Origin of the sequence: Patulibacter americanus DSM 16676 (genome assembly GCF_000420025.1) — a bacterium.
GTDB classification, from domain to species: Bacteria; Actinomycetota; Thermoleophilia; order Solirubrobacterales; family Solirubrobacteraceae; genus Patulibacter; species Patulibacter americanus.
Map to the genome: position 1 here is coordinate 845350 of NZ_ATUD01000001.1, position 43527 is coordinate 888876.

Here is a 43527-nt window from a genome sequence, read left to right on the forward strand (position 1 = left end):
CTTCCCGTCCCGCCTATCGGAGCTCTTCTTATTACGGAAGCTGCGGTGCACGATGGTTCGATCCTCTGGGTTGATGGCGAGTTCGAAGTATCCGTCTCGGGAGTTCACGCCCCCACGCTGTCGAAAGAAGATCGAGCCGTCCTCCTGCAGCCGTGACGGCTGGGCAAAGATTTCGCGATCAAACGAGAACGGGTACCCGTGTCCGACCGGGTCCTTTATCCCCTTGTGGATCGCCGCTGGGTGGTATCGGTACCCGCGGTCAAGAGGCGTATCCGCAATCTCGCGAAGGCCACGACCGATGCGGGTCCCCTTGGTTGCCGTCCGGACAACTGCACCCGCTCCTTTCGCTCCTGCGAGCCCGGTGAAGAGACGTCCGGCGCATCGCCCGACCGTAGTCCCGTCGCACTGGTCGTGCAGCATCGCCTCCCATGCATCGGCACCGTTCGGCCCGACGAGTTCAGCGAAGCCGGCGCCCGTGGCGCGAAGCGTCGCCCCGGGGTCCCTATAGAGCTGTTTCGCATAGTCCACCGTCTCTTTTGCAGCGTCCACGCCGCCCTTCGCCGCCTCGACCTCGAACTCTCCGAGCGCGCGCTGCGGGTTGTCCAGGAAGGAGGACCCGCCACCCCCTGCCGCGGCCTCGGCCACGCGCAGCGGTGGCAACGGCCCGATATGCGACCCCTCGCCCTCTAGCGGACGTCCCTTCGCAAGGAAGCTGTAGTGCTCGGCATTCGCTACGTGCTGCTTGTACTCCTGCCGCTCCGCCTGCCGTCCCGGCGAGTCGGCGCCGTTCGCCTGCGCATCCCGGTTGTGCTTGTCCTTCGGCTCCCGACCACTCACGTACGCCGGAACGTGCCCGTCGTACTCGCTGTACGTCCCCGGGTTCCCCGCCGTGAACGAGTAACGCGAGTTCGTCAACGGGTCGCTCGCCAACGTCAGATCCGCCTCCGGGTCCTCGAAGCGGTCCTGTTGCAGGAACCGGCCCGTGCTGGGCTGGTACGCCCGCGCCTGCATGTCGTAGGTGCCGGTCTCGGCGTCCTTGTAGAAGCCCTGGAAGCGGAACGGGTTCGCCGCCGCCTCGGCCGAGACGTCCTCGTCCTTGCCCACCGGGGCACCGAACGGGTCGGTGTCGTACGTATTGAGCTTCGTCTCGCCGGTCTTGGGGTCCACCTCCGGCGTCGTCTCGCCGGTATCCGGCTTCTCCAGACCGACGACGGAGCCCTGGGCGTCGGTGTCGTACGCGCGCCACTCCTTCGTCGCGCCCGAACCCTTCAGGCGGCCCAGCCGCTCGCCCGACGCGGCGTAGTCGTAGGTCTGCTCGCGGCCGTCGCGACTTTCGCGCGAGAGCTGTTCGGACAGCCCCACGTAGCTGTAGTCGAACGCCACCACGCCCGAGGTCGGGTCGTCCGCTGCCGTCGTGCACGCCGCCTGTGCGCGCGTGCGACCCTCGTTCTCGTCGCCCGCGCCCGCCGGGTCGGCCGCGCCCTCCAGGCCCGTCACGCGCCGGTCGCGGCGATCGAGCGGGTCGTAGCAGAACGCCTGGGTGCCGTTCATCGTGCCGGGGTCGGAGTTGTCGACCTCGCCGTGGGCGCGCTGCTGGCCGGCCGTCTGGCGCTCGAACGTGTCGTAGACGTTGCGATTCTCGACGACCCACGGCGAGTCGTCGCTGCCGGCGCAGCTCGAGGTCGGGGCGTCGGGCGTGATCTCGTCCTTCGGCGACCCACCCTTCTTGGTGGTCGTCTTCCGTGCGGTCTGCGTCTGCGACCCGAACGTGTTGTACGAGAAGCAGTCCGTCTGCGTCGACGCCGACTGCACCGCGTTGGCGTCCTTCGGCGGAACTGCCTTCGAGGTCCGCTCGGCCCGTTCGAGCTGGTCGCCGCGGTAGACGTTGTCGGTCGTGATCGTCGTCTCGACCTCGCCGATGTCGTCCTGCTCGGCCGTGATGACCTCCACCACCTCAGCCGGCCGCCCGGCGCCGTCGATCCCCTTGTAGCGCGTCGACTTCGCCGGGCTCGCGGCCGTCGGGGCGACGTAGTCATCGTCGTCCGGATCCACGTCCTCCGGGATCGCCTCGCCGCTCGCCGTGCGGCGGATGCGGTCCCACTCCGTCAGCTGGTCGCGGGCGTTGTACTTCGACGCCCCGCGCTCGTCCTTCGTGCGGTTGCCGTGCTCGTCGTAGGAGTAGTCGTAGGTCTTCGTGTCGCCCTCGGCCGGGGCGGCGCGGCGGCGGATGAGCTCGCCACGGCTGTTGTAGAAGCGGCTGTCGACGGTGCGCCTGCCGGGGCTGATCGCCGGCTTGGCGGTCGACCGGCGCTCACCCGACGGCCACCACGTCATGTCGGTGGTGCGGTCGGCCTCGCCGCCGAGCGACCCGCCGTCGCGGACGCGCACCTGGGTGTTGCGGTCCTGCTCGTCGTAGGAGTAGGTCGTCGCCTTGCCGCCCTGGTACTCGTCGTCCTCGGCGTCGTACTGTCCGTCGGCCTGAACGGACCGCACGAGGTTCGGGACGCGCCCGAAGTAGCGGAACACCGTGTCCTTGCCGCCGGTCCACGTCTCGTCGACGAGGGTCGGGCGCTCCGCCCGGTCGCGGCCGATGTTCGTCTTGCGGACCTCGAGATCCAGGTCCGACGGCTTGTCGTCCTGCTCCGCGGGCTGGCACTTCTCGGCCTCCTTCGGCGCCGTGTAGTGCATCCAGTCGACGATCTGCGTCAGCGATCCACCGGCGTTGTAGCGGTAGCTGTAGACCTGCTCCTCGCTGCCCCCCGACGTCCGCCGGCCGCACTTCACCCGCAGCTGGCCGGAACGGAAGAAGGAGCGCTGGATCGTGCGCCCGCCGCCGACGCTCGACCACAACGTCTGGTTGCCGAGCTGGTCGTAGTCGTACTTCAGGGGGTCGCCGACCGTCGACAGTGCGGCGCCGGTCCTCGCCCGCGCCTCCGGGCCGGAGGCCGCAAGAGGACACCCCCTCGCCGTGATCACCATCGTGCCGCGCCAGTCGGCGAACGCATGGTTCGGCGCGGGCGCGGCGGGCGGCACGCGCGAGAGCAGGACACCGACACCAACCGTGAGGCGAGAGAACGGACCGGGAGGCCCGCAAGCCGCGAGCGCCCCGCCTACCCCGTTCCGGTCAGTTCACCACTGGCGGTAGCCCGCGGCGATGTTTGCGTTTCGCGCGGTGCGCTGGGCGAGCCCGTTGGGAACCTCCAGCTCCCGGCGGCCGCCGGCCCGCACCGGCGCTGCGCCGCGTCGCACCACCGCCGCAGCGCCTCCCCCAAGCGCGCCGCTCCGGCGCCAGCTGCGGACGGCCCTCGTCTCTCTCGGACGTGGCCGCGGGCCGCACGGTCGGCGTTTGGCAGGCCGATCCACTGGCTGACGAGCGAGTGCCGGCACCGAGCTCGGCGGAGCGTCAGAGCGCCCCCGCCGCACAACATGACGATGGCGACGCGGCGGACGGTCTGGGTCTCGGGCATGCGGCAATGCTGGTAACCACCCCCTTCAGAGGGGATCAAGAACGTCGCGCGCCTCGTCGGACCAGATGGGGAGGTGCGCGAGCGGGCCGGACGCCACCATCTCCCTCAGTGCATCGACCGTCGAGGCGTCCGCGCAGAACGGCAGAACACGTTCGGAGATGAAGTGGCACAGCCCCTCGCGCCGTTCCTCTGGTGGCACGTCGGACTCCGCGTCCAGGAGCGCGGAGATGTGCTGCTCCTCCGCGGCGAACATCCCCTCGGCCCGGGCTCGGATGTGCGCGTCATTCGGTCTTGGATACCGCTCGTGGCCTCCATCCACGGTCGTCAGGCAGAAGCCGACGTTCCAATAGAACGAAGCGGCGTACTGCGACTTCTGCAGCGAGAAGACGACAATCACCTCGGAAGATCGGACGTACCACAACGCCCCCTTCCGCTCGACGCCGGCTCGCTTCATGCAGGCAGCGAAGGCGGCACGAACTTCTTTGCTGGTGGTCTCCGTCATCACGGGCGATCGTACGTATCGACCCGCGTAGTCCAGCCGTCTCACGCCTGATGCGTGAGGAGCCGCAGCCGCCGGGCGATCTCCTGCCGCGGCTCGAGCGGCAGCTCCCCGAGGCGCTTGATCAGCCGGTGGCGGGAGAGCGCGCGGGTCTGCTCGGGCATCGCGTAGGACACGCGGCGCGGGGTCTGGTTCGGAATCTCGACGCGCACGTGGAGCTTCGGCCCCGGGGTGGTGGTGAGCGGGACGGCGAGCACGATCTGCAGCGGCGTGTCGTTGAACTCGTTCCGGGTGAGGACGAGCACCGGCCGCGTCTTCTGCACCTCGCCGCCGACCACGGGATCGAGGTTGGCGAGCCAGACCTCACCCTGCTTCGGGGTGGTGGTCACGCGTTGGCGCTCAGGCCGTCGCCCGCGACGGCCTCCCAGTCGGCGAGCTCCTCTTCGTAGGCGCGACGCTGATCGGCGGGCAGGCTCCGCAGGTCCTCCGCCCACTCCCGAACCTCGTCCTGCTCCTCCGCCTGGGCGGCGAGCTCGTCGAGGATCGCCCCCGTCGAGACGCCTCGGCGCTCGGAGAGCCTGCGGAGGCGGTCGCGGGTGTCGACGCTGACCCGGACGGTGGTCGTCGGAGCGCCCATGGGGCGAGTGTAGACGGCCCGTCTACACGTGTCCACGGGCCCTCGTGACTTGCCGGCCGCCGCCGACCGCGCCCGCCCCGTGCCTCCCTCAGTGCCCGCTCAGCGCCGCCACCATCTGCGCGTGCGTCCCCCGCGCCTCGGCGAAGCGCAGCGGGTGCACGTTCTCCACGAGCACCTCGTCCGCGTCGGGGTGCGCCGCGAGCAGCTCCATGACCTCGTCGGCGAAGGCGTCCAGCGGCATGCCGCCGAAGTCGCCCGCCATCAGGTCGGTGTCGACCGCCGGCGGGACGAGCTCGATGACCTGGAGCGGCGTGTCGGACAGCTGGACGCGCAGGCTCTGGGTGAAGGAGTGGACCGCCGCCTTCGTGGCGTTGTAGGTGGGCGTCATCGCGAGCGGGACGAACGCCAGGCCGGACGACACCGTCATCAGCACGCCGTCGGGGCGGGCGGTCAGGTGGGGGACGAACGCCGCGATCGTTCGGATCGTGCCGAGCAGGTTCGTCGCGATCGTGGCCTCGCTCGTCTCGAGGAAGCCCGGGCCGTGGAGGTCCTCCGGGACCATGATGCCCGCCATCGCCACCACGACGTTGAGCTCGGGGTGCGTGCGCAGCAGCTCGTCGCGGGCGGCCTCGATCGACGCGGGATCGGCCACGTCGACCGCCACGGCGGCCATCCCGTCGTGCTCGGCGACGATGCGGTCCAGCAGCTCGCGGCGGCGTCCGCCGACGATCACGACGTTGCCGGCGGCGTGCAGCCGCTGGGCCAGCGCGAGCCCGATGCCCGACGTGGCGCCGGGGATGAAGATGGTGTTGCCGGTGGTCTGCATGGTGGTCCTCCGTGGACAGGGCTGGGGTGCCCGATGGACCCAGGATGCGCCCGCGCGCCGGCAGGCGAAAGAGGAGCGTGGATCCATGGATCGGCGATCCCTGGTTGCGGGGGCGCGCACCCGGCACGATGTCCCCATGGACCGGGACGGACTCGCGGACTTCCTCCGCCGACGGCGCGAGACGCTGCAGCCGGGCGACGTCGGCATGACGGTCGGCCCGCGCCGCCGCGCGACGGGCCTGCGCCGCGAGGAGGTCGCGAGCCTCTCCGGGATGTCCACGGACTACTACGCCCGGCTGGAGCAGCGCCGCGGCCCGCGGCCGTCCGAGCAGATGCTCCTGGCGATCGCCCGCGGCCTGCGGCTGTCGATCGACGAGCGCGACCACCTCTTCCGCCTGGCCGGCCACACCCCGCCGGTGCGCTCGCGGCGCTCGGACCACGTCAGCCCGCCGCTCATGCGGGTCTTGGACCGGCTGGAGGACACGCCCGCGCTGATCCTCTCCGACCTCGGCGAGACGCTGGTCCAGAACCGGCTCGCGGTGGCGCTGCTCGGCGACCACTCGCGGTTCACGGGTCCGGAGCGCTCGGGCTTCTACCGCTGGTTCACCGACCCGGACGAGCGGCGGCGCTACCCGGAGGACGCCCACGAGCACCAGACGCGGCAGCAGGCGGCGGGCCTGCGGGCCGCGGTGACCCTGCGCGGCGACGACCCGCGCGCCGGCGAGCTCGTCGCCGACCTGCTCGCCCGCAGCCCGGAGTTCGCGGCGGTCTGGGACCTCCACGAGGTGGGCCAGCGGTTCGACGAGCACAAGACCCTGATCCACCCCGAGCTCGGCCCGATCGAGGTCGACTGCCAGGTGCTCCTGACCCAGGACCAGGCGCAGGTGCTGCTCGTGCTGACGGCACCGCCGGGGACCGCGGGCTACGAGCAGCTGCAGCTCCTGTCGACGATCGGGACGGAGCGGTTCGGCACCGCCCCGTCCGGGGTGTAGCGGCGCGACGCCCCGTCAGGGCTGTCGCGGCGCGGCACGCACCCGAACCGCACCGCCGGGCGCAGGTCGCCCGAGCCTCAGCCGAACCGCACCGCCACCTTCGCGGCCTTCGCGCCCGTCCCGATCCGCAGGGTGTAGCGGCCCTGCGTGATCGTCCGCGTGCGCACGAGGCGGCGCAGCGGGCCCTTCGCGTAGACGCGGCCGCTGCGGGTCAGGCGGGCCGTGGTGCGCGACGAGGTCTTGGTCTTCGTGCAGGAGATGGTGCGCGTGGAGACGCTGCAGCGCAGGCCGCTGTTGCGCACGACGGTCACGCGGTCGCCCTTCGGACCCTTCGCGCCGGTCTTGCCCTTCGGGCCGGCCGGGCCGCGGGCGCCGGTGTTGCCCTTCGGGCCCTGGGCGCCGTCCTTGCCGTTCGTGCCCGGATCGCCCTTGTCCCCCTTGTCGCCCTTCTCCGGCGTGCTCGGCGCGGGGGTCTCGCCCTCGCCCGCGCCCTCCGCGACCTGCAGCGCGGCGGCGTCACCGTCGAGCAGCGCGAACACGTCGGCCGTCAGCGAGGCCTCGGCCTTGGTCAGGCGGGCGCGGAACGCGGCCCAGCGGCGCTCGACCGCCAGCGGCAGCAGCGCCGCGCGCAGGTCCGTCGGGATGCCGCGCAGGGTGGCGACGAGCGAGGCCACGCCGGTGCTCGTCGCGCGGACCGTGAACCGCGACTCGGCGGTCGCGGGCTGGCCGGCCGCGCCCGGGGCGCTCACGCGCAGGACGTGCTCGCCGAGGGCCAGCGCGTCCGGGTCAATCGTGTCTCCGGGGGCGATCGGCTTGCCGTCGAGGGTGGCCTCGATCGACGTGTCGCCCTCGGCGTCGAGCGCCAGGGAGACCTGCTCGCCGCGGGTCAGCTCGGCGCCGTCCTTCGGGGCGAGGATCGCGGCCGTCGCGGGCTTGGCCGGGGCGGCAGCGCCGCCCTGGGCGTAGCGCAGGTTCCAGCCGACGAGCTCGCCGGCGCGGTTGGTGATGATGCCGTCGACACCCAGATCGCGGAGCGTCAGCCAGTCCGCCGGGCTGTCGACGGTGTAGGGCATGACGGCGATGCCGGCGTCGTTCAGGGCCTGGACGACCTCGGGCTTGCCGCGCAGCGCCGCGGCGGACGGGTTGTACGAGACGACGCCGAGCTCCTTCGCCGTCGCAACGGGGTCGGCGTCGAGCCCGCCGCGCAGGATCATCGTCGGGATGTTCGGCTCGTAGGCCTTCGCCCAGCGGACGATGTTGTCGTCGAAGCTCTGGATGACGGTGCGGCGGACCATCCCCTTCGCGCGGACGTGGTCGATGATGTTCCGGACCTCGGCCTCCGTCTCGGGGGACTTGATCTCGAGCAGCAGCTTCGCCGTGCCGCCCTTGACCACGTCGAGCTGCGAGTCGAGGCTGGGCAGCGGCTCCTTCTCGAACGCCGAGCCGAACCAGGATCCGGCGTCGAGGCCCTGGAGGTAGCTCGACGTCAGTGTCGCCAGCGCGCCGGTGCCGTCCGTGGTCCGGTCGACGGTGTCGTCGTGGATGATCCACGGCTCGCCGTCGGCGTTCGTGGCGACGTCGTCCTCGACGAAGTCCGCGCCGGCACGCGAGCCGATCGCCATCGCGGCGTTCGTGTTCTCCGGCGAGACGGAGGAGTAGCCGCGGTGCGCGACGACCTTCGGCACGGCCGTCGCGTCGTTGGGCAGCACGAGGGAGGGCGCCGCCAGCGGCGTCACCGTGATGTCGTCGAACTGCACCTTCGCGCCGTTGGCCACGAGACCCAGGCCACCGTCCTCCGAGCGGAACAGCGTGTTGGTGGTCTGCACCTTCGCGCCGTTGAAGAACCACGTCGCGCTCGTGCCGTGCACCTCGATGGCGACCTTGACGTCGGTGCCGACGCCCGCCGCCGTCGGGGCCGCCGCGGTGTTCGTCACCGACCACTGGTTCGTGGGGGTGCGCTGGGCGAACTCCGTGCCGTTCGTGGCCGTGGTGTTCGACCGCATCGCCGCCTGCCCCCAGGGCGCGACGCCCGTCGCGGGCATGTCGAGCGCGAGCGCGAGCCAGCGGTTCCCGTCGACGACGGACTCGAAGCGGACCGTCGCCTCGAAGCGGTAGTCCTCGAGGTGCGGGCCGAACGCGATCGTCGAGACCTGGCCGCTGTTCGCGGAGCGGCCGATCAGGCGCCCGTTTTCGACGTCCCACGTGCCCGAGCCGGCGCCCGGCGTCCAGCCGTCGGGGACCTTGCCGTCGTCGAAGGTCTCGGAGACGACGGGGCTGCCCGCGGGGGTGTCGGCGCGGCGGGCGGCGGTGGGCGTGGCGGCGGACTGCGCGGTGGCGCCGGCCGGCACGGACGGGTCGACGTTCGACGGGTCCGCGGTGTGCGCGGCGGCGGTCGGTGCGGGGGTGGCGGCGTGGGCCGCGCCGGGGAGCGCGACGGGGACAGCGAGGAGGGCGGCGGCCGCGAGGGTGGTGCGGAGCGACGCTGGGGGAGCGATACGGGGGAAGGACATCCCCGCCGACGCTAGGTCCGGGGGGCGTCGGCCATGTGGCGCGGACGTGACGAACGGGTGACCGGGCGGTTACCGGCGCTACCCGCACGCCCCTCGCCCGCTCACCGACCGAGCGGCACCCGGATCCCCGCCCGCGGCGTCGCGGCCTCCGCCTCGTCGAGCATCGCGGCGGCGACCGTCGCGCGGCTCACCGGGCGGGGGAACAGACGCCGCGGCGCGTCCGCGAGGTCGACCGTCCGGCGGGCGCTCGACAGCGCGCCGTTCGTCAACGGTCCCGCGTGGAGGACGGTGCCGCCGGCCGCGACGACGAGGCGGTCGGCTGCCGCCTTGTCCTCGAGCTCGCCGCGGAGCGCCAGGCGCAGGAGGGCGCGGGTGGGCGCACCGGCGGGTCCGGCCGAGTCACCCGTCCCGAACGCGCCGAGCCAGACGACCCGCGGCACCCCCGCGGCGACGACGGCGCGGGCCCCCGCGGCAAGGATCTGCGGACCGCCGCCGGGTCGGTTCCCGAGCGCCGAGACGACGACGTCGCTGCCGTCCAGCGCCGCGGCGAGCCCGTCCGGATCGTGGACGTCACCCGCCGCGCGCAGCAGCAGGTCGTGGTCCGGCACGTCGATTCTCGTCGGGTCGCGGGCGACGGCCACGACGGAGTGGCCGCGCTCCAGCGCCTGCCCGACGAGCAGCACGCCCGTCGCGCCGGAGGCGCCGAGGACGGCGATGGTCACGGAGCGGCTCATGCGACGGCCGCGAGGACGTCGGCGGTCGCGGCGTGCACGCCCGGCGCGGCGGCCAGGACGTCGCGCACCCCCGGTCGCCACGGGGTCCCGTCGGGGCCCGTCACCCGGCCGCCGGCCTCCTGCACGACCAACGCGCCCGCGGCGATCCCGGGCAGGACCGCCTCGTACTGCCAGAACGCGTCGAGGTGCCCGCCCGCGACGAGGAGCAGCGGGAACGTCGACGGGACGGTCGCGCGGACGAGGACCGCGTGGCCGAGCATCGCGGTGATGGAGTCGCCGATCCGCCGGTAGCTCGCCGTCTGCCCGGCCTCGGCCTGGCCCGTCGCGACGAGGGCTGCGGCGAGGCCGTCCTTCGTCGACACGCGCAGCGGCCGGCCGTCGCGCTCGGCCCCGCCGCCGCGGAGCGCCGTCGTGGTGCGGTCGAGCACGGGCTCGCGGACGGCGGTCAGGACGGGCACGCCGTCGCGCAGGAGCGTCGCGGTCACCCCCCACTCCGGCATGCCGTGGACGTGGTTGACGTTGCCCTCGACCGCGTCGACCGCCCACCACTCGCCGGGCGGCAGCGCCGCCGTCTCGAGCTCGCCCTCGGCCCACCCGGCGTCGGGACGCAGCGCCGTGAGCGCCGGCCGGAGGATCGCCGCCGACGTGGCCTCGTTGGCCTCGAGCGCCGCGAAGAGCTCGTCGCGATCGCCGGCCCGGGCGGCCGGGTCGTAGCGCCGCAGGAGGGCGGCGCCGGCGGCGGTGACGGCCGCGACGACCTCGGCGAGCAGCCGCGCGTCGTCGGGGTCTGCGGACGGGTTGCCGAACGCGGCGGTGCGGTCGGTGGGCTGGTGCGTGGTGCTGATCATCGGGAGCTCCGGGAAGTCGGGCGTGCTGGTCCATTCATCGTGCTCCGGGGCAGGCATAACCACAAATGCATGTTCGGTAGGTTGAGATTTACCGTGGTGCACTTGGATCTGAACCTGCTCGTGGCCCTCGACGCCCTGCTCGAGGAGGGCAGCGTCGGCGGCGCCGCGGCGCGGCTGCACCTCTCGTCCCCGGCGATGAGCCGCACGCTCGGACGGATCCGCACCGTCACGGGCGACCAGATCCTCGTCCGCACGGGGCGCACGATGACCCCCACGCCCTTCGCCCTCGGGGTGCGCGAACGGGTCCACGCCCTGGTGGTCGAGGCGCAGACCGTCCTCGCCCCGGAACGCGACCTCGACCTGTCGACCCTCACGCGCACGTTCACCGTGCAGGCCCACGACGCGGTGACGACGGCGATCGGCCCACTCCTGCTCGAAGCCGTCCGCACCCAGGCCCCCGGCGTGGCGCTGCGGCTGCTGCCCGAGCGGGCCGTCGACACCCTCGAGCTCAAGCACGGTCACCTCGACCTCGAGATCGGCTCCGCGACGAACGTGCTGCCCGAGATCCGCACGCAGACGCTCCTGGAGGACCGCCTCGTCGTCGCCCTGCGCGCGGGCCACGACCTGGCCGCGCGGGAGCTGACCCCGGAGCGGTTCGCGGCGGCCGACCACGTGATCGTCTCCCGCCGGGGTCGCCTGACCGACCCCATCGACGACCTGCTCGAGGCGCAGGGCCTGCGGCGCCGCGTCCTGGCGACCGCCCCGACGAGCACCGCCGCCCTGCACTTCGCGGCCGCGGGCGACCCCGTCGTGGTCGTCTCGGAACGGCTGTGCCGCCCGACGATCGCGGCCCTGGGCCTGCGCACCGCGCCCGTCCCGCTGGACGTACCGCCCGTGCCGCTCGTCGTCGCGTGGCACGAGCGCTACGAGGGCGACCGGGCCCACGCGTGGCTGCGGTCGGTCGTCGCCGGAGCGGTCGAGCGGGTGGCCGGCGGTGACCCCGGCCCGGACGCGGCCTGAGTCGGGCCCGGCCCTTCGCCGCGCGGGGTCGTTCCCCCTCAGCCCGCGGGCGGCACCACCACGCGCTCCCCCGGGGCCGTCACCCGCCGGCGGATGGCCTCGGAGATCACGAGTGCCGCGAGCAGCTCGACGGCCAGGAGCGCGAGCAGGACGACGAGCTGGACCCGGGCCGCGGTCGCCGGGCTCGCGCCGCCGAGCACCAGGCCGACGAAGGTGCCCGGCAGCGTCACGAGCCCGACACTGCGCGTCTGGTCGATCGCGGGTACGAGCCCGGTGACCATCGCGGTGCGGATCGTCGGGCGCAGGGCCGTGCGCACGTCGTCGCCGAGGGCGAGGCGGGTCTCGATGACGTCCTGCTCGTCGCGCAGGCCCTCGAGCAGCCGGCGGCCCGTCAGCGTGGTGGCGGCCATCGCGCCGCCGATGAGGATGCCGGCCGTCGGCACGATCGCCCGCGGCGCGGCCTCGAACGCGCCGACGGCGAGCAGCAGGCCGGTGGCGGCCAGGGCGGGACCGGCGATGGCGGCGGCCGCAAGGCGGCGGGACCCGGCGATCGTCCGCAACCGTCCCCCGGCCGTGATCGCGGCGGCGAGCACCATCAGGGCGACGAACGCGACCGCGAGCTCGGGGACCCGGAAGACCGCCGCGATGAGTCCGCCGACGACCGCGAGCTGCGCCGTGGCGCGAGCCGCCGCGACGACGATCTCGCGCCCCAGACCGAGACCGAGGCGCGCGGCCAGCACGGCGGCGAGCCCCGCGAACGCGAGGGCGGCGACGACCTGGGCGACCGCCTGGCTCACGCGGCGCTCCCGTCCAGCGCCACGCAGCGGTCGGCCACCCGGCGCGCGAGCGGCAGGTCGTGGGTCGCCAGGCAGACGGCCAGCCCGCCGTCGGCAAGCGCCCGCAGGGCGTCGACGACCAGCAGCGCCACGTCGTGGTCCAGCGCGGCCGTCGGCTCGTCCAGGAGCAGCGCCTCGGGACGGCGCACCAGGGCGCGGGCGATCGCGACCCGGGCCCGCTCGCCGCCCGAGAGCGCGTGGGCGTCGCGGTCGTGGAACGTGGCGTCGAGGCCCGCGGCACGCAGCGCGTCGTGCGCCGCCGCGGACGACAGCGGCGCGTCGAGCCCGTAGGCGAGGTTGTTCCGCACCGTGCCGGGGAGCATCACCGGCGTCTGGGCGACGAGCCCGACCCGGCGGCGCAGCGCCCGCGGGTCGAGGTCCGCGACGGGCACCCCGTCGAGGCTGATCGCCCCGGCGTCAGGCGCGAGCAGGCGGACGACGCACCGCAACAGGCTGCTCTTCCCCGCACCCGAGGGGGCGATGAGTGCCGTGACCTCGCCCGGCGGCACGCGCAGCTGCGCGCCGTCGAGGACCGTGCGGCCGTCGCGGGCAAGCCGCACGCCGCGGGCGAGGAGGCCCCGGTCGGCGGCGCCGGTCTCACCCCACCTCGACAGCGACGACCTCGAGCCCCTCGATACCGTCGAAGTCCCGAGCGTTCGTCGTGTAGACGGGCAGCCCGTGGGCCAGAGCCGTCGCGGCGATCAACGCGTCGTAGGCGCGCGCGGCGGGCTTGCGCCCCGACGCGCGCAGTGAGGCCGCGACGCGCCCGAAGACCCGTGCGGCGCGATCATCGAACGGCAGCGGATCAAAATCCGCCTCCGCCTGCTGCAGATGGGCCTGGCGCACCAACCGCTCGTGCCGGTCGTCGGTCACGAGCGGCCCGACGGAGAGCTGCGCGAGCGTGATCGCGGTGATCAGCGGCTCCTGGGGCAGCGCCTCAGGAGCGCTCAGCCGCGGCAGTTGGATGACGGTGGACGTGTCGAGCACGCCCCGCTCGTGACGCGGACTCACAAGGACGGGTCCAGCACGGCATCGAGGTCACGACGCAGCGCATCCGGATCGCCGGTGGGCAGACCGCGCCACCGCGCGAGCAGCGCCTCGGCCGAGAGCGGCACGGGGGGAACCGGGCGGAGCGTTGCGACCGGGCGCCCGTCCCGCGTGACGGTCACACCTTCGCCGCGCGACACCCGGTCGACGACCTCGCCCCCCTGGTTGCGGAGGTCGCGGATCGAAACGCTGCTCTCCATGCGCCCACCGTATCACCGGTGAGACCCGAGGTCGAGGATGTCGTCGGCCTCGGTTCGTGCCCGGGCGACACACCCCTACGCCGGCAGCGTCTGCCCCTCGCGGTCGCGCTCCACGAGCGCCGCGTAGTGCCCGCTGAGCGCGAGCAGCTCGTCGTGGCTGCCCTGCTCCACGATCCGCCCCTTGTCCAGGACGACGATCCGGTCGGCATCGCGGACGGTCGAGAGGCGGTGGGCGATGGCGATCGTGGTGCGGTCCTCGGAGAGGCGCTCCAGGGCCTGCTGGACCGCGTGCTCCGTGCGGGTGTCGAGCGCGCTCGTGGCCTCGTCCAGGACGAGCACCGGCGGGTTGCGCAGCATCGCGCGGGCGATCGCCAGGCGCTGCTTCTCGCCGCCGGAGAACCGGTAGCCGCGCTCGCCGACCACGGTGTCGTAGCCGTCGGGGAGCGCCGCGATCAGCTCGTGGATCTGCGCGGCCTTCGCGGCCTCGACGAGCTCGTCGTCCGTAGCGTCGGGCTTGGCGAAGCGCAGGTTGTCGCCGACGGAGGAGTGCAGCAGGTAGGTCTCCTGCGCCACCACGCCGACCAGCCCCGAGCGGTCGTCCTGGGAGAGGTCGCGCACGTCGACCCCGTCGATCGTGACCCGGCCCTCGTCCACGTCGTACATGCGCCCGACGAGGTAGCCCAGCGTCGTCTTGCCCGAGCCCGTCTCGCCCACGATCGCGAGCGTGCCGCCGGCGGGCACCTCCAGGTCGATGTCGTCCAGCGTCTTCCCGCTGCGCTCGTCGTAGGCGAAGGAGACGTGCTCGAACCGCACGGCGCCGCGGGCGGTCGCGGGATCGAGGCGCACGGGGTGCTCCGGCTCGCGCACGTCGATCGGCGTGTCGAGGTACTCGAAGACGCGCGTGAACAGCGCGAGCGAGGACTGCACCTCGACGCCCAGGCGCAGCAGCGTGACCATCGGCATCAGCAGCCGGGTCTGCAGCGTCGTGAACGCGACGAGGGTGCCGATCGTGACGAAGGTGCCGCCGTTCGCGCTCGTGTAGCCGGCGATCCAGTAGACGAGCGCGGGCATCGCGGCGAACGCGACCTGCACCGAGGCCATGCGCCACCGGCCCGCCATGGCCGAGCGCACCTCGAGGTCGGCGACCGTCGAGGACGAGTCGGCGAAGCGCGAGACGAGGTCGGGCGCCCGGCCCATGGTGCGGGTGAGGACGATGCCCGAGACGGACAGCGACTCCTCGACGATCGCCGACATGTCGGCCAGGCGCTTCTGGCGCTGCGTGACGATCTTTCGCCGCATCCGGCCGACCGTGCGGGTGAGCCACACGAACAGCGGGACGACCGCGAGCGTGGCCAGCGCCAGGCGCCAGTCGAGGAACAGCATCGCCGTCAACGTGGCCGCCACCGTGGTGAAGGAGGACACGAGGCTGGTGACGGTCGAGGTGACGACGCCCTGCATGCCACCGATGTCGTTGGCGATCCGCGACTGCACCTCGCCGGAGCGCGTGCGCGTGAAGAACGCGAGCGACATCTTCTGCAGGTGGTCGTAGACCTTCGTGCGCAGGTCGTGCATGACCCGCTGGCCGACGGTGTTCGACAGCAGCGTCTGCCCGACGTCGAGCGCCGACCCGATGATCGCCGCGCCGACCATGCCCAGCACGAGCCACGTCAGCAGCGTCGTGTCGCGGTCGGGCAGGGCGACGTCGACGATCTCGCGGATCAGGAACGGCTGCGCCAGGCCGAGGATCGCCGACAGGAAGATGAGCCCCGCGACCATCGCCACGCGGCGGGAGTAGGGGCGGAAGAGCGCGACGATGCGGCGCAGGTCGAGCGACTCGTCGCTCTTGGTGATGGCGCGCACCGGGCGCGGGCCTGAGGGGGTGGGGTTCGTCTCGTCCATCGCGAACGGCTCCTTCGTCGCGACCGCCGCGTCCACGGCGATTCAGTGAGGGGTGCTCAGTACTCTAGCAAGTACTGAGTCAAACTCACAATGCGTGGGGTTCAGTATGCTCATGCCCATGTCCGACGCTCCCCACGCGCCGGCCGACGTGGACGCCGATGTCGCCACCCTGGGCGAGCAGCTCTCCCGGGCCGCCCGCGCCATCCACGTGCAGTCGCGTGAGCTGCTGGCCCCCCTCGGGATCACCCCCGCGGCCGCCCGCGCGCTGCGCACCCTGGCCCGCCACGGCGAGCCGCTGCGGATGGCCGACCTGGCCGAGCGCATGCACGTGGTGCCGCGCACCGTGACGACCCTCGTCGACGCGCTGGAAGAGGCCGGGCTCGTGGAGCGGCGGCCCGACCCGCACGACCGGCGCTCGACGCTGGCGTGCCTCACCCCGCGCGGCGAGGAGCGGCTGGAGCAGATGCGCCGTGCCCGCCACGAGGCGACCGGCGAGCTGCTCTCCGCCCTCTCCGACGAGGAGCGGGAGCAGCTCGGTGGGCTGCTGCGCAAGCTCGACCTGGAGCGGCGCGAGCGGCCCTGCTGAGGCGACCCCGCCCTTAGGCCAGGGCGCCGCCGAGGAACCCGATGGTCTGCGCGATCGCGCCCGCCGCGGCGTTCGTCTCGCGCAGCGCGTCGAGCATCATGAAGTCGTGCAGCGCGCCGTTGTAGCGGGTGGCGGTCACGTCGACCCCGGCGGCCCGCAAGCGCCGCGCGTAGGCCTCGCCCTCGTCACGCAGCACGTCGGCCTCGGCGTTGATGACGAGCGCCTTCGGCAGGCCGGCGAGCTCCTCGTCCGTCGCCCGCAGCGGGCTGGCGGTCGACTGCGCGCGCTCCTCGGGGTCCGTCGTGTACTGGTCCCAGAACCACTGCATCCCGTCGCGGCGCAGCCAGTAGTTCTCGGAGAACTGGTGGTAGCTCTCGGTGTCGAAGCTCGCGTCGGTGACGGGGTACAGCAGCGCCTGGGCGAGGAACGACACGTCGCCGCGCTGCTTGGCCATGATCGTCAGGGCCGCCGACATGTTGCCGCCGACGGAGTCGCCGCAGATCGCGATCCGCGTGCCGTCGAGACCCGCCTCCGCGCCGCTCGTTCCAATCCACTGCGCGACGGCGTAGGACTCCTCGATCGCGACGGGGTAGCGCACCTCGGGGGAGAGGCTGTACTCGGGGAACACGACCGCGGCCCCCGTCCCGACGGCGAGCTCCCGCACGAGCCGGTCGTGCGACGCGGCGTTGCCGAACACCCAGCCGGCGCCGTGGATGTAGAGGATCACGGGCAGCGTGCCGCCGGCGCCCTCGGGCTTGACGATGCGCACGCGCACCTCACCCGTGGGCCCGCCGGTCACGGTGCGCCACTCCTCCTGCACCGGCGCCTTGTAGACGCCCTCGCCTGACTGGGTCTGGTCGACGAGCTTGCGACCCTCGACGGGACCGAGGTCGGCGAGGTGGGGCGGGTCGGCGGTGGCGGCGGCGAACGCCTGGGCGGCGGGCTCGAGGACGACGGCCGGGACGGTGGTCTGATCGGACACGGGGGCTCTCTTCGGATCGGATGCTGGGCGAGCGGAACGCTCGGCGGCGAGTATCCGGCGGGACCGCCCGCGGACCTAGTCGTGTCGCCACCGCTGCCAGCAGCCGTCGTGATCGCTGCCGCCGCGGCGCGTCGCGGGGCCGTTCGGCGCCCCGTCCGTGACCGTCACCCGCCCGTGACGTCGGCCACCGCCCCGCGCCCGATGGCGACCGTCAGTCCCGGTCGAACGGGTGGTCGGCCAGGTGCGTGGCGAGGCCGCACCGCACGAGCCGGTGGGCCGCGGTGGTGGGTTTGCGCGCCGCCTGGTCCTCGACGCTCGCGGTGAACTCCTCCGCCAGACCCAGGCGCGGATAGGCCTCCAGGACCTCGCGGAGGAAGGGCCGGGGCAGGGCGTCGGGCCGGTCGCCCGAGATGTCCAGGCCGGTCGCGATCTCGAGGAGGTGGCCCTCCACGTCCACCTCGGGGTCGACGGACGGCCAGTTGTGGCGCACGATCACGTCGAGGACCCGCCGCCGCCGCTCGGGCGTCCACCCGGCGCCGGTGGTCAGCGCGACGGCGACGTGGCCGCCGGCCTCCTCGTAGGCGAGGACGGCGTTGTCGAAGGCCGTGGTGATCCCGATGTCGTGCAGCAACGCCGCCGTGTAGAGCAGCTCGTGGTCGACGTCCTCCCGCCCCTGGATCCGCGCGAAGGCCTCGGCCCACAGCCACGACCGGATCACGTGGTGGAGCAGCGCGGGCGAGTGGTAGGCGGTCGCGAGCTGCAGCGCCGCGCGCGCCGCCTGCGTGTCCGGCGGGGAGAAGTCGTTCAGGCGCACGGCGCGATGCTCCCAGGAGAGCGGGGGGTCGTCGGTCCGCGCCTCAGCCCGGCCCGCCGCCGTCCTGCGGGGGTGCGTCGAGGAACGTCCACAGACGGTCGATGCGGCCGTCGCGGAACGTCGCCACGTCCATCCCGTGCACGGCGGGGGGACCGTCCGGGGGCCCGAAACCCCAGCCGATGCGGCCGAGCCCGTCGACGACGGCGGGCTCGGCCTCGACGACGAACCGGAAGTTCGGCGGGACGTCGTCGAGGATGCGCCCGACCGCCGCGTCGACGGCGTCGCGGCCCTGGACCGTGCCGCCGGCCTCGGCGAAGCGGGTGTCCGCCACGTAGAGCTCGTCGATGACCGCCCGGCGCCGCGCGGGGTCGCGCTCACCGAAGACCTCGAGCAGGTTGCGCCGCAGGATCGCGGTCGGGTCGTCATGGGGGACGTCGGTCATGGGGACTCCTGCGGCTGGGTGACGGGTCGCGGGCCATCGTCGGTGGTCGCGGTTCCCGCAGCAAGTCGGATCGACGATGCCGCCAGCACCCGTCGCGATGGCGCGGCGGCGGCGGCCCCGGTCAGCCGCGGGACGCGTCGGCCACGGCGTCGCGCAGCGCCGCGGCGAGCTCGACGCGGCTGCGCACGCCGAGCTTGGAGTAGATCCGCGAGAGGTGCATCTTCACGGTGCTGCGCGACACGAACACGGCACGCGCGATCTCGGGGTTCGTCAGGCCCGTGGCCGCGTGCTCGGCCACCCGCCGCTCGACCGGCGAGAGGCTCTCCCAGCCCTCGGCGGCGGGGAGGCGTCGCCCCCGGCCCCGCAGCGCGGAGGCCAGGACGTCGTCGAGGGTGCTGCGGGCGCCGGCCTCCCAGGCCTCGCCGAACGCCGCGTCGCCGACCGCGCCCCGTGCCTGCTCCTCGACCGCGTCGCACACCGGCGCGGGCGGCGTCGTCCGCACGAGACCCCGCTCCCGGCGCGCCGCCACGACGGCACCGAGGTAGCGGGCGGCGCGCGCGCCGTCGGCCTGCGCCGCGGCGGTCGCCGCGAGCAGCTCGAGCCCGTCGATCGCCGCCAGGGTCCAACCCCCCTCGACCAGCGACGCGAGCGCGTCCTTCGCCAGCCGCTCGGCCTCCCGGGCGTCGCCGTCGAGGTGCGCCGCCCAGGCCGCGCCCTGGTGGGCGACCCCGAGGAACCGACCGTCGCCGACGGATCGCGCGAGCGCCTCGAGCTGGGCGGCGTGCTCGCGCGTGCGGCCCGCGTCCCCGTCCAGGACGGCGACCCGCATCCGGGCCTCGAGCGCGTAGGGCCGCAGGGCGAACGTGCCGTACCGGGGGGTGTCGAGGGCGTCGAGGTGACGGCGGGCGGCGTCGAGGTCGCCCGCGGCGAGCGTGCACGTGACCAGCCCGTTGAGCAGCGCCCCGGTGCCGGCGCCCACGTCGTGGCGTTCTGCGCGGGGCAGGAGCGACCCGAGGCGCTCCACGCCGGCCGCCGCCGTGCCCGTATGGGCGTCGACGATCGCCGCGCACGCCTCGAGCGCGCACACGGAGTTCAGGTCGTCGCCGAGCTCCGGCGCCTCGGCGCGGCGCAGCAGGGCACGCGCCTGCTCCGGCCGGCCGTGGTGCAGCTCCGTGAACACGGCCAGGTGCAGCACCCACCGCACGTTGACGCTCGGCCCGAGGCGGCCGTTCACCCGCATCGCCGCGGGCAGCGCCTCTTCGAACGCGACGCCGTCCGCCCGCCAGAAGGCACAGAAGCACAGCATGGTGCGCAGGTCGGACTCGCACGGCAGGTCGTCGATGCCGGCCAGGAGCTCCAGCCCGCGTTGCAGCGGGACGACGGCGCCCTGGGGGTCGAGGTGCCCGAGGACCGCGCCGAGCTGCGCCGACGCGTGCGCCAGGGCCCGCGGATCGCCGGCCTCCTCGGCGAGCGCGACCGCCTGCTCCGCGGCGGCGAGGGACCGCTCGCCCTCCGCGCGCCACAGCAGCAGGATCGCGAGGACCGACGTGGCGAGCGCCCGCTGCGGCGTCGCGTCCGGGGCCGTGGCCGCGAGCGCCTCCTCCGCGATGCGGACGCCCTCGCAGTGGCGGCCGGTCTCGCGCCAGAACCGGCCGAGCCACGCGACCATCCACAGCGCGTCGTCGCCACCGCCGGCCGTGGCGTCGCGCGCGGCGGCGCGCAGGTTCGGGGCGTCCGCGTCGAGGCGCCGCCGGCCCGCGGGCGAGCAGGCCCACGCCTCGCGGTCGGCGCGCTCGGCGAGCGCGAGGAAGTACGCCCGGTGGCGCGCCCGCAGCGCGTCCGCCTGGCCGGGGCGGAGCAGCTCCGCGGCGTACTGACGGACGAACTCCGGCAGCCGGAACCGCGTGCCGTCGCCCGCGTGCTCCACCATCAGCAGCGAGTGGTCGACGAGCGTGCCGAGCCCGTCGAGGGTCGCGCCGTCGCAGACCTCGGTCGCCGCCTCGACGGTGAACGGCGGCGCGAACACGGAGAGCTGGGCGAAGAGCCGCCGGTCGGCCGGGCTGAGCAGCTCGGCGCTCAGGTCAAGCGACGCGCGCATCGTCCGGTGGCGCGCCGCGGCGTGACGCGAGGGGCTGCCGAGGACGTTCAGGGCGTCGCGGAGGCCGTCGGCGATCTCGCGGAACGACAGGAGCCGCGCACGGGCCGCGGCGAGCTCGATCGCGAGCGGGATCCCCTCCACGCGGCGGACGATGCGCTCGACGTCGGTGGTCGCGCCCATCCCGTCGAGGTCGGGCCGGACCCGGGCAACGCGCTCGAGGAACAGCTCGACCGCGTCGGACCGGCCGCCGTCCTCCGCGGTCAGCCCGAGCGACGGCACCGTGAACACCGTCTCCTCCTCCAGGCCGAGCACCACGCGGCTCGTGGCGAGCACCCGCGTGTCCGGGGAGCTGCGCAGGACGGTCCGCGCCAGCTCGCGCGCGACGTCGGCGACGTGCTCGCAGTTGTCGAGCACCACCAGCGCACGGCTCCCGCGCAGGTACTCGCCGACCGCGCGGAGGGACGCCGGCGCGCCGTAGACCCCCAGCGTCGCCGCGAGCGCGGCCACGGGGTCGTCGTCGCCGCGCAGCCCCGCGAGCTCGACGACGTGCACCTCGCGCTCCGCCGCCACCCGTTCCGCGACGTGCAGGGCCAGCCGGGTCTTGCCGATCCCGCCGATCCCCGTGAGGGTGATCAGCCGCGTGCCGCCCCCTAGGCGCTCCAGCAGCCAGTCCGCCTCCCGGGCACGCCCGATGAACGGGGTCAGCGGCGCGAGTTCGCCCGCGATCACGCCGCGGCTCACGGGTGCTCCACGAGACCGTCGCGGACGACGGCGGCGAGCTCGACGCGACCGCGCACGCCGAGCTTGGGGTAGATCCGCGAGAGGTGCATCTTCACGGTGCTGCGCGACACGAACACCGCCCGCGCGATCTCGGGGTTCGTCAGGCCCGCGGCCGCGTGCTCGGCCACCCGCCGCTCGACCGGCGTCAGGCTCTCCCAGCCCTCGGCGCCGTCGCCGCGCCGACCCCGCCCCCGCAGCACGGAGGTCACCACGTCGTCGAGCGTGCCGTCCGCGCCGCCCGCCCAGGCCTCCTCGAACGCGGCGGTGCCGCTGGCCCGCGTGGCCCGGTCCATGACGTCCCGCCACACGGCGTCCATCGGCACGGCCCGCACCAGCCCGCGCTCCTCCCGTGCCGCGGCGGCGGCCCCGAGGTACCGGGCGGCACGTGCGCCCTCGCCCTGGGCGGCCACGGCGGCGGCGAGCAGCTCGAGTCCGTCGATCGCGGCGAGCATCCACCCGCCCGCCTGCAGCACCTCGAGGGCGTCCTTGGCGAGGCGCTCGGCGGCACGGGCATCGTCGTCCAGGAGCGCCGCCCACGCCGCCCCCTGGCGCGCGAGCCCCAGGAACCGCGAGTCGCCGGTGAACTGCGCCGACCGCTCGAGCGCCGCGGCGTGCTCGCGCGCACCGTCCGCGTCGCCGTCGAGGATCGCGAAGCGGATGCGGGCGTCGAGCACGTAGGTCCGCCACGCGAAGGTGCCGTAGTGCGGATCGTCGAGCGCATCGGTGTAGCGGCGCGCGGCGTCGAGCGCGCCCGCGGCGTACGTGCAGGCGACGAGGCCGTTCACGACGGCCGCCACCCCGGTCCCCGCCTCGGAGCGCTGGGCCCGGGGCAGCAGCCGCTCGAGACGGTCCGCGCCCTCTCGCGCCCGGCCGGTGTGCGCGTTCACGAACGCCGCGCTCGACTCGACGGTGCACACCGAGCCGAGGTCGTCGCCGTCGTCGGGGGCGACCGCATCCGCCAGCAGGGCCCGGGCGCGTCGCGGGTGCCCGCGGTGCAGCTCGGTGAACACGGCCAGGTGCAGGACCCAGCGCATGTTCGTGCTCGGACCGAGGCGGTCGTTGACGCGCATCGCCGGCCCCAGGACCTCGTCGAGCGCCGCACCGTCCGCACGCCAGAAGGCGCAGAAGCAGAGCATCGTGAGCAGGTCGGACTCGCACTGCGGATCGTCCGTGCCGTCGAGGAGCTCGAGCCCGCGGTCCAGCGGCGCGACGGCGCCCCGGGGATCGAGGTGGCCCTCGACGGCGCCGAGCCGGGCCAGCGCGTACGCGAGCGTGCGCGGGTCGCCCGTCTGCTCCGCGATCGCCACGGCCTCGTCCGCGGCCGCCTGGGCCCCGGCCATGTCGGCGACCAGCAGGCGCAGGATCGACAGCACGGAGAGCGCCATGGAACGCTCGGACGTGGGTTCCGGCGACGTGCGGGCGAGCGCCTCCTCCGCGGTGCGCGCCCCTTCGTCGAGCCGGCCGGTCTCGCGCCAGAACCGGCCGAGCGACGCCACCATCCGCAGGGCGTCGCCGCTGCCGGCGGCCGTGGCGTCCTGCGCGGCGAGGCGCAGGTTCGGGGCGACCTCCACGAGGCGCCGCCGCCCCGACTGCGTGAAGCCCCAGTGCTCCGCATCGGCGCGCTGCGCGAGCGCGAGGAAGTACGCGCGGTGGCGCGCACGCAACACGCCGCGCTGCTCCTCGTCGAGCAGCTCGGCCGCGTATTGGCGAACGAACTCGGGCAGGCGGAAGCAGACCCCGTGATCGCGGTGCTCGACCATCACCAGGGACTGGTCGACGAGGCTGCCCAGGCGGTCCAGCGTCGCGCCGTCGCAGACCTTCGTGGCGGCGTCGAGCGTGAACGGCGGGGCGAACACGGAGAGCTGGGCGAAGAGGTCGCGATCCTCCGGGCTCAGGAGGGCCGTGCTCAGGTCGAGGGACGCCCGCATCGTCCGGTGGCGGGCCGCCGCGTGGCGCGACGGGTTGCCCAGCAGGGACAGCGCGTCGCGCAGGCCGTCGGCGATCTCCCGGGTCGAGAGCAGCCGGGCGCGCGCGGCGGCGAGCTCGATCGCCAGCGGGATCCCCTCCACGCGGCGGACGATGCGCTCGACGTCGGTGAGCGCCGTGTCGGCGTCGAAGTCGTGCCGCGATCGGGCCGCCCGGTCGACGAAGAGCGCCACGGCGTCGGAGCGCTCGCCGTCCTCCGCGGTCAGCGCCAGCGGCGGCACCGTCAGCCGGGTCTCCTCCTCCAACCCGAGCACCACGCGGCTCGTCGCGAGGACCCGTGCTTCCGGGGAGCTGCGGACGACGGCCCGCGCCAGCTCGCCCGCCGCCTCGGCGACGTGCTCGCAGTTGTCGAGCACCACCAGGGCGGGACGGCCGCGCAGGTACTCGGTGATCGCGTCGGGCGACGCGGGGGCCCCGTAGATCCCCAGCGACCCGCTGAGCGCGGCGAGCACGTCGGCCCGGCTCGCGAGCGGGGCCAGCTCGATCACGTGCACCTCGCGCTCGCCCTCGGCCGCCACCCGCTCGGCCAGGTGCAGGGCCAGCCGGGTCTTGCCGATCCCGCCGATCCCCGTGAGGGTGATCAGCCGCGTGCCGCCCCGTAGGCGATCCAGCACCCACTCGGCCTCGCGCGTACGCCCGATGAACGGGGTCAGTGGCGCGAGGTCGCCGGCGATCACGCCGCCACCGTCCCCGTGATCGGCGCCGCCGGCCGCCCGACCGCGCGGGCCCGGACGGCGACCGCATCCCGCTGGGCCGCCTCGCGGAACGCGCCCCCGGCCAGCTCGACGAGCGCACGCAGGGGGGCCGACGTCGCCCCGCTCCGCCACACGAGCTCGCGCTGCAGCACCGGCGCGTCGTGCACCGGCCGCCACAGCAGCCGCTCCTGCAGCGCGAGAGCCGCCGAGATCTCGGTCAGCACCGTGTCTCCCGATCGCACGGACGCCATCATCGCGAACCCGGGACCCCCCGGTACGAGGCGGGGCTCGATCCCCAGCGCGCGGAGCGCCGCGTCGACGACCTCGTCCCCCGCCCGGCCGCCCCGCCCACCCGAGACCGCGAAGGACTCGTGGCGCAGCTCGAGCGCGGACACCCGGGCGACCCGGGCGAGCCGGTGGCCGGGCGCGATCGCGACGCCCATCGGCAGGCGGACGAGCGGGGCGGTCTCCAGGCCCGGCACCGGGGGCCGCGGGCCCCGGACGACCGCCGCGTCCAGCCGGCCGTCGCGGACGTCGCCCAGGAGCGTGCCGGTCTCCGCCTCGACGACGGTCAGGTCGATCTGCGGGCGCGCGGAGCGGAGGGCGTCGACCAGGGCCGGAGCGAGGTCGTAGCGCGTGCGCCAGTCCGCGCCGAGCCGCAGGCTGCCGGTGAAGCCGTCCTTCACGTCGCGGGCCGCGGCGAGGGCGTCGTCCGCCGCGGCGACGGTGGCGCGGGCGCGCTCGAGGAAGACCTCGCCCGCCTCGGTGAGCACCACGCCCCGGCTGAGCCGCTCGAACAGCCGGATCCCCAGCTCGCGCTCGAGCGCGAGGACCTGCTGGGAGAGCCCTGATTGCGCCATCCACAGCCGCTCCGCGGCGCGCGTGACGTTGCCCTCCTCCGCGACCGCCACCACGTAGCGGAGTTGTCGCAGATCCATCCTCGTGCTCCCTCTCGAACGATCCGAACTTCGTGAGAGGGACGGTACGGCCGGAGCGCCGCCGAACCTACGGCCACCTGGCCACTTCTTCCGGGGGATCCGGATGGCCACCTGGCCATCCGGATGGCCGCGGTTCCGCTGCGGCCCGTCGCCAGGCCGCAGCGCCGGCGTCTCCGCCGGTCCTACCCCGCGGGGTGCCGGTCAGGCGGGGGTGAACGGGACGCCGGTGAGCCGCTCGCTCAGCGTCCACAGCCCGTAGGCGGCGACGGGGTCGACGGCCCAGCGGCGGACGCCGTGGGTCGCCCGACCGTCGACATCGACGAGCGGCGCCACGTCGTTGTCCTCGAGGTACGCGCCACCGTGGGCGTCCAGCCGCGGGTCCGTCGCCGCGAAGACGATGGTCGCGGCCCCCTGGGGGATCGTCTTGATGCCGTCGGGGAGGCGCTCGCCCCGCTCGTCGACGACGCCCAGCGCGCGCAGATCGCTCTGGTCGAGGTGGCGGGTCAGGCCGGTCCAGATGTTGCCGGGGTGCAGGGAGAACGCGCGGACCCCGAACGGGGCGGCACGGGCGTCCAGGCCCGCCGCGAACAGCGCGTTGGCCGACTTGCTCTGGCCGTATGCCTTCCACTTGTCGTAGGGCCTCGTCTCGAAGTTCGGGTCCTCCAGGTCGACGCCCGAGATCTGGTGCCCGAGGGAGGAGACGCTGACGACGCGGGCCCCGTCGGGCGCCCGGCGCAACGCGGGCCACAGCCGCGCCGCGAGCCGGAAGTGCCCGAGGTGGTTGACCCCGAACTGCAGCTCGTTGCCGGCGGCGTCGCGGCCGAGCGGCGGCGCCATGATCCCGGCCGCCCCGATCAGCAGGTCCAGGGAGCGGCCGCTGCGCACGAACCGGTCGGCGAACGCGTCGACCGACGGCGGGTGGGCCAGGTCCAGCTGCTCGACCTCGATCGTGCCGGGCAGCCCGTCGATCGCGTCGCGGGCCACCTGGGGTCGCCGTGCGGGCACGATCACGGTGGCCCCGGCGCCCGCCAGGACGCGTGCCGTCTCGAGGCCGAGCCCCGAGTAGCCGCCGGTGACGACGGCGGTGCGGCCGTCGAGCCGGCGCGCTCCCAGGACCTCCTCGGCGGTCGTGGTGGCGTCGAAGCCGGAGCCGAACGGTGTTTGCTGCGCGATGGTCGTCATGCGGCGACCCTAGGCCGCGCGGCGCCCCATTCCGGGCCGTGAGCAGCACCGCTGATGGCGTCATCGGCGACACGTCTGGGCCCGTCGGCCGCCCGGCCGTAGCGTGGCGACGATGGCGGGAGCTCGGGCTCCGGGCCCCGGGCTCCCGCTGCGGATCCGCCCGCCCGGAACAGCGGACGAGGTGTCAGATGGACCTGGGACTGGACGGGAAGAGCGTCGTCGTGACCGGCGCGAGCAAGGGCATCGGCCTCGCCGTGGCGCAGGCGTTCGCGGCGGAGGGCGCACGCGTGGTGGGCGGCGCGCGGACGGTCACGCCCGAGCTCGCCGGGGTGCCCGGGGCGACGGCGGTCGAGGTCGACCTGGCGACCGCCGAGGGTCCGGCGCGGCTGGTGCGCGAGGCGGTGCAGGAGCACGGCGGCGTCGACGTGCTCGTCAACAACGTCGGCGGCATGCTCGCGCCCCGGCCCGGCGGGTTCCTGTCCGTCCCGGACCCCGACTGGCTCCCGATGATGGAGTGGAACCTGATGACGATGGTCCGCGCCAGCCGGGCCGCCATCCCGCACCTGCTCCAGCGCCGCGGGGCGATCGTGACCGTCTCCTCGATCAACGCCCGCCTGACCGAGCCGGCCGTCGTGGACTACGCGGCGACGAAGGCGGCGGTGAGCAGCGTCAACAAGGCGTTGTCGATGGAGTTCGGCGCCCAGGGGCTGCGGGTCAACACGGTCTCGCCCGGACCGGTCCGCACGCCGTTCTGGCTCGCGGAGGACGGCCTGGCCAACCGCCTGGCCCACGCGCAGGGGACCGACGCCCGCACCGCGATGCGCGGCGCGTTGGCGGGCACGGGCGGCTCGGCCACCGGGCGGTTCAGCGAGCCGCACGAGGTCGCCGCGCTCGTGGTGTTCCTGGCCTCGGAGCGCGCCGGGAACACCACGGGGGCCGACCACGTCGTCGACGGCGGGATCGTCAAGACGACGTAGGCGCGCCCGGCCTGCTCTACGGCCGCAGCAGCGACTTGATCGCCGTGCGCTCGTCCATCGCCGTGTAGGCGTCGGCGACGTCGGCCAGCGCGAAGGAGCGGTCGAACACGCGGCCCGGGTCGATCGCGCCGTTCAGGACGTCCTCGAGCAGCTCGGGCAGGTACTGGCGCGCCGGGGCCACGCCGCCCGCGACGCCGACGTTCGTGCCGAACATGCGGTCCAGCGGCAGCCCGCCCTCGCCGTGGGGCACGCCGACGTAGCCGACCATCCCGCCGGGGCGCGTGGACGCGATCGCCTGGCCCATCGACTCCTCCGTGCCGACGCACTCGAGGACGGCGTCGGCGCCGATGCCGCCGAGCAGCTCCTTGAGCTCCTTCGCGCCCTCCTTGCCGCGCCCGGCGATGACGTCGGTGGCCCCGAACTCGCGGGCGAGCGCGGCGCGGTCGTCGTGGCGGGAGAACGCGACGATCCGCTCCGCGCCCAGGCGGCGCGCGGCGAGCACGCCGGACAGCCCGACGGCCCCGTCGCCGACGACGGCGACCGTCCCGCCCTCGCGCACCCGCGCGGCCACGGCGGCGTGGTGCCCCGTCGCCATGACGTCGGAGAGCGTCAGCAGGCTGGGGATCATCGCGTCGTCGGGGGTCTCGGGCGTCGCCACGAGCGTGCCGTCGGCCTGGGGGACCGTCACCCACTCGGCCTGGCAGCCGTCGACGGGCCGGCCGGTGCGGCCCGGGCGGCCGGCGCCGAAGACGCCGCCGCTGACGCACGAGGTGTGGATCCCGTTGTGGCAGTGCACGCAGGTGCCGTCGCTGAAGACGAACGGGGCGATCACGAACTGCCCGGGCTTGACCGTCCGCACGTCCGCCCCGACCTCCTCGACCACGCCGACGAACTCGTGCCCGATCCGCGAGGGCTCCGGGGTCTCCTTGACCCCGCGGTACGGCCACAGGTCGGACCCGCACACGCACGCGGCGACGACGCGGACGATCGCGTCGGTCGGCTCGAGGATCGTCGCGTCGGGCACCTCCTCGAGGCGGATGTCGCGGGGGCCGTGGATGAGGGTGGCGCGCATGGGGTCCTTCCGGTCGGCGGGCGACCCCGTCGGCCGCCCGTCCCTTGCACGCTGAAACTACCCGCGCGGGCCGCGCCGCAGTCGGGTCCGCGTCGCCGGCCCCGCCCTTCGTGCCACCATGGCGCCCGTGCCCGACCGCTCCCCCCGGTCCGCCCGCCCCCGTCGTTCCCGGGCCGGCGGAGCCGGCGCCACCCGTCGGACCCCTGCCCGCCGCGAGCCGCCGTGGCTGCTGATCGCGGCGGTCCTGGCGGTCGTCCTGGCCCTGGTGGTGCTCGTGTCCTCGTGCGGCGGGAAGGACGACGGCGGCGACTCGAACTCGCCGGAGGCCAACCCGGTGCCCGGCTCGGCGACCCCGCTGGGCAAGCAGGCGCTGCGGATCCTGCGTCCCGACACGGAGGACCGCGCGAAGGATCTGACCCGGCGCGCCGAGGCCGGGTTCGCCAACCCGCTCTACCGGCTCGTCCCGGGCGGCGCCGTCGAGAGCGCGGCGCGCGTGCAGCGCTACCGCTCGCTGATCGAGGACGTGGCGAAGGAGGCCGACGAGGACCCCGACGTGCTCGAGGGCATCGTCTACCTCGAGAGCGCCGGCCGGCCCGACGCGATGGCGTCGGACTCCATCGAGGGCGCCGCGGGGCTGACGCAGATCGTCGCCGGCACCGGCACGCAGCTGCTCGACATGAACGTCGACACCGGCAAGTCGGGGGCCCTGACGCGCCGGATCACCCGCGAGCTGCGCCGGGGCAACGCGCGGAAGGTGGCGACGTTGCGTCGGTCCCGCGCGAAGGTCGACGAGCGCTTCGACCCGAAGAAGGCACTCGAGGCGACCACGCGGTACCTCAAGTTCGCCCGGGGCGAGCTCGACGACCGCGACGACCTGGCCGTCGCCAGCTACCACATGGGCGTCGGCAATCTGCAGAACCTGATGAAGGCGTACGGCAAGGGCACGGTGCCCTACGTCGAGCTGTACTTCGGCATCGACCCGCTCGGCTCCCCGAAGGCCGCGGCGCTGGCGCTTGAGCTCAACGACGACTCGACGACGTACCTGTGGCGCGTCGGCGCGGCGCGGCGGATCATGCGGCTCTACCGCGACGACCGCCCGGCCCTGGTCCGCGAGGCCGAGCTGCAGACCCGCAAGGCCTCGAGCGAGGACCTGCTGCACCCCGTCGAGACGACGAAGACCTACGACGACCCGGACGAGCTGGCGAAGGCCGAGCGCTCCGGCGAGGTCGCGGCCCTCCCCCGCACCGCGCTGCGCGCCAACGGGATCGCGATCGATCGCTCCATGGGCGAGCTCGCGCCGCGCCTGGACCAGCCGAAGACGCGCTACCGCGGCCTGCGTCCGGGCGCCCTGGCGGGCCTGTTGACCATCGGCGCGGCGGTCCGCGCCCTGAACGACGACGCGAAGCCCGCAACGCGGCTCACCGTCACGAGCACGGTGCGCGACAAGCGCTACCAGGCGCTCCTGGGCGCGGAGAACGTGCAGGCCACCCGGGCGCTCTCCCAGCACACCACGGGCTGGGCGATGGACATCTCCCGCACCTACCCCCGCGGCCAGACCGCCCCGCTCTTCCAGTGGACCCTGACCCGCCTGCAGGCCCTGAACCTCATCGCCTGGGTCCGCGAGCCGACGGCGATCCACCTGACGTTCAGCTCGGCGGCGGAGAAGGAGCTGGGCGGGGTGCTGAAGACGGCGCTGGGGCGGTAGCGCCGATCACGTTCCCCCGACGAGGACGTCCTCTGCAGCCCTCACGGGACCACCGAGCAGGTGCGCCCGAGGTCGTCGCGGCCACGCTCGGTCCCCGACGCGCGAGGGGGTCGATGCTCCGCCGGGGCGAACAGCGGGGGCCGTTGCAGAGACCTGCATACCCTGCGGACCGACTCCTGTGCCTCCGTCCGGCTGAAACCCACCCGTCGCAAGAACCGTATGCACTCGACGCCGCCAACGACGCAGAGGTTCTGGCGATAGGCGGTCCGCAAATGCCGCAAATGCCCCGATCCGTCACGCACCGTGACCACCGGATCCGCGAACCGCACGGCCGTCCCCCCTCGAGCTGGCCCGCGCAGGACGGCGATGAGTTCCCAACCCTGGCCGGGCGCCAGCTTGGCCCCGGAAGGCTCGCGGAACCCATCACACGGAAAATGGTCCCCCGTCTCACGCGCGACGCGCGCGTCATTGTCGAACCCGATGTGCCCACCGGGACACCGGTTCCCCGGGCGGGACGAGAGCGATCGCAAGCGGTACCGGATCGCGACCCGCGGCCGGACGGTAGCGAAGCGCCATCCGACGATTTCGTACGTGGGGCCGTCTTCTTCGACCTGGAGGCGCAAGCCACCAAGACCGTCGAGTTCCCCGGGCAAGCCCAGGACGGAGCCGCCGGAGAACGAGTGGGTGAGCGTCACCCCCTCCGGCGGTCGGTGGTCGTCGCCGCGCCCCGCAGCTACGAGCAGCCAGACGATGGCGGCGACAGCGACGCAGCCCGCGACCGCCACGAAAGTCGTTCGCCGCTTCACTTCTTCCGTTGGCCCGCGTAGTTCCGGTCCGCGCTCGACTACCCCGCGGTCGGGCGCCGACCCTCGTCCGCCGCAGGCGCCGCGGAAGAGGGTCCGCGCTCGACGCGGAGGTCGCCGCCCCGCACCGGCAGCCCGTCGAGTCGCCGCTCGAGCGAGAGCGCGAGCAGGACCCGGCGGCGCGCGATGCGGCGCTGGTCCTCTACGCGCACGGGGCGGGGGTCGGGGGGACGGTCATGCGGGGACGAAGGAGGTCGCACGCCGCCGCGACGGTGAGGCGCGGCGGCGTACGGGGACGGGGCGGCCGTGGGCCGGCGACCAACACACACGTTGGGCCTGGCGCAACCTAGTCCATGGCGTGCGGGGCCCGAGCGACCCGTTCGCCCCACCCCCCGCACGACACCCCCGCACATCGCCCCCGTCACTGCGCCCCCGCACCGCGTCCCTGCCCGGGGCGCGCCCGCGAAGCCGGCCCGACGCGGGGTGGGCCATCCGGCCCCGGATCGTCCCGGCGCCCGTAGCATGCGGGCCGTCGTGTCCCCGCTCGCTCGCCCCCGCCCAGCCCGGCCCGCCGCGACGCCGGCCGCGCTGCTCCTCGCCGTCCTGGCGACGCTCGTCGCCCTGTCGCTCACGGCACCACGGGCGTCGGCCGCCACGTACGAGGTCTGGTCGTGCCGCGGGCCGCAGGCCGCTCCGACACCGTCGGGCGCGTGGGTGCCGGCGACGGCGCCCGAGACGGCCCCGAAGGCCGTGACCGCCGACACCTGCGCGGACGGCGGTGCGCTGCGCGCCGCGCTGATCCCGAACGAGAGCCACGCGAAGGGCGCGGCCTCGCTCACGTTCGGCGCGCCCGCGGGCACGCGGATCGTCGGGTTCGACGTGGACCACACCGTCGCCACCGGGACGATGGGCTTCTTCTCCCCCGGCAGCTACGTCTCCGAGCTCGTCGCGACCGACCCCGGTCCGGGGCAGCCGGCGACCGCGCTCACGGCGTGCTCCGCTCCGCGCCTGGGCAGCGGATGCTCGACCGCGGCCGTCGCCCGCCGCGACGCGACCGCCCCCTCCCTCGGCGGCCTCGTCCTCCGCGCCACGTGCCCGTCGAACGGTTGTGGGTCCGCGAACGGCGTGGGGGCCGAGGCGGTCCTGCGCAGCGCCCGCGTGGCGCTCGACGATCCCGCGGCCCCGGTCGTCGAGAGCGTCGGCGGCACGCTCGCCGGCAGCTCCACGGGCGGGACGCGCACCGTCACCGTCGCCGCGCGCGACACCGGCGGCGGGGTCGCCGGGATCACCGCCTCGGTCGACGGTGCCCGCCCGATCGTCGACGCCGCCGGCGGGACCTGCGCCGTGCCGTACTCCGCCGCGCAGCCCTGCCCCGCGGCGCGCGAGGCGCTCTTCGGCGTCATCACCTCCACGCTCTCGCCCGGCACCCACAGCATCGCGGGCACCGTCGCCGACGCGGCGGGCAACCTCACGCCGTGGGGTCCGGTCGCGTTCACCGTCCCCACGAAGGCCTCGAACGGCGCGAAGAGCACCGCTCCGGGGGCCGTCCCCGTGCCCGGCGGGTCGCCCGTCGCCGTCGACGGCCGCCTGACGGTGACGAGCACGCGCACGAAGAGCGGCCTGCTGCGCCCCTCGGGCCGCCTGACCACCGCGAAGGGCACGCCGATCGCCCGGGCGAAGGTCCGCCTGACGCGCACACGGATCGGGGCGAAGCGCCCGGTCACCACCGAGCTGAAGACGGTCCGCACGGACCAGGACGGCCGGTTCACGGCCGCCACGCTCCCCGAGGGGGCGTGGAACGTCGGCGCCGCCGCGGTCGTCCGCGACGGAACCGCCACCGCGGCGCGCCTGCTCAAGACCCCGCTGCGGGTCACGGCCGACGCGAGCCCCCGCCGCCTGCGGACGGGCGGACGGGCCGTGCTCGCGGGACGCCTCACGGGCGCCGGGCTGTCCCGCAAGGGCGCGCCGGTGCGGATCCAGGTCATCGCGGGCGGCCGGTGGCGCACGGTCGCCGCGGTCCGCACGGACGCCGTCGGCCGCTGGCGCTGGCGCCACCGGTTCACGAAGGTCTCGCGCCCCACGCTGTTCTCGTTCCGCGCCGTCGTGCCGCAGGTCGGCACGTGGCCGTGGGCCGACGTCGCCGGCCGCGCCCCGACCGTCCGGGTCGACCCGTGAGCCGGACCGCGATGGCCCGGCGGGTCGGGCGCGTCGGCCGCGCCGCGACCACCGCCAGCACCGCGACGGGAGCGCGCCGGTGAGCCCGGCGATCCCCCGCCCCGAGCGCCCGGCCCCCGTTACGAGCGCAGCGGGCGACGGCGACGGCCCGCGCCTCCCGCGTGACCCCCGCGGCTGGGCACCGGTCGCCCTCACCGCGGTTCTGGTGACCGTGACGGCGGCCGGCACGCTCGGCGCCTTCGCGGGCGGCGACGGCCCTCCCGCGACCGACACCGCGCGACTCGCGGCCGTGACCACCGCGCCGCTCACGGCGACCGTCCCCGACGACGCCACGAACGCCGCGGTCGCGACGGAGGCCGCCGCCCGCGCCGTCGAGGCGCGTCGGCGCGAGCGCGCCGCGATGCGCGCGGCCGAGGAGCGGGCGCAGCGGCGCCGCGAGGCCGCCCGCGAGCGCTGGGAGACGCGCCAGACCGCCGAGCGCCGCGCCACGCAAGCCCCCACGCAGACCCCGGAACCGGCGGCCGCGCCGTCCCCGGACGCGACGCCCTCGAGCGCCGCTACGCCGCAGCCGACGCCGGCGCCCACGCCGCAGCCTGCCGCTCCGGCGCCGAAACCGACCCCGAAGCCCCAGCCGGCCCCGAAGCCGAAGCCGCGCCCGGAGGGCACGACGACGACCGCCGATCCGCCCGTACGGGACGGCGCGGAGGAGTTCGGGGACTAGACCCGCCGCCGACGGGCGGCGGACGCCGCGCCACCGACCCCCGGGGCCGGGGGCGCGGTCCGGTCCTACTCGCCCAGCAGCTGCTTGGCGCGCGCGGCGACGTTCGCGCCGGTGATGCCGAGGCGCTCGAGGACCTCGGTGCCCGGGGCCGAGGCGCCGAAGCGGTCGATGCCGACGGCCGTGTCGACGTACCGCTCCCAGCCCATGGTGATCGCGGCCTCGACGGAGACCTTCGGCACGTTCACCGGCAGGACCTCGAGCTGGTAGCTCTCGTCCTGCTCGTCGAAGAGCTCCCAGGAGGGCATGGAGACGACGCGGGCCTTGATGCCGTCGGCGGCCAGCACGTCGGCGGCCTCGACGGCGGTGCCGACCTCGGCGCCGGTGCCGACGAGGATCACGTCGGCGCCACCCTCGGGCTCGCGCACGACGTAGGCGCCGCGCGCCACGCCCTCCCAGGCCGCGTCGTCGCCGCCGTCACGCGGCAGCGGCGGCAGGCCCTGACGCGAGAGCGCCAGCACCGCCGGGCCGTCGACGTCCTCGAGGATCGTGCCCCAGGCCGCCATCGTCTCGACGGAGTCGCCGGGACGGATGACCGTCAGGCTCGGGATCGCGCGCATCGACGCGAGGTGCTCGACGGGCTGGTGGGTCGGGCCGTCCTCGCCCAGCGCGACGGAGTCGTGCGTGTAGACCCAGGCGACGTGCAGGTTCTGCAGCGCCGACAGGCGGACGGCGCCGCGCATGTAGTCGACGAACTGCAGGAACGTGGAGCCGTAAGGCCGGACGATGCCGCCGTGCGCGGCCAGGCCGTTGACGATCGCGCCCATGCCGTGCTCGCGCACGCCGAAGTGCACGTTCTGCCCGACCTCGTCCTTCGTGTAGAAGGACGCGTTCGGCAGCACCGTGTTCGTGGAGGACGAGAGGTCCGCCGCGCCGCCGACGAGCGTCGGGACGAACGGCTCGAACGCCGCCATGGCGCGCTTGCCGGACACGCGGGAGGCCTCCTTCTCGACGGAGACGGCCTTCAGCGCGTCCTTCACGCCCGGGAGCGGCTTGCCCTTCCAGGCCAGGTCCCACTCCTTCGCGCGGTCGGCGTCGGCCGCGCGCCAGGCGGCGTAGCGCTCGTCCCACGCCTTGCGGGCCTCGGGGCCGGGGTTGCCGGCGCGGAACTGCTCGTACACGCCGTCGGGAACGAGGAAGTGCGCGTCCGGGTCCCAGCCCATGGCCTCCTTCGTCAGGCGGACCTCGTCCTCGCCGAGCGGCGAGCCGTGGGCCTTGTTCGTGCCCTGCTTGTTCGGGGACGGGAAGCCGATGACGGACTTCACCGAGATCAGCGTCGGGCGGACCTCGTCGGCCTCGGCCTCGTCCAGCGCCTTGCGGATCTGGTCCAGGTCGTTGACGTCCGTGATCGTGAGCGTCTGCCAGCCGTAGGCCTCGTAGCGCTTCGGCACGTCCTCCGAGAACGAGAAGGACGTCGGGCCGTCGAGCGAGATGTCGTTGTCGTCGTAGAAGACGATCAGGCGGCCCAGGCCGACGTGGCCGGCGAAGGAGGACGCCTCGGCGGAGATGCCCTCCATGAGGTCGCCGTCGGAGGCGATGCAGTACGTGTGGTGGTCCTGGACCTCCTTGCCGTACTTCTCGCGGAGGAACCGCTCGGCCATCGCGATGCCGACGGCGTTCGAGATGCCCTGACCCAGCGGACCGGTCGTGACCTCGATGCCCTCCGTCAGCGGGAGCGGCGTCGCGTCCGGGCCGGAGTCGGCGTCCGGGAGGTGGAACTCGCGCTCGGGGTGGCCCGGCGTCTTCGAGCCCCACTGGCGGAAGTTCTCGAGGTCCTCGACCGAGATGTCGTAGCCCGCGAGGTGCAGCGTGGCGTACTGGAGGATCGAGCCGTGCCCGGCGGAGAGCACGAAGCGGTCGCGGTCGACCCACGCCGGCTCGGCCGGGTCGTACTTCATCCGCTCGGCGTAGAGCACGTAGGCGAGGGGCGCCAGGGCCAGCGGCAGACCGGGGTGTCCCGAGTTCGCCTTCTGGACCGCGTCGATCGACAACGTCCGGATCGTGTTGATGCTGAGGGTCGCGTCTGCGGAGCTCACCCGCCCAGTATCCCGATCCTGGGCCGGAGTCCAAGGGCCAGGGTGTGAATGGGGGTCGGATGACGGAGGCCGAGCACCGGCGCGACGGGCCCGGCGACGCGTCCGCCGCGCGGCCCGGCGCTCGCCGACGATCGCGAACGCTGCTCGCGTCAGCACCCACCCGACTGGCTCCGGCCGGGACCCGGGCCGACACTCCCGGGGCTGGCCGCACGGCCCGCCGCCGCCCCCCGAGCCCGGAAGACCCCGTGTCCGACCGCACCCCCGCCCCGCCCGCCGTCCCCGAGCCCGCCGCCACGATGCGCGCCGTGCAGCTGCACGGGTTCGGCGGCGCCGACGTCCTGGACGTGACGGACCTGCCGCGCCCCGAGCCGGGACCGGGTCAGATCCTGATCCGCGTGACGGCCGCCGGGGTGAACTTCGCCGACGTCCTGCGCCGGCGGGGCGACCTCTACCCCGTGCCGACGCCGCTGCCGTTCGTGCCGGGGGCCGAGGTCGCCGGGACCGTCGCGGCCCTCGGCCCCGGCGTCGACGGTCCCGCCGTGGGGACGCGCGTGATGTCGGTCGTGGGCGACGACGCCTCGGGCGGGTACGCCGAGTTCGCCGTCGCCTACGCCGGGAGCGTCGTCCCGATCCCCGCCGGGCTCGACGACGACACCGCCGCCGGCGTCGTCGTCGCGGGCCTCACCGCGGTCCTCCTGCTCGACGCGGCGGCGCGGATGCAGCCGGGCGACGCGGTGCTCGTCCCCGCGGCCGCGGGCGGCGTCGGCGGCTTCGCGGTACAGGTCGCGAAGCTGCTCGGGGCGGGGACCGTCATCGGCACGGCGAGCACGGAGGAGAAGCGCGCCGCCGCCGCGGCCCTGGGCGCCGACCACGTCCTGGACCCGGAGTCCCCGGGCTGGGCGCAGCGCGTCCGCGACCTGACCGGCGGGCGCGGCGTGGACGTCGCGCTCGAGATGACCGGCGGCGACCGCCTGGCCGAGACCCTGGCCGCGCTGGCTCCGTTCGGCCGGCTCGTCGTCTACGGCGCCGCGGCCGGCGTGGCGGGCAGCGTCGACGGGGCCGCCCGTGACGCCTTCCTCTACGACCCCGCCCCGAACCAGTCCCTGACGGGCTTCACGCTCGGCGGGTGGTTCGAACACCGGCCGGCCGTCGCGGGCGCGGCGCTCGGACGGCTCGTCGAGTGGGTCGCGAGCGGCCAGGTCGAGGCACCCCGCCCCCGCGCGCTGCCGCTCGACGAGGCGCGCGAGGCCCACCGGGCGCTCGAGGCGGGCGAGGTCACGGGGAAGCTCGTCCTCCGGCCCTGAGCCGCCTGGGCGGAAGCCGGGCGCGCCCCCGTCCGGTCAGTCGGCGGCGGTCGACTCTCGGCCGCCGTTGCGCCGTGCTCGTCAGTCGGCGGCGGCGCGACGGGGCGGGGCCACGGGGAGCCGGGCGCGCAGCTCCGTGCCGCCCGCCGCACCGCGGCGCAGGGTGAGCGTGCCGCCCGCGAGGTGCGCCCGCTCCCGCATGCCCGTGACGCCGAAGCCGCCGCGCTGGACGAGCGCCGCCTCGTCCACGCCGCGGCCGTCGTCGCGGACGGACACGTCGACGCCCGTCGCGTCGCGGGTGACCTCGATCGCGCAGCGCGCGGCCTCGGCGTGCTTGACGACGTTCGTCAGCGCTTCCTGCACCAGGCGGTAGATCGCGGTCTCGACCTCGGGGTCCAGCCGGTCCTCGCCCAGGTCGACGTGGAGGTCGATCTCGAGCGCCGCGGTCTCGCCCACGCCGCGCGCGAGGCTGTCGAGCGCCGGCGCCAGGCCGAGCTCGTCGAGCGCCGCGGGGCGCAGCTCGGTGATCAGCGTGCGCAGCTTCGTGATCTCGCCGCCGAGGGCGTCGAGGACCTCGCCCACGGCCTCGGCCGTCGTCTCGTCCGGGCTGCGCTGCTGGGCGACGGACAGGCGCACGCGCAGGCCGGCCAGGCCCTGCAGCGTCTCGTCGTGCAGCTCGCGCGCCCAGCGCCGGCGCTCCTGCTCGGCGGAGTCCAGCGCGTCGCGCAGGCGGCTCTCGCTGACGTTCTGCGCGGTGGCCACGGCGGTCGCGGCGCTGGCGGCGAACGCGAGCAGCAGCTCCTCGTCGTCCGGGGTGAAGGTGCCGTCGTCGCTGTCGATCCGGTCGACGGCCACCAGGACGCCGAGCCCGCGGCCCCGGAAGACGAGCGGGACGAGCAGGCAGCTCGTGGCGTCGGCGATCCCCAGCGCGGACGCGGGCACCCGCAGGTTCGCGGCGCTCTCGCGGCGCGGGCGGCCCGCGCGCAGGACGTCGCCGGCGGTCGACCCGGCGAGCGGCACCGCGGTGCCGGCGAGGGATGCGCCGCCCACGCCCGCCGCGGCGGCGATCTCGATCTGGTCGCCCTGCGGCAGCGAGATGAACATCGTGCGCGCGCCGACGAGGGCGCGGCCGCGCTTCACGATCAGCTCGAGCACACGGTCGAGGTCGGTCTCCGCCCCCACGGCGCGCGCGATCGTCGTCGTGGCGGCCAGCACCTGGTTCACGCGCTGCAGCTCGTCGTGGCGGTTCTGCACCTCGTTGACGATGCGCGCGTTCTCGACCGCCACGGCCGCCCAGTCGGCGAGGACGATGAGCGCCTCCTCGTCGGCCCCGTCGAAGGGCACCCCACCCTCCTTCTCCGTCAGGTAGATGTTGCCCCAGGACGCGCCGCGGACCACGATCGGCACGCCGAGGAACGTCGTCATCGGCGGGTGGCCGGCGGGGAACCCGAACGACTGCGGGTGGTCCTGCAGGTCGTCGAGCCGCAGCGGCTCGGGCTCCTCGATCAGGACGCCGAGGATGCCGCGGCCGTGCGGCAGGTCGCCGATCGCGCGCTGCGCCTCGGCGTCGACGCCGCGGGTGAGGAAGCGCGCCAGCCGCTCCCGGTCGCCGTCCAGGATGCCCAGCGCGGCGTAGTGCGCGCCGGTCAGCTCCTGGGCGGCGGACAGGATGTTGGTCAGCAGCGCCTCGGGGTCGAGCTCCTCCACGAAGGAGCGGCCGACGGCGATCAGGCGCCGGAGGCGGGGTTCGTCGAGCGTGTCGGAGGCCATGGGGTCGGAGGGACCGTAGAACACCACGACGGCTCCGCGGAACCCCCCGATGGCGCGACGCACGGCGGCGGGCACCATGGAACCGTGTCCAGCTCCACCCACCTCCAGCTGTCCGCGCTGCTCGCCCGCGACGCGATGCGCCGCCGGCTCGTCGTCTGCGCCGGGGCGATGGGGGTGCGCGAGGCCGCGGCCGAGATGACGCGCCAGGGCGTGCGGTGCCTCCTGATCGAGCGTCCGCTGCGCGGCGCCGGCACGGACGGCCCCGGCTGGGCGGTCGTGACGGACGAGGACCTGCTCGCCGCCGTCGTCGACGTCGCCGGCCCCGAGCGGCTCGTGCGCGCGATCGGCCGCCCGCTCGTCGTGGTCGACGCGGACGACGACCTCGCGGCCGTCGGCGCCGGCCTGCTGCGCGCCGGCACCTCGCACGCGCTCGTCACGGAGCACGACGAGCCGGTCGGGCTCGTGACCGCCGCCGACGTGCTCGCCGCGCTGGGCGGCACGCACGTCGCCGAGCTCGACGTCAGATCTCGATGCGCGGCTTGAGCTGGTCCATCCCCCAGACGCGCCGGCGTCGGGCGACCAGCACGGTGAGCGCGAGCGCGACGACGAGGTAGCCGAGCAGCACGACGGCGTCGAGCACCGCGTGGGCGGCCTCGCCCCCGGAGATCGTCACCCGCAGCGCCTCGACCGCGTAGCTCATCGGCAGCAGCGGGTGCAGGAGCTGGAAGATGCCGTCGCTCGTCTGCAGCGGGTAGAGCCCGCCGGCCGAGCCGAGCTGGAGCATCAGGAGCACGAGCGCCAGGACGTCGCCGACGGCCCCCAACAGCGCGCGCAGCAGCTGCACGATCGCCACGAACGCGCCGACGGAGAGCACCATCACCCCGAGCGTCGCGACGGGCTGGACGGCGTCGAGCCCGAGCCCGATCTCGAGCCCGAGGAACAGGACGAGCGCGCCCACTGCGCCGAGCGCGAAGGGCGGCAGCCAGCCCGCCGCCACGATCGTCGCGGCCCCGGCCGGGCTCGCCAGCAGCCGCGGGTTGAGCGGCCGGAACAGCAGGAACACGAGGATCCCGAACACCCAGAGGCCGACGGGGAAGAAGAACGGGGCCAGCCCGCGGCCGTAGACGCGCGCCGGGTGGTCCTCCGTCGTGACGATCCGCACGGGCGAGCCGAGGACCTGGGCGGTCCGCTCGCGCTCCGCGGCGCTCTGCGCGGGCACCTGCGACAGCGCCGCGCGGAGCCGCCGGGAGATGCGGGCGACCCCGGTGTCGACCGCCTCGGTCGCGGCCGCGAGCCGACGGGCGCCCGGCGCGGCGGCGCGCACCGCCTCGTCGACGGCGTCGAGGCCGGAGGTCGCCTCGCGCGCCGCGCTGACCAGGGGCGCGGTCGCCGTGCCGGCGCGCAGCTCGCGCACCGCCCCCGCACCGCCTCGCTGGATCTCGCGGGTGCGGACGACGAGCCGCGCGATCGCCCGGTCGCTCTCCCCCAGCCGCGCGTCGGCGAGCTCCGCGTCGGCGCGGGCCTTGCGGGCCGTGCGGCGCACGGCGGCGAAGCCGTCCAGGCGCCGCAGCTCCGGGTTCTCGCGCGCCAGCCGGCGCAGGGTGCGGTCGACCCGGCGGGCGCGGGACGCCACGTCGGAGGCCGCGTCGGCCGCGATCCTCGAGGGGCCGCGCGCGGCGACGGCGGCGTCCGCCAGCGCCCCGGTGAGCGGTCCGACGGTGGCGGCCGTCGCACGGCCCAGCGCGTCCGTCGTGCGCGCGACGGCGGCCAGGCCCGCCGCCAGGTCGCGCGAGGAGCGGGTCAGCGAGGACGTGCCGCGGGTCAGCGGCACGAGCCCCGCCACCACGCTGCGGCTGCCGGCGGAGAGCTCGCGCGTCCCGTCCCGCACCCCGTCGACGGCCTTCAGCGCCTCCTGCAGCTGGGAGCGGAGGCCGCCGACGTCGCCGAGCGCGCTCTGGGCGTAGGTCGTCACGGCCGCGGTGTTCGCCTGCTGCTGCAGCTCCGCGCGGGCGCTGTCCGCGATGCGGCTGATCACGAACCCGTTCTGGTCGTCGATCCGCAGCCCGAGCTGCGCCTGCCGTGGCCGCGTGCCCGCCGAGCTCGTCAGCCGGGCGCTGAAGTCGCGCGGCACCGTGATCGTGAAGAGGTAGTCGCCCTCGCGCAGCCCCTCCGCCGCCCGCTCGCGGGGGACGAAGTGCCAGTCGAACGCCCCGCTGGCGCGCAGCTGCTGCACGAACTCGTCGCCCCCGGCCACCCGCTCGCCGCGGACCCGCACGGCGGAGTCCTCGTTCACCACGGCCACCGGGATGCGGTCGACCCGGCCGAACGGATCCCAGCTCGACCAGAGGTAGACCGCGCCGTAGAGCAGCGGGACGAGCGCGATCGCGAGCAGGGCGACCCGCGGCAGCCCGCGGCGGAACGCCCGGAACTCGAGGAGGGCGAGGCGCAGGGCGGTCATGCGGTGGCCTCGTCGTCGGCGGGACGGTCGTCCGGCGGGGCGGGGGTGTCGGGCGCGGGGTAGCCGCCGCGGGGGCCACCGGCGGGCGACACGCCCGGGTCGGAGGGTCCGGCCGACGCGGGGCAGGCCGGCGTGTCCTCGCCCGGCCGGGCGCGGCCGCCGCCGGTGGGGTGGTCTTCGCCCGCGGGCCGGGTGCTCCGCCGGCGCTCGCCGGGGTGGCGCAGCGCCACGGGGACGTGGTCGATGCCGACGGGGGTCTCGAGCGCCGAGGCCACCACCGTCACGCCGGACGACGCCACGGCGTCCAGGGCGTCCCACGCGCGCTCGCGCTCGGCCGGGACGAGCCCGTCGTCGATGTCGTCGACGAGGATCAGCGGGCGGTGCTCCGCGACGGCGAGGGCGACGACCAGCAGCAGCGACTCGACGGGCGGCAGGTCGCCGAGCACCGCGCCCGCGGGAGCGTCGACGCCGACCAGCTCGCGGGCCAGCGCGACGTCGTCGTCGCCCACCGCCCCGCCCGACGCGAGCCCGTGCTGGCGGACGACGTCGCGGACGCGCATGCCCTCCTCCGGCTCGATGCCGGGACGGATCCGCGCGACGGCGGACAGCTCGCGCAGGGCCCCCAGGCCGTCGGCCGCGTCGTGGTCGCCCACGCGCAACTCGCCCGCCACGAGCCGGAAGCGCCCCCCGAGGGCGAGCAGGAGCACGCTGCGGCCCGAGCCCCCGGGGCCGTGCACCACGCCGAGCCCGCCCGCCGGCAGGTCGAGGTCGACGCCGGAGAGCACGGTTCCCCGCGGTCCGCGAGCCGCGAGGCCCCGGGCGACGACGGCCACGCCGCGAGGGCCCGGGGCGCCCAGGCGGCCACCGCGGCGACTCAGGGTCGGCACGGGAGGACCTGGTGTGCGATTGGGCGCATGTGTGTGCTTCCGGTGTGGGGGGTGGGGGGACCCGCGTCGTGGGTTCCACGCGAGGACGCACGACGATCACTCCACCCTATCCCCGCCCCTGCTGCCGCTCCGTGCGCTCCGACGCACGGCCCCCGCCCGGGGTCCCGGGCCTCGGCAGCGAGCCTCCGAGGGCGCGATGTGCCGTTGCAGCGCGGCCGATGGCCCCGCGCGCGCCGACGCGTCGCCGTGCGCGAGGGCGCCCCTGCACGCATCCGCCCGCCCTGTGTGACCTCCGCACCGTAGAATGGGCGGGTGTCCGACGATCTGCTGATGTTCGTAGAGATCCCCAAGGGATCCCGCAACAAGTACGAGTGGGACGAGGAGGTCGGCGCCATCGTCTTCGATCGCTACCTCTACTCGTCCGTCGTGTATCCGGCGGACTACGGGTTCATCACGGACACGCTCGGCGAGGACGGCGACCCGCTGGACGCCCTGACGCTCGTCTCCGACCCGACGTTCCCGGGCTGCCGGATCCCGGTCCGCGTCATCGGCCTGTTCAAGATGGTCGACCAGGGCGAGGTCGACGACAAGGTCATCTGCGTACCGGTCGCCGACCCGAACTGGAAGGGCGTCGACTCGCTCGACGACATCTCGGACCAGCTCAAGACCGAGATCTCGCACTTCTTCGAGATCTACAAGCAGCCCGAGGGCAAGATCGTCGAGGTCCAGGGCTTCCGCGACACGCAGGAGGCGCTCGACACGGTCAAGGCCGCCAAGCAGCGCCTGATCGACCAGAAGCAGGGCTGAGGAGCCCGCCGCGGTCACGGGATCGAGGCGGCGCCGACGCGCTCGCCGACGACCCGCGGCCCGGCGGGAACAACCCCAGCAACGACGAAGCGCCCCCGGATGGGGGCGCTTCGTCGTGCTGGGGTCCCGCGCTGCCCGTGGGCGGCGCGGGAGGAAGCGGAGCTCTAGGGGGCGGGCGTGGCGGTGGGGGTCGCGTCCCACTCGTAGTTGGCCGTCGCGGCCTTGCCCTGGTCGCCGTTGGGGGCCGTCTGGTTCAGCGTGACGGTGAAGCGGTACGTGTGGGCCTCGTTGACCGCGAAGGAGCCGAGCGTCTTCTTCGCCAGGCCGCCGAGGTCACCGGTGTAGACGTCCGTCGGGGCCGTCGGGACCGTGATGTCCTGCACCTTGACCGTCAGCGAGCCGGCGGAGAAGCCGTTGGTGGCGCCGCTCTCGGTGAGGACGAAGTCGCCGGCCAGCGTGCCGGTGTTCTTGATCGTGACCTCGCCGGTCTTCGTGTCGCCGGGCTTCATGTTCGCGCCGGTCACGATCGAGGTGCCGTTCTTGGAGTTCGTCTGCAGCAGCGTGCCCGACGTGAACGTGTTCGCCGCGTTGGCGGTGCGGGAGGAGAACGTCGCGCCGGACCCGACGGCCACGCCGGTGGCGGCGAGCAGGACGACGAGGGCGGAGAGCAGACGACGGGGCGAGGAGAGCAGAGCGCGAAGCATGAAGAGGAGTCCTGGGGGTGGGAGTCGGAGAGCG

At 74.9% G+C, this 43527-nt stretch carries 37 protein-coding genes (1 of these 37 only partly in view); 10 read left to right on the forward strand and 27 right to left on the reverse strand.

Features of this window, described 5'->3' with window-relative positions:
- The 5 genes from F593_RS0104030 to F593_RS0104050 all read right to left on the reverse strand — a co-directional run.
- Window positions 1–3033: the 5' portion of an RHS repeat-associated core domain-containing protein gene (locus F593_RS0104030; protein WP_022927475.1), read on the reverse strand. The gene continues 6 nt to the left of window position 1, outside the view; 3033 of the gene's 3039 nt are visible here — the first part of the coding sequence; it begins with the start codon at window positions 3031–3033; its stop codon lies beyond the left edge, outside the window.
- Between the two features lie 459 nt (window positions 3034–3492).
- Window positions 3493–3969, reverse strand: coding sequence for a DUF4304 domain-containing protein (locus tag F593_RS0104035; RefSeq protein WP_022927476.1), 477 nt, complete (start codon window positions 3967–3969; stop codon window positions 3493–3495).
- Between the two features lie 41 nt (window positions 3970–4010).
- A complete protein-coding gene (locus F593_RS0104040) occupies window positions 4011–4355 on the reverse strand; it encodes a type II toxin-antitoxin system PemK/MazF family toxin (RefSeq protein WP_022927477.1) in 345 nt (114 codons plus the stop codon).
- On the reverse strand, window positions 4352–4603 hold the full coding sequence (locus F593_RS0104045; RefSeq protein ID WP_022927478.1) for an antitoxin: 252 nt from the start codon (window positions 4601–4603) through the stop codon (window positions 4352–4354). The genes F593_RS0104040 and F593_RS0104045 overlap by 4 nt, the downstream gene beginning before the upstream one ends.
- A gap of 88 nt (window positions 4604–4691) precedes the next feature.
- The gene (locus F593_RS0104050) at window positions 4692–5429 is read right to left on the reverse strand and encodes an SDR family oxidoreductase (RefSeq protein ID WP_022927479.1); all 738 of its coding nucleotides are present in this window, start codon (window positions 5427–5429) and stop codon (window positions 4692–4694) included.
- A gap of 136 nt (window positions 5430–5565) precedes the next feature.
- Here F593_RS0104050 and F593_RS0104055 point away from each other — a divergent pair, with 136 nt between their 5' ends.
- Window positions 5566–6420 carry a helix-turn-helix transcriptional regulator gene (locus F593_RS0104055; RefSeq protein ID WP_022927480.1) on the forward strand — a complete coding sequence of 285 codons (855 nt, stop codon included), beginning with the start codon at window positions 5566–5568 and terminating at the stop codon, window positions 6418–6420.
- 77 nt (window positions 6421–6497) lie between these two features.
- Here F593_RS0104055 and F593_RS22320 read toward each other — a convergent pair whose 3' ends face one another.
- The 3 genes from F593_RS22320 to F593_RS0104070 form a co-directional block, all read right to left on the reverse strand.
- Window positions 6498–8930, reverse strand: a complete 2433-nt coding sequence (locus F593_RS22320) for a glycerophosphodiester phosphodiesterase family protein (protein ID WP_022927481.1) — start codon at window positions 8928–8930, stop codon at window positions 6498–6500.
- Window positions 8931–9031: 101 nt separating this feature from the next.
- Entirely contained in the window at window positions 9032–9664 is a 633-nt protein-coding gene (locus F593_RS0104065) for an NAD(P)-dependent oxidoreductase (RefSeq protein ID WP_022927482.1), read from the reverse strand.
- Entirely contained in the window at window positions 9661–10569 is a 909-nt protein-coding gene (locus tag F593_RS0104070; protein ID WP_211216147.1) for an inositol monophosphatase family protein, read from the reverse strand. Before F593_RS0104070 ends, F593_RS0104065 begins: the two co-directional genes overlap by 4 nt.
- Window positions 10570–10608: 39 nt before the next feature.
- Between F593_RS0104070 and F593_RS0104075 the strand changes: the two genes are divergently transcribed.
- Window positions 10609–11532, forward strand: coding sequence for a LysR substrate-binding domain-containing protein (locus F593_RS0104075; protein WP_028721416.1), 924 nt, complete (start codon window positions 10609–10611; stop codon window positions 11530–11532).
- Window positions 11533–11570: 38 nt separating this feature from the next.
- Here F593_RS0104075 and F593_RS22325 read toward each other — a convergent pair whose 3' ends face one another.
- From F593_RS22325 to F593_RS0104100, 5 genes are all read right to left on the reverse strand, one after another.
- Entirely contained in the window at window positions 11571–12329 is a 759-nt protein-coding gene (locus F593_RS22325; protein ID WP_022927485.1) for an ABC transporter permease, read from the reverse strand.
- Complete coding sequence (locus tag F593_RS22330) at window positions 12326–12928, reverse strand: ABC transporter ATP-binding protein (RefSeq protein WP_022927486.1); 603 nt, start codon at window positions 12926–12928, stop codon at window positions 12326–12328. Before F593_RS22330 ends, F593_RS22325 begins: the two co-directional genes overlap by 4 nt.
- Window positions 12929–12965: 37 nt before the next feature.
- Window positions 12966–13355, reverse strand: a complete 390-nt coding sequence (locus F593_RS0104090) for a type II toxin-antitoxin system VapC family toxin (RefSeq protein WP_022927487.1) — start codon at window positions 13353–13355, stop codon at window positions 12966–12968.
- Window positions 13356–13375: 20 nt separating this feature from the next.
- Window positions 13376–13615 carry a type II toxin-antitoxin system Phd/YefM family antitoxin gene (locus F593_RS0104095; RefSeq protein ID WP_022927488.1) on the reverse strand — a complete coding sequence of 80 codons (240 nt, stop codon included), beginning with the start codon at window positions 13613–13615 and terminating at the stop codon, window positions 13376–13378.
- Window positions 13616–13690: 75 nt separating this feature from the next.
- A complete protein-coding gene (locus F593_RS0104100; protein WP_084629429.1) occupies window positions 13691–15514 on the reverse strand; it encodes an ABC transporter ATP-binding protein in 1824 nt (607 codons plus the stop codon).
- Window positions 15515–15632: 118 nt separating this feature from the next.
- Between F593_RS0104100 and F593_RS0104105 the strand changes: the two genes are divergently transcribed.
- On the forward strand, window positions 15633–16100 hold the full coding sequence (locus F593_RS0104105; protein ID WP_022927490.1) for a MarR family winged helix-turn-helix transcriptional regulator: 468 nt from the start codon (window positions 15633–15635) through the stop codon (window positions 16098–16100).
- Between the two features lie 13 nt (window positions 16101–16113).
- Here F593_RS0104105 and F593_RS0104110 read toward each other — a convergent pair whose 3' ends face one another.
- From F593_RS0104110 to F593_RS0104140, 7 genes are all read right to left on the reverse strand, one after another.
- Window positions 16114–17082, reverse strand: a complete 969-nt coding sequence (locus F593_RS0104110; RefSeq protein WP_022927491.1) for an alpha/beta hydrolase — start codon at window positions 17080–17082, stop codon at window positions 16114–16116.
- A 211-nt stretch (window positions 17083–17293) separates the two neighbouring features.
- Window positions 17294–17896 (reverse strand): HD domain-containing protein, encoded by a 603-nt coding sequence (locus tag F593_RS0104115; protein WP_022927492.1) that lies wholly within the window; start codon window positions 17894–17896, stop codon window positions 17294–17296.
- 43 nt (window positions 17897–17939) lie between these two features.
- A complete protein-coding gene (locus F593_RS0104120; protein WP_022927493.1) occupies window positions 17940–18338 on the reverse strand; it encodes a nuclear transport factor 2 family protein in 399 nt (132 codons plus the stop codon).
- A 121-nt stretch (window positions 18339–18459) separates the two neighbouring features.
- Window positions 18460–21177, reverse strand: coding sequence for a LuxR C-terminal-related transcriptional regulator (locus F593_RS0104125; RefSeq protein WP_022927494.1), 2718 nt, complete (start codon window positions 21175–21177; stop codon window positions 18460–18462).
- Window positions 21174–23879, reverse strand: coding sequence for a LuxR C-terminal-related transcriptional regulator (locus F593_RS0104130; protein WP_022927495.1), 2706 nt, complete (start codon window positions 23877–23879; stop codon window positions 21174–21176). The genes F593_RS0104125 and F593_RS0104130 overlap by 4 nt, the downstream gene beginning before the upstream one ends.
- Window positions 23876–24835, reverse strand: a complete 960-nt coding sequence (locus F593_RS22335) for a LysR family transcriptional regulator (RefSeq protein ID WP_022927496.1) — start codon at window positions 24833–24835, stop codon at window positions 23876–23878. The genes F593_RS0104130 and F593_RS22335 overlap by 4 nt, the downstream gene beginning before the upstream one ends.
- Before the next feature lie 201 nt (window positions 24836–25036).
- The gene (locus F593_RS0104140) at window positions 25037–26017 is read right to left on the reverse strand and encodes an SDR family NAD(P)-dependent oxidoreductase (protein ID WP_022927497.1); all 981 of its coding nucleotides are present in this window, start codon (window positions 26015–26017) and stop codon (window positions 25037–25039) included.
- A 188-nt stretch (window positions 26018–26205) separates the two neighbouring features.
- On the opposite strand from F593_RS0104140, the gene F593_RS0104145 reads away from it, so the two are divergent.
- Entirely contained in the window at window positions 26206–26994 is a 789-nt protein-coding gene (locus F593_RS0104145) for an oxidoreductase (protein WP_022927498.1), read from the forward strand.
- 16 nt (window positions 26995–27010) lie between these two features.
- Here F593_RS0104145 and F593_RS0104150 read toward each other — a convergent pair whose 3' ends face one another.
- Window positions 27011–28066 carry a zinc-dependent alcohol dehydrogenase family protein gene (locus F593_RS0104150; protein ID WP_022927499.1) on the reverse strand — a complete coding sequence of 352 codons (1056 nt, stop codon included), beginning with the start codon at window positions 28064–28066 and terminating at the stop codon, window positions 27011–27013.
- Between the two features lie 127 nt (window positions 28067–28193).
- Between F593_RS0104150 and F593_RS0104155 the strand changes: the two genes are divergently transcribed.
- Window positions 28194–29771, forward strand: coding sequence for a DUF5715 family protein (locus F593_RS0104155; RefSeq protein WP_022927500.1), 1578 nt, complete (start codon window positions 28194–28196; stop codon window positions 29769–29771).
- An 844-nt stretch (window positions 29772–30615) separates the two neighbouring features.
- On the opposite strand, the gene F593_RS29710 is transcribed toward F593_RS0104155, so the two are convergent.
- A complete protein-coding gene (locus tag F593_RS29710; RefSeq protein WP_022927502.1) occupies window positions 30616–30786 on the reverse strand; it encodes a hypothetical protein in 171 nt (56 codons plus the stop codon).
- A 322-nt stretch (window positions 30787–31108) separates the two neighbouring features.
- Here F593_RS29710 and F593_RS0104170 point away from each other — a divergent pair, with 322 nt between their 5' ends.
- Window positions 31109–32749, forward strand: coding sequence for a carboxypeptidase-like regulatory domain-containing protein (locus F593_RS0104170; RefSeq protein WP_022927503.1), 1641 nt, complete (start codon window positions 31109–31111; stop codon window positions 32747–32749).
- Between the two features lie 205 nt (window positions 32750–32954).
- On the forward strand, window positions 32955–33470 hold the full coding sequence (locus tag F593_RS27750) for a hypothetical protein (RefSeq protein WP_157251550.1): 516 nt from the start codon (window positions 32955–32957) through the stop codon (window positions 33468–33470).
- Between the two features lie 65 nt (window positions 33471–33535).
- On the opposite strand, the gene tkt is transcribed toward F593_RS27750, so the two are convergent.
- Window positions 33536–35563: a transketolase gene (tkt, locus tag F593_RS0104180; RefSeq protein WP_022927505.1), complete on the reverse strand. Its 2028-nt coding sequence runs from the start codon at window positions 35561–35563 to the stop codon at window positions 33536–33538.
- Between the two features lie 245 nt (window positions 35564–35808).
- Between tkt and F593_RS0104185 the strand changes: the two genes are divergently transcribed.
- Window positions 35809–36867 (forward strand): quinone oxidoreductase family protein, encoded by a 1059-nt coding sequence (locus F593_RS0104185; RefSeq protein WP_022927506.1) that lies wholly within the window; start codon window positions 35809–35811, stop codon window positions 36865–36867.
- A gap of 81 nt (window positions 36868–36948) precedes the next feature.
- Here F593_RS0104185 and F593_RS0104190 read toward each other — a convergent pair whose 3' ends face one another.
- Window positions 36949–38637 (reverse strand): sensor histidine kinase, encoded by a 1689-nt coding sequence (locus F593_RS0104190; protein WP_169449146.1) that lies wholly within the window; start codon window positions 38635–38637, stop codon window positions 36949–36951.
- Between the two features lie 84 nt (window positions 38638–38721).
- Between F593_RS0104190 and F593_RS0104195 the strand changes: the two genes are divergently transcribed.
- Window positions 38722–39180 carry a CBS domain-containing protein gene (locus F593_RS0104195; RefSeq protein WP_022927508.1) on the forward strand — a complete coding sequence of 153 codons (459 nt, stop codon included), beginning with the start codon at window positions 38722–38724 and terminating at the stop codon, window positions 39178–39180.
- Here F593_RS0104195 and F593_RS31035 read toward each other — a convergent pair.
- Window positions 39158–41095: a YhgE/Pip family protein gene (locus tag F593_RS31035; protein WP_022927509.1), complete on the reverse strand. Its 1938-nt coding sequence runs from the start codon at window positions 41093–41095 to the stop codon at window positions 39158–39160. The two genes, F593_RS0104195 and F593_RS31035, sit on opposite strands and share 23 nt — an antisense overlap.
- Window positions 41092–41982, reverse strand: coding sequence for an ATP-binding cassette domain-containing protein (locus F593_RS22345; protein WP_169449147.1), 891 nt, complete (start codon window positions 41980–41982; stop codon window positions 41092–41094). The genes F593_RS31035 and F593_RS22345 overlap by 4 nt, the downstream gene beginning before the upstream one ends.
- 312 nt (window positions 41983–42294) lie before the next feature.
- On the opposite strand from F593_RS22345, the gene F593_RS0104210 reads away from it, so the two are divergent.
- Window positions 42295–42789, forward strand: coding sequence for an inorganic diphosphatase (locus F593_RS0104210; RefSeq protein ID WP_022927511.1), 495 nt, complete (start codon window positions 42295–42297; stop codon window positions 42787–42789).
- A 164-nt stretch (window positions 42790–42953) separates the two neighbouring features.
- On the opposite strand, the gene F593_RS0104215 is transcribed toward F593_RS0104210, so the two are convergent.
- On the reverse strand, window positions 42954–43527 hold a 574-nt coding region (locus F593_RS0104215), incomplete at its 5' end, for a TasA family protein (protein ID WP_211216148.1).

Coding starts and splice junctions, on each gene's coding strand:
- F593_RS0104035 (WP_022927476.1), bottom strand. CDS start 3,969: ATGACGGAGACCACCAGCAAAGAAGTTCGTGCCGCCTTCGCTGCCTGC.
- F593_RS0104045 (WP_022927478.1), bottom strand. CDS start 4,603: ATGGGCGCTCCGACGACCACCGTCCGGGTCAGCGTCGACACCCGCGAC.
- F593_RS0104050 (WP_022927479.1), bottom strand. CDS start 5,429: ATGCAGACCACCGGCAACACCATCTTCATCCCCGGCGCCACGTCGGGC.
- F593_RS0104055 (WP_022927480.1), top strand. CDS start 5,566: ATGGACCGGGACGGACTCGCGGACTTCCTCCGCCGACGGCGCGAGACG.
- F593_RS22320 (WP_022927481.1), bottom strand. CDS start 8,930: ATGTCCTTCCCCCGTATCGCTCCCCCAGCGTCGCTCCGCACCACCCTC.
- F593_RS0104065 (WP_022927482.1), bottom strand. CDS start 9,664: ATGAGCCGCTCCGTGACCATCGCCGTCCTCGGCGCCTCCGGCGCGACG.
- F593_RS0104070 (WP_211216147.1), bottom strand. CDS start 10,569: ATGCCTGCCCCGGAGCACGATGAATGGACCAGCACGCCCGACTTCCCG.
- F593_RS0104095 (WP_022927488.1), bottom strand. CDS start 13,615: ATGGAGAGCAGCGTTTCGATCCGCGACCTCCGCAACCAGGGGGGCGAG.
- F593_RS0104100 (WP_084629429.1), bottom strand. CDS start 15,514: ATGGACGAGACGAACCCCACCCCCTCAGGCCCGCGCCCGGTGCGCGCC.
- F593_RS0104105 (WP_022927490.1), top strand. CDS start 15,633: ATGTCCGACGCTCCCCACGCGCCGGCCGACGTGGACGCCGATGTCGCC.
- F593_RS0104120 (WP_022927493.1), bottom strand. CDS start 18,338: ATGACCGACGTCCCCCATGACGACCCGACCGCGATCCTGCGGCGCAAC.
- F593_RS22335 (WP_022927496.1), bottom strand. CDS start 24,835: ATGGATCTGCGACAACTCCGCTACGTGGTGGCGGTCGCGGAGGAGGGC.
- F593_RS0104140 (WP_022927497.1), bottom strand. CDS start 26,017: ATGACGACCATCGCGCAGCAAACACCGTTCGGCTCCGGCTTCGACGCC.
- F593_RS0104145 (WP_022927498.1), top strand. CDS start 26,206: ATGGACCTGGGACTGGACGGGAAGAGCGTCGTCGTGACCGGCGCGAGC.
- F593_RS0104150 (WP_022927499.1), bottom strand. CDS start 28,066: ATGCGCGCCACCCTCATCCACGGCCCCCGCGACATCCGCCTCGAGGAG.
- F593_RS0104190 (WP_169449146.1), bottom strand. CDS start 38,637: ATGGCCTCCGACACGCTCGACGAACCCCGCCTCCGGCGCCTGATCGCC.
- F593_RS31035 (WP_022927509.1), bottom strand. CDS start 41,095: ATGACCGCCCTGCGCCTCGCCCTCCTCGAGTTCCGGGCGTTCCGCCGC.